Annotated in this window: 47 protein-coding genes (2 of these 47 cut by a window edge); 40 read left to right on the top strand and 7 right to left on the bottom strand. The window is 64.1% G+C overall.

Translation table 11 applies throughout. The features are described 5' to 3' along the window. The 6 genes from U1769_RS14295 to U1769_RS14270 all read left to right on the top strand — a co-directional run. Positions 1–580: the end of a sugar ABC transporter ATP-binding protein gene (locus U1769_RS14295; protein WP_332717157.1), read on the top strand. It extends 977 nt beyond the left edge of the window; 580 of the gene's 1557 nt are visible here — the last part of the coding sequence; the start codon falls outside the window, past its left edge; it ends in the stop codon at positions 578–580. 8 nt (positions 581–588) lie between these two features. After that, a complete protein-coding gene (locus tag U1769_RS14290; RefSeq protein WP_332717154.1) occupies positions 589–1647 on the top strand; it encodes an ABC transporter permease in 1059 nt (352 codons plus the stop codon). Positions 1648–1649: 2 nt separating this feature from the next. Continuing rightward, positions 1650–2537 (top strand): DeoR/GlpR family DNA-binding transcription regulator, encoded by an 888-nt coding sequence (locus tag U1769_RS14285; protein ID WP_332717152.1) that lies wholly within the window; start codon positions 1650–1652, stop codon positions 2535–2537. After that, entirely contained in the window at positions 2534–3517 is a 984-nt protein-coding gene (locus U1769_RS14280; RefSeq protein ID WP_332717150.1) for a D-ribose ABC transporter substrate-binding protein, read from the top strand. The genes U1769_RS14285 and U1769_RS14280 overlap by 4 nt, the downstream gene beginning before the upstream one ends. A 7-nt stretch (positions 3518–3524) precedes the next feature. Next, positions 3525–4505, top strand: coding sequence for a sugar phosphate isomerase/epimerase family protein (locus U1769_RS14275; protein ID WP_332717148.1), 981 nt, complete (start codon positions 3525–3527; stop codon positions 4503–4505). 83 nt (positions 4506–4588) lie between these two features. Next, entirely contained in the window at positions 4589–6799 is a 2211-nt protein-coding gene (locus tag U1769_RS14270) for a beta-glucosidase (protein WP_332717146.1), read from the top strand. A 383-nt stretch (positions 6800–7182) separates the two neighbouring features. Here U1769_RS14270 and U1769_RS14265 read toward each other — a convergent pair whose 3' ends face one another. Further along, the gene (locus U1769_RS14265; protein ID WP_332717143.1) at positions 7183–10197 is read right to left on the bottom strand and encodes a TonB-dependent receptor; all 3015 of its coding nucleotides are present in this window, start codon (positions 10195–10197) and stop codon (positions 7183–7185) included. A gap of 292 nt (positions 10198–10489) precedes the next feature. Here U1769_RS14265 and U1769_RS14260 point away from each other — a divergent pair, with 292 nt between their 5' ends. The 9 genes from U1769_RS14260 to U1769_RS14220 all read left to right on the top strand — a co-directional run bounded on the left by U1769_RS14260 (position 10490) and on the right by U1769_RS14220 (position 19884). After that, a complete protein-coding gene (locus U1769_RS14260; protein WP_332717140.1) occupies positions 10490–11029 on the top strand; it encodes an RNA polymerase sigma factor in 540 nt (179 codons plus the stop codon). Beyond that, positions 11026–11985 (top strand): FecR family protein, encoded by a 960-nt coding sequence (locus tag U1769_RS14255; protein ID WP_332717138.1) that lies wholly within the window; start codon positions 11026–11028, stop codon positions 11983–11985. The genes U1769_RS14260 and U1769_RS14255 overlap by 4 nt, the downstream gene beginning before the upstream one ends. Positions 11986–12132: 147 nt before the next feature. Continuing rightward, the gene (locus tag U1769_RS14250; protein ID WP_332717136.1) at positions 12133–13698 is read left to right on the top strand and encodes an alkaline phosphatase D family protein; all 1566 of its coding nucleotides are present in this window, start codon (positions 12133–12135) and stop codon (positions 13696–13698) included. A 967-nt stretch (positions 13699–14665) separates the two neighbouring features. Beyond that, positions 14666–15619, top strand: a complete 954-nt coding sequence (locus U1769_RS14245; protein ID WP_332717133.1) for an ArdC family protein — start codon at positions 14666–14668, stop codon at positions 15617–15619. Continuing rightward, on the top strand, positions 15616–16056 hold the full coding sequence (locus U1769_RS14240; RefSeq protein WP_332717131.1) for a DUF2958 domain-containing protein: 441 nt from the start codon (positions 15616–15618) through the stop codon (positions 16054–16056). The genes U1769_RS14245 and U1769_RS14240 overlap by 4 nt, the downstream gene beginning before the upstream one ends. 85 nt (positions 16057–16141) lie before the next feature. Further along, a complete protein-coding gene (locus U1769_RS14235; RefSeq protein WP_332717129.1) occupies positions 16142–17986 on the top strand; it encodes a ParB/RepB/Spo0J family partition protein in 1845 nt (614 codons plus the stop codon). A 110-nt stretch (positions 17987–18096) separates the two neighbouring features. After that, positions 18097–18372 carry a sigma-70 region 4 domain-containing protein gene (locus tag U1769_RS14230; protein ID WP_332717126.1) on the top strand — a complete coding sequence of 92 codons (276 nt, stop codon included), beginning with the start codon at positions 18097–18099 and terminating at the stop codon, positions 18370–18372. Continuing rightward, positions 18369–19280 (top strand): HEPN domain-containing protein, encoded by a 912-nt coding sequence (locus U1769_RS14225; protein WP_332717124.1) that lies wholly within the window; start codon positions 18369–18371, stop codon positions 19278–19280. The genes U1769_RS14230 and U1769_RS14225 overlap by 4 nt, the downstream gene beginning before the upstream one ends. Positions 19281–19563: 283 nt before the next feature. Next, positions 19564–19884, top strand: coding sequence for a DUF736 domain-containing protein (locus tag U1769_RS14220; protein WP_332717121.1), 321 nt, complete (start codon positions 19564–19566; stop codon positions 19882–19884). Between the two features lie 220 nt (positions 19885–20104). On the opposite strand, the gene U1769_RS14215 is transcribed toward U1769_RS14220, so the two are convergent. Then, a complete protein-coding gene (locus tag U1769_RS14215; protein WP_332717118.1) occupies positions 20105–21157 on the bottom strand; it encodes an IS110 family RNA-guided transposase in 1053 nt (350 codons plus the stop codon). A gap of 204 nt (positions 21158–21361) precedes the next feature. Here U1769_RS14215 and U1769_RS14210 point away from each other — a divergent pair, with 204 nt between their 5' ends. From U1769_RS14210 to U1769_RS14160, 11 genes are all read left to right on the top strand, one after another. Then, positions 21362–21979 (top strand): hypothetical protein, encoded by a 618-nt coding sequence (locus U1769_RS14210; RefSeq protein ID WP_332717116.1) that lies wholly within the window; start codon positions 21362–21364, stop codon positions 21977–21979. Positions 21980–22330: 351 nt separating this feature from the next. Beyond that, on the top strand, positions 22331–24280 hold the full coding sequence (gene rlxS, locus U1769_RS14205; protein ID WP_332717114.1) for a relaxase/mobilization nuclease RlxS: 1950 nt from the start codon (positions 22331–22333) through the stop codon (positions 24278–24280). 86 nt (positions 24281–24366) lie between these two features. Then, on the top strand, positions 24367–24789 hold the full coding sequence (locus U1769_RS14200; RefSeq protein ID WP_332717112.1) for a ribbon-helix-helix protein, CopG family: 423 nt from the start codon (positions 24367–24369) through the stop codon (positions 24787–24789). After that, on the top strand, positions 24786–24977 hold the full coding sequence (locus tag U1769_RS14195; protein WP_332717109.1) for a helix-turn-helix domain-containing protein: 192 nt from the start codon (positions 24786–24788) through the stop codon (positions 24975–24977). Before U1769_RS14200 ends, U1769_RS14195 begins: the two co-directional genes overlap by 4 nt. A gap of 501 nt (positions 24978–25478) precedes the next feature. Continuing rightward, the gene (locus U1769_RS14190) at positions 25479–26312 is read left to right on the top strand and encodes a multiubiquitin domain-containing protein (protein WP_332717107.1); all 834 of its coding nucleotides are present in this window, start codon (positions 25479–25481) and stop codon (positions 26310–26312) included. After that, positions 26302–26724, top strand: coding sequence for a hypothetical protein (locus U1769_RS14185; protein WP_332717105.1), 423 nt, complete (start codon positions 26302–26304; stop codon positions 26722–26724). Before U1769_RS14190 ends, U1769_RS14185 begins: the two co-directional genes overlap by 11 nt. Next, positions 26706–28166, top strand: coding sequence for a ThiF family adenylyltransferase (locus U1769_RS14180; RefSeq protein WP_332717103.1), 1461 nt, complete (start codon positions 26706–26708; stop codon positions 28164–28166). Before U1769_RS14185 ends, U1769_RS14180 begins: the two co-directional genes overlap by 19 nt. A gap of 115 nt (positions 28167–28281) precedes the next feature. Beyond that, complete coding sequence (locus U1769_RS14175; protein WP_332717101.1) at positions 28282–29061, top strand: RNA polymerase sigma factor; 780 nt, start codon at positions 28282–28284, stop codon at positions 29059–29061. Next, a complete protein-coding gene (locus U1769_RS14170; protein WP_332717098.1) occupies positions 29058–29660 on the top strand; it encodes a hypothetical protein in 603 nt (200 codons plus the stop codon). The genes U1769_RS14175 and U1769_RS14170 overlap by 4 nt, the downstream gene beginning before the upstream one ends. Positions 29661–29881: 221 nt before the next feature. Next, on the top strand, positions 29882–30922 hold the full coding sequence (locus tag U1769_RS14165) for a hypothetical protein (RefSeq protein WP_332717095.1): 1041 nt from the start codon (positions 29882–29884) through the stop codon (positions 30920–30922). Positions 30923–30937: 15 nt separating this feature from the next. Beyond that, the gene (locus U1769_RS14160) at positions 30938–31231 is read left to right on the top strand and encodes a hypothetical protein (protein WP_332717093.1); all 294 of its coding nucleotides are present in this window, start codon (positions 30938–30940) and stop codon (positions 31229–31231) included. Here U1769_RS14160 and U1769_RS14155 read toward each other — a convergent pair whose 3' ends face one another. The 3 genes from U1769_RS14155 to U1769_RS14145 form a co-directional block, all read right to left on the bottom strand. Next, positions 31232–33562 (bottom strand): S8 family peptidase, encoded by a 2331-nt coding sequence (locus U1769_RS14155; RefSeq protein ID WP_332717091.1) that lies wholly within the window; start codon positions 33560–33562, stop codon positions 31232–31234. Between the two features lie 211 nt (positions 33563–33773). Then, complete coding sequence (locus tag U1769_RS14150; protein ID WP_332717088.1) at positions 33774–34754, bottom strand: AAA family ATPase; 981 nt, start codon at positions 34752–34754, stop codon at positions 33774–33776. Beyond that, positions 34751–35080, bottom strand: a complete 330-nt coding sequence (locus U1769_RS14145; protein WP_332717086.1) for a hypothetical protein — start codon at positions 35078–35080, stop codon at positions 34751–34753. The genes U1769_RS14150 and U1769_RS14145 overlap by 4 nt, the downstream gene beginning before the upstream one ends. Before the next feature lie 897 nt (positions 35081–35977). Here U1769_RS14145 and U1769_RS14140 point away from each other — a divergent pair. The 5 genes from U1769_RS14140 (at position 35978) to U1769_RS14120 (ending at position 41251) form a co-directional block, all read left to right on the top strand. Then, positions 35978–36406, top strand: a complete 429-nt coding sequence (locus tag U1769_RS14140; RefSeq protein ID WP_332717083.1) for a DUF1810 domain-containing protein — start codon at positions 35978–35980, stop codon at positions 36404–36406. A 3-nt stretch (positions 36407–36409) separates the two neighbouring features. Then, a complete protein-coding gene (locus tag U1769_RS14135; protein ID WP_332717081.1) occupies positions 36410–38116 on the top strand; it encodes a DUF2971 domain-containing protein in 1707 nt (568 codons plus the stop codon). Between the two features lie 69 nt (positions 38117–38185). After that, positions 38186–39724 carry a hypothetical protein gene (locus U1769_RS14130; protein WP_332717079.1) on the top strand — a complete coding sequence of 513 codons (1539 nt, stop codon included), beginning with the start codon at positions 38186–38188 and terminating at the stop codon, positions 39722–39724. Positions 39725–39817: 93 nt separating this feature from the next. Next, positions 39818–40801, top strand: coding sequence for a hypothetical protein (locus U1769_RS14125; RefSeq protein ID WP_332717077.1), 984 nt, complete (start codon positions 39818–39820; stop codon positions 40799–40801). A gap of 9 nt (positions 40802–40810) precedes the next feature. Further along, positions 40811–41251 carry a hypothetical protein gene (locus U1769_RS14120; RefSeq protein WP_332717074.1) on the top strand — a complete coding sequence of 147 codons (441 nt, stop codon included), beginning with the start codon at positions 40811–40813 and terminating at the stop codon, positions 41249–41251. Positions 41252–41369: 118 nt separating this feature from the next. Here the strand turns inward: U1769_RS14120 and U1769_RS14115 are convergent, their stop codons facing one another. Then, complete coding sequence (locus tag U1769_RS14115; protein ID WP_332717072.1) at positions 41370–42650, bottom strand: hypothetical protein; 1281 nt, start codon at positions 42648–42650, stop codon at positions 41370–41372. 780 nt (positions 42651–43430) lie between these two features. Here U1769_RS14115 and bamA point away from each other — a divergent pair. After that, positions 43431–46172, top strand: coding sequence for an outer membrane protein assembly factor BamA (gene bamA, locus U1769_RS14110; RefSeq protein WP_332717070.1), 2742 nt, complete (start codon positions 43431–43433; stop codon positions 46170–46172). 719 nt (positions 46173–46891) lie between these two features. On the opposite strand, the gene U1769_RS14105 is transcribed toward bamA, so the two are convergent. After that, entirely contained in the window at positions 46892–47560 is a 669-nt protein-coding gene (locus U1769_RS14105) for a TetR/AcrR family transcriptional regulator (protein WP_332717068.1), read from the bottom strand. A 327-nt stretch (positions 47561–47887) separates the two neighbouring features. On the opposite strand from U1769_RS14105, the gene U1769_RS14100 reads away from it, so the two are divergent. From U1769_RS14100 to U1769_RS14065, 8 genes are all read left to right on the top strand, one after another. After that, a complete protein-coding gene (locus U1769_RS14100) occupies positions 47888–49129 on the top strand; it encodes a metal-dependent hydrolase family protein (protein ID WP_332717065.1) in 1242 nt (413 codons plus the stop codon). Between the two features lie 33 nt (positions 49130–49162). Continuing rightward, positions 49163–50569: an FAD-binding oxidoreductase gene (locus U1769_RS14095; protein WP_332717062.1), complete on the top strand. Its 1407-nt coding sequence runs from the start codon at positions 49163–49165 to the stop codon at positions 50567–50569. Further along, complete coding sequence (locus tag U1769_RS14090; protein WP_332717059.1) at positions 50569–51873, top strand: spinster family MFS transporter; 1305 nt, start codon at positions 50569–50571, stop codon at positions 51871–51873. The genes U1769_RS14095 and U1769_RS14090 overlap by 1 nt, the downstream gene beginning before the upstream one ends. Positions 51874–52157: 284 nt before the next feature. Then, positions 52158–54305, top strand: coding sequence for a TonB-dependent receptor (locus U1769_RS14085; RefSeq protein WP_332717056.1), 2148 nt, complete (start codon positions 52158–52160; stop codon positions 54303–54305). A gap of 141 nt (positions 54306–54446) precedes the next feature. Then, the gene (locus U1769_RS14080) at positions 54447–55460 is read left to right on the top strand and encodes an alpha/beta hydrolase (protein WP_332717053.1); all 1014 of its coding nucleotides are present in this window, start codon (positions 54447–54449) and stop codon (positions 55458–55460) included. Between the two features lie 247 nt (positions 55461–55707). Next, the gene (locus tag U1769_RS14075; RefSeq protein WP_332717050.1) at positions 55708–56961 is read left to right on the top strand and encodes a sarcosine oxidase subunit beta family protein; all 1254 of its coding nucleotides are present in this window, start codon (positions 55708–55710) and stop codon (positions 56959–56961) included. A gap of 9 nt (positions 56962–56970) precedes the next feature. Continuing rightward, positions 56971–57261 carry a sarcosine oxidase subunit delta gene (locus U1769_RS14070; protein ID WP_332717048.1) on the top strand — a complete coding sequence of 97 codons (291 nt, stop codon included), beginning with the start codon at positions 56971–56973 and terminating at the stop codon, positions 57259–57261. Continuing rightward, on the top strand, positions 57258–57671 hold the 5' end (the start) of the coding sequence (locus U1769_RS14065; protein WP_332717045.1) for a sarcosine oxidase subunit alpha family protein. Its footprint extends 2514 nt past the window's final position; only the first 414 of its 2928 coding nucleotides appear in the window; the start codon lies at positions 57258–57260; the stop codon falls past the right edge of the window. The genes U1769_RS14070 and U1769_RS14065 overlap by 4 nt, the downstream gene beginning before the upstream one ends.

The following is a 57671-nucleotide window of genomic DNA, read 5'->3' as shown; positions in this document are numbered from 1 at the left end:
GCGCATTGATGCCTTGTCGATCGCCGAACGCATCGATCGCCGGCTGCTGCTGGTGCCTGAGGATCGGCAGCGCGAGGGATTGTTCCCCAATCTCGCGGTAGGCGGCAATCTCGGTTTATCCTTCCTCGCGCGACTGGCCCGGCGCTGGGTTATCTCGCGTCCCGCCGAAGGGCAGGCGATCGATCGTATGATCGCCCGGCTCGGCATCAAGGCACCGTCTGGCGAGACGCCGATCCACGCCCTCTCCGGCGGCAATCAGCAGAAAGTCGTGATCGGGCGATGCGTGATGCGCGAACCGGCCGCGATCCTGCTCGATGAACCCAGCCGGGGCATCGACGTCGGCGCACGCAGCGAGGTGTTCGAGACGATGCGCGGCCTGTCGGCGCAGGGAATCGCGGTTGCTTTCACCACGTCCGATCTGATCGAGGCGCTGACCATCGCTGATCGCATCGTCGTCATGGCCTCCGGGCGGGTGACGGCAGACGTTGCGGCCGACGATGCCGACCGGACGATGCTGGTGCAGGCCTCCAACGGCATTTCCCACCATCATGCGCCGCTTGTCGCGCAGATGGCGACCTGAAGGCGATCATGGCGACCCTGTCCTCCTCGACTGCATCCGACGCGCCGCCACCAGCGACGCGCGGCGATGCCGGCGTCCTGGCACTGCTCATCCGCCTGCGCGCACTGGTCGCGCTGATTGTCGTGCTTGTGTTCTTCTCCGTCCTGGCACCGAATTTCCTGTCGGTCGGCAGCCTGCTGATCATGGCCAAGCATATCGCGATCATTGCCGTGCTCGGGATCGGGATGACCTATGTGATCCTCACCGGCGGTATCGACCTGTCGGTCGGCTCGATCGCGGGCCTGTCGGGCATGGTCGCGGGTGCGCTGATCCTCAACGGGCTGACGATCCCGTCGCTCGGCTGGGTGATCTATCCCAGCGTCCCGCTGGTCGTGCTCATCGCCGTCCTGCTCGGCGGGCTCATCGGCATGATCAACGGGACGCTCGTGACGCGCTTCGGCGTCGCCCCGTTCATTGCCACGCTCGGCATGCTGTATGTCGCGCGCGGCGCGGCACTGCTGCTATCCGACGGGACGACTTTCCCCAATCTCACCGGCAGCCCTGACTATGGCAATCAGGGATTTCCCCTCCTCGGCGCGAGCCGCATCATGGGCATTCCCGCGCCGGTCCTGATCGTCGTCGTGCTGGCAGCACTGGCCGCGTTCGTCGCCGCCCGCACACCGTTTGGACGCTATGTCTACGCGGTCGGCGGCAACGCGCGGGCAGCGTTGCTGTCGGGCGTACGGGTGCCGCGGATCAAGACCGCTGTTTACGTCATATCGGGCATGTGTGCCGCGCTTGTCGGGCTGCTCGTCGCCTCGGACCTGGTCGCGGCGCATCCGGCGAGCGGGGAGACGTTCGAGCTGAGCGCGATCGCAGCCGTGGTTCTGGGCGGGGCCTCCCTGGCCGGGGGGCGCGGCACGATTGGCGGCACGATGATCGGCGCCTGCGTCATCGGCACGCTGGGCGACGGCATGGTGATGATGGGGGTGAGCGAGTTCTGGCAGATGGTGATCAAAGGTACGGTGATCGTGGCTGCCGTGGTACTCGATCAGCTTCAGGGCCGACTGGGCGGCATGAAGGGTTGAGGATGACCATGGCACGGCAGCGCAAAACAAGAGCCGACGGGGCGCAGGCGGAAACCGGGAAGGCGGCGGCGATCGCGAATGCCGCGGTCAAGACGGCACGCGGAGTCTTTACGGCGTCGGGCAGTTCGCTTCTGGGCGAGCCGCGCCGCATGAAGATGCTGGCCTGGTTTCAGGAGGTCGGCAGCGCGCGGGTCCGCGATCTGGCCGAAGCCTTCGCCGTCTCCGAGGTGACGATCCGGCAGGATCTCGAGCGACTGGAGACGGAAGGGCATATCGTCCGCGAACATGGCGGAGCCTATCTTAAATCGGTGCCGCAGCAGGTCCGGGCGATGGCACTCCATCATCTCGTCAACATGGACGCCAAGCGCCGCATCGGTCGGGCCGCGGCAGCGCTGGTGGAGGATGGCGAGACGATCATTCTCGATTCAGGGTCGACGACGACCGAGCTGGCGATGAACCTGGCGGACCGGCAGCACCTGACCGTTATCACCAACGCGCTCAACATCGCGCTCGTGCTCGGCGCGATGCCGACCTGCACCGTCCACATGCCGGGCGGGCAGTTCAAGGCGCCGACGCTGTCCTTGTCGGGCGAACGCTCGGCCGACTATTTCACGGGCCTGTTCGCGCAGAAGCTGTTCCTGGCGACGGCGGCGGTGTCGTTCGAGGCGGGGCTCACCTTTCCCGCGCTCGCCGACATTACCGTCAAGCGGGCAATGATCGAGACGGCGTCGCGCGTCTACCTGCTCGCTGACTCAAGCAAGATCGGCAAGACGTCCTTCTCCTCGCTCGGCGGGATCGAGAACATTCATGTGCTGATCACCGACAGCGGCATCCGCGACGAGGATCATCGCGCCTTCGTGGCGGCAGGAATCGAGGTATTGATCGCATGACGGCAGCGCGCTCCCGGATCCTGCTGATGGCGGGAGTGCTGATCGCGGCTCTGGCCGCGGTGTTGCTCGTCATGATTCCGTCCGCGAGCAAATCGAAGCTGATCGTCATCATCACGCCTTCGCTCGACAATCCGTTTTTCGGGCAGGAGGCGCTGGGCGCCGAGGAGCGCGCACGCGCGCTCGGCTACGAGACGCTCAAATTCTCGCACGGCGACGATGCCTACAAACAGAGCGAACTGATCGACACCGCGATCGCGCGCAACGCAGCCGCGATCATCCTGGACAATGCCGGCGCCGATGCCAGCGTCGCGGCCGTGATGCGGGCCAAAAGCGCGGGCGTCCCGGTCTTCCTGATCGATCGCGAAATATCGGCGCGCGGCGCCGCGACGGTTCAGATCGTCTCGAACAACTATCAGGGCGCGACGCTTGGCGCGCTGGCGTTCGCTGGGGCGCTGACCGAGCGCGGCAATTATCTGGAGCTGGTTGGACGCGAATCCGACACCAACGCCAAGATCCGCTCGCGCGGGTTCCACGACATCCTCGACCAGTATCCGGCTCTGAACATGGTGTCCCGCCAGAGCGCCAACTGGGATCAGGCCCAGGCATTCTCCGTCACTCAGTCAGTCCTTCAGGCGCATCGCGACATCAAGGGCGTGATCGCCGGCAACGACACGATGGCTCTTGGCGCGATCGCGGCGCTGGAGAGTGCCGGCCGTGCCGATGTGACAGTCGTCGGCTTCGACGGATCGAACGACGCGCGCGACGCGATCCTTTCCGGCAAGATGCGCGCGACCGTGCTGCAGCCGGCGAGGCGCCAGGCGCAGTTCGCGGTCGATCTTGCCGATCGCTTCCTGAAGACCGGCACGACCGGCCGCCCGGAAAAGCTGCTGATGGACTGTTTCCTGATCGAGCGCGCCAATGCGGCACAGCTCAAGGATTTTGCGCTGGCTTCCCGGCCGGCTTCCCCCCGCACCAATTGAGGCAAGCATGAGCACCAAGCAACGATACGGCGCCGGAATCTGGCATTTCGCTACTTATGTCGATCGCTATGCGACGGACGGCTATGGCCCGCCGCGTACGCTGCTGGAGATGATCGATCTTGCCGGCACGGTCGATGACCTGTCGGTGGTTGACATCAATTATCCGTTTCCGGGCGGCAAGGTCGAACTGGGGGACATCGATGCCGCGTTGAAGCGCAATGGCCTGTCAGTGATCGGCATTACGCCCGAAATCTATACAAGGCAGTTTGCCAAGGGCGCGTTCACCAATCCCGATCCGGGCGTCCGGCGGCTCGCCAACGAGATATGCAACGAAGCTGCCAACATGGTACGCCACTTCGGCGCCGACTATGTGAAGCTGTGGCCTGGACAGGATGGGTGGGACTATCCGTTTCAGGTCGATCACAAGGCGCTGTGGGCGATGTCCGTCGATGGCGTGGCTGAACTCGCCGCGCAGAACCCCGACCTGAAATTCGTCATCGAATATAAGCCGCGCGAACCGCGCGTCCATATGAGCTACGACTCAGTGGCGCGCACGCTGCTCGGGATCGAACGGATGGGCGCGCCAAATGTGGGCATCCTGCTCGATTTCGGTCACTCGCTCTATGGCGGGGAATCGCCTGCCGATGCGGCGCAGCTGGCGATCGATCACGGCCGGCTGTTCGGCATGGACGTCAACGACAACATGCGTGGCTGGGATGACGACATGATCGCCGGATCGGTCCATCCGATCGAGTTGTTCGAATTCTTCTACACGCTGCGCAAGAATAATTGGGAAGGCGTCTGGCAGCTCGACCAGTTCCCGTTCCGCGAAGACTCCGTCGCCGCCGCGAACAGCGCGATCGGGTTCCTCAAGCGCATCGAGCGCGCGCTCGACCGGCTTGATTTCGACGCGCTTCAGGCTGCCCAGCTACGGCAGGATGCGGTGGGCGCCCTGAATCTCGCGCGCGACGCGCTGTTCGGCGACTGATCCGTCATCCCCTGATCTGCCGTTCATCGCGAGTCCGCGGCCGCACTGGGTACCCTCGACCGTAATCGATTTAGGAGCATGCAATGGCCGTTCGGTCCCTCCCTCTCACTGTGTCCATTGCCATTGCATTGACGGTGCAGGCCGCCGCAGCGCAGCAGGTCTCATCCAGGGAGCTTGCCCAGACCGAGGCGGCGGCGGATCGCTGGGCCGCCGAGACCGAAGCGAAGATGACCGATGACGAGCGGTTCTCGGTCATCCATGGCTTCATGGCACTGAGGCTGCCCGGCTTTGGCGACAATGCCGCCCCCTGGCCGGCGGATGTCGTACCGGGCGCGGGTTATATTCCCGGGGTACCGCGCCTGGGTGTGCCGTCGCTGCGGGAGACCGATGCGAGCCTCGGGGTCACCAATCCGTTCGGGGTACGCAAGGGCGACAGCGCGACGGCGCTGCCGGCCGGCCTCGCGCTGGGGGCGACGTTCAATCCCGACCTTGCCTATCGCGGCGGCAACCTGGTCGGAAAGGAAGCGCGCGCGCGCGGATTCAACGTCCTGCTTGGCGGCGGCATCAACCTCATGCGCGATCCGCGTAACGGCCGAAATTTCGAGTATGTCTCTGAAGATCCGCTGCTGTCGGGGCTGATGGGCGGTGCGGCGATCAGAGGGACGCAGGACGCCGGCGTGATAGCGACCACCAAGCATTTCGCGCTGAACTCCAATGAGACCAACCGCCACGTGTGGAATGCCGTGATCGGCGAGGCGGCACACCGCGAAAGCGATTTGCTTGCCTTCCAGATCGCGATCGAGACCGGTCGGCCGGGATCCGTGATGTGCGCCTATAATCTGGTCAATGGCGACAAGGCGTGCGGCAACGATCACCTGCTCAACACTGTCCTCAAGAAGGACTGGGGTTACAAGGGATGGGTCATGTCCGATTGGGGCGCCGTCTCGGGCCCCGATTTTGCGATCAGGGGCCTCGACCAGCAGTCGGGCGACCAGCTCGACAAGCAGATCTGGTTTGATGCACCTCTCAAGGCAAAATTGGCGGACGGAAGCTTCAGTCGCTCGCGCCTCTCCGACATGGTGCGCCGAATCCTGCGCTCAATGAAGGCGGTCGGCGTTACTGACTGGGTCGCTCAGGCACCCGTCGATATGGCGGCGCACGCCGCCGACGCACTGGAGGTCGAGCGCCAGGGCATCGTCCTGCTCAAGAATGACGGGGTTCTGCCCATCCTGGCTGGCGCCAAGTCCATCGCGGTCATCGGCGACAAGGCGCATGTCGGCGTCCTCTCCGGAGGCGGGTCGTCGCAGGGGCTGCCGCCCAAAGGATGGGCTGCAAGCGATCCGATTGGGGGGACCGGACAGATGGGCGCGTGGCGCGTCGCGCGGTGGTTTGCCGGCGCACCCGTCGATGCGTTGCACAAGGCCGTGCCGCAGGCGAAGGTCGAATTCGATCCCGGCCTCTATCCGCAGGCAGCCGCTGCCACTGCCGCCCGCGCTGAAGTGGCGGTGGTGTTCGTCAATAAATACGAGATCGAAGGCTTCGACTCTCCCGATCTCAGGCTTTCGGGCGGACAGGACGCGATGGTGGAGGCAGTCGCCGCGGCCAATCCCAACACCATCGTGGTGCTGGAGACGGGCAATCCCATCGCCATGCCATGGCGTGACAAGGTCAAGGCGATCGTCGCTGCCTGGTATCCCGGACAGGAAGGAGCTCAGGCGATTGCCGAAGTCCTGACCGGAAAGGTCAATCCGTCCGGACGCCTGCCGATCACCTTCCCCGACACCGTCGAGCAGCTGCCGCGTCCGACGCTGCCGGCCTTCGGCACACTGGAAGACACCCCGGTCACCGTCGAAATGAACGAAGGCGCCGATGTCGGGTATCGGTGGTTCGCCAGGAAGGGGCTCGCCCCCATGTATGCCTTCGGCTACGGGCTGAGCTATACTGACTTTGCCTATTCAGGCCTTAGCGTGACGGGTGGCGAGACCGTCACTGCCCGGTTCACGGTGCGCAACACGGGCAAGCGCGAAGGCGCGGACGTGCCGCAAGTCTATCTGCAGGCGATTGACGGCGGGGCAACGCCGCGGCTGCTCGGGTTCCAGCGTGTCTCGCTCAAACCCGGTGAAAGCCGCACGATCACCGTTGTCGCTGATCCGCGGCTGCTCGCAGACTACGATACTGCGGCCGGACAATGGAGGATCAGACCGGGTGCCTACACCATCGCGCTCGCCAAGTCGGCGACCGATCCGGTACAGGTAAGGGCTGTGCGGCTTCGCGCCCGAACGTTCGGGAAGTAAACGGCGGGACACGCGCCGCAGTCACGGGGGTCGCGCCGAGCGTTCAACTCGTCGGGGTATCGAAACGATGGATTGTCGGCCGATCATTGCGCCCGCTACGCCGCGGCGCGGCGCGATGATCGTATCGAAAGTCGAGTTGACCCGGTCTGCATTTCCGGCCCGCTGGTCCAAGAACGGGGTGCGGCTCGATATCGCTGCGTCGCTCAAGCAGATGTGTCTCGCCACAGTGGTGCACCCCGCCAGTGTACCCCAACAACCTCACCGTAATACACCGTGTCCCATTGCTTTCGCTAGTTTGTGCCGCGGTCAGCGTTTCATTAGAGGTGTCGGAACCGCAAGCCAGACTAATGCAAGCTTGCTTTCCCGATTCTCGATCTATCGCGCTAGAACCGCATGGTGGCACCAAAAGCTACTGTTCGGCCGCTCACGGTATTCGTCATCACCCGCTTTGCGGTTCCGTCGGCATATTGGACGATGGGCTCGTTGGTGATGTTTATCGCCTCCAGCGTTAGCTTGAACTGAGGCGTCAGATTGACATAGGCGGACGCGTCGAAGTTCACCGAACCCTTGATATATTCACCGATGTTGCCGTTGCCGCCATCGCTCCAGCGGTAACGCGAGCGCGTCGCGACGGATCCTCGCATGCCCCAGCGATCGGTGTCGTAATAGAGGGTGGCATTGGACGAGAATTTCGACAGCGTCGGCAACGGCAGGCGAACCGCGACGCCTGAATAGAAGACATCGGTCGATCCGTCCGCGACGGTGACGTTGCCGAGCACGCCAAGCTTGTCGAATGGGGCGGGCAGGAAGTCGAAGTCGCGCTTTGCAGCGATTTCGACGCCCTTGATCGAGGCGCCGGGGCCGTTGACCGGGCGGGTGTAATTGACCAGCACCGCAGGATCCACGCCTGTGGGGAGCAGGGACAGCGGATACCCCGTGCTGTTATACGCGACCAGCCTCGTCTCGGAGGTGATGTACGATTCCATGTATTTGTAGAAGACGCCGATCGCCAGCGATCCGCGCTTTCCGTCGTAATATTCCAGGGATCCTTCGGCCGAATTGGCGATGAAGGGCGCGAGGCCTGGATTGCCGGCGGCAATCGTCCCGCCGAACGAGGCGAGGTTCAGCGTGCCCGCAGCACGCATGTCGCTCAGCGCGGGGCGGCTTAGATTGCGATTGCCGCTCAGGCGAAAGACCAGCGAGCGACTGAGGTCGAACGCCAGGTTCGCGGCCGGCAGGAAGCCATGATAGCTTCGCTTCACCTCGACCGGTACCAGATTGGTGCCGACCAGCGCCGATCCCGACGAGCTCAGGTCGGTATGGTAATAGCGCACGCCGAAATTGGCGCGCACTCCGACGCCGCCGAGCTGTGTCTTCAGATCATATTGAAGAAAGGCGCCGTAGCTCTGCTCGAGAATGTCATAGCTGGTGCCGGTGACGGTCTTGCTCGCGTCCAGGGTCGTGCTCTGGCCCAGCAGGGCATAGGTACCCAGCACGTCGCCGACGACATAGGGGGCAAGCGTGCTGTCCGATAAAACGCTGGTCGGCACGTCCGGAATACCGGGCTTGTTCTCGTAGCTGGGCGCGACCTTGCGTTGCCAGCCGCTATTTTCGAAACGCTTGAATCCGACGCCCGCCCTGATCGTCGAAGCACCGCCGATGCGCCAGGCAAGGTCCGCCTTGCCGTTGTAGAATTCGCTCTCGATCCGGTCGGAACGTGTCTCCAGGCCTTGCAGGTCCCATTGCGACGCGTCGCTTATGTCGAAGCCGTAGCTGTTGGTCGGCGACCCGGTATTCAGGCCCGAAAACGCGTAGCTCTTGTCGACGGCTTCCAGATATACCTGGGCATATTGCGAGTCGAAGGTGGATCGCGACCAGCCGCCGGTAAGGTTGAGCGTCAGGTTGCTGCTCAGATCGGTGTGGCCGTTCAGGGCGGCCTGCCAGAAGGTCGTCTGATCCCCGGTGATCTTCGATTCCGTGCGCAGATCGACGTGATCGAAGGATGCGCCGACGATATCGTTATATCGGTCGAAGGTGACACCGGTCAGGACCTGGGTCCCGGTGATGTTGTTGGCGGAAACGCCATTGGTGCCGGCCGCCCCGATCACGCCGGAACGGCGATTATTGTTCAGCTTGCCGTATAACAGGTCGAGCGTGAGGTCGGTACGATCATTGGGATGATATTGCAGAGCCGTGGTGACGCCGAGCCGCTCGCGCTTGTTGAAAAAGGTCGCGTAGGTCTGCGCGCGGCTGTTCCAGATGCGGTTGGCCCCGGTCGCGTTGACCAGCAAGGCGCGGTCTGCCGCTGAGACGTTCGGGCCGACATTGGCAGCCCCGAAATTGATCTGCGACCAGTTCCAGTTGCGATAGCCGAATTCGACCGTCTCAGCGGTGCTGTATGCGACCGAGGCAAGGACGCCGAAAGCGCCCCAGCGATCCGATATGAGGCCGACCAGCCGGGGCGTGAGGGTATTGGTATATTGATTGGCCTGCCCCTTGGCGGACGCCACGGCCGTAAGCCCCGCATAATCGAACGGCTTGGCCGTGCTCAGGCCGACAGTGCCGCCGATGCCGCCCTCGTCCTGCGCCGCCGCATAGGATTTCTCGACGATCACTTGATTGAAAAGCTCGGACGCGAAAATGCTGTAATCGAACGCGCGGGAGCGGCTCACCGATGATCGGCTGTCCAGCCCCGACGACGTGTTGGTGAGCACCTCCATGCTGTTCAACTGGGTGCGGGTGAAATCCGCTCCCAGACCGCGAAGCGATATCTGCCGACCTTCGCCGCTGTCGCGCGTGATGGCAACGCCAGGTATGCGCTGCAGGGCTTCGGCGAGGTTCTGATCGGGAAATGCCGCGATGTCCTGCGCCAGGATGACGTCCTGCGAGCCGGTCGCCGCCCTTTTGATCTCCAGAGCCTTGGCAAGGCTCTGGCGATACCCGGTGACGACGATGTCGGTCCCGCCCTCGGCCGATGAATCCGGCTGCGTCTCCGGGTCTGCCCCGGCTTGTGCCCCCACTGCGTTGGCTGCGGCAGGTGGGGCCGACAATTCTGCGGTTGCGTAGCGCATGCGCCGCACGACCGTGACCGTGCCGCCCACGATCCTTCCGTCCAGGTCGCTTCCCGCGATGAGCTTCGCAAGGGCCTCCTCGGCCGTCATCTGCCCGCGCAAGCGCTGACTGCGCGCTCCCTCCAGGAGCGACGGCGAGGTCGCCAGTTGCAGCCCCGTAAGCCTCGAAAAGGCGAGCAGCGCGGCTCCAAGTCCCTGCGCCGGCATGTCGAACTTGAACTGCCGTGGCGCTGGCGACGCTGCATGCGCCACGCCCGGCACGCCGACAAAGCCGGACATCACGGCAGAGCTTAGCAGAATGTGCGACATATGGATTTTGCGGAACATGTTTCCCCCCTCGTGGTTCGTTGGCAAGACGGGCAGGGGAGGAGAAACCCGACAAACTATTTTGTTTCACTTATATTACATGAAAGTTTCGTTTATATTTCTTGCCCTAGGGCTGGCGGGGAAGCGTTTATACTTTGCATGTTTCGACACTACTTCCGGCTGACCTGTCAGCTGCGCGACCAGTGAGGTCGATTTTTTCAGCCGTGTCGAAGCGCTGAAGCACGTCACGGCGCCTTCACCGAGATTGTCACAAACAAGCCCTAGGGCGCCGGGAGAACAACCCGGATCTCCCATGCCAGCGCCGCAGCATCAGATCGAACGCCCCGCAGGCGATGCGCCCGCCGAGGATTGGCGCGCGATCGGCGCGGCGCTGAACCGCTATGTGCGTGCGCGTACCAGCCGCACCGACGTGGCCGAGGACGTCGTGCAGGAGACATTGTCGCGGCTGGTATGTCAGAGCCGCACGCAAAAGCTGGTCAGCGTCTATGCGCTGGGCTTTCGGATCGCCGCGAACCTGCTTGTCGACCATCATCGTCGAGACAGCCGCTATGTCCCGGAAGGCGGGGAGGAGCCGGCCAGCCAGGCCCCCTTGCCCGATCGGGTGCTGGTCGGCCGGCAGGAGCTTGCCATCCTGAAGGGTGCGCTTGCCGCGATGCCGCCGCTTCGGCGCGACGTACTTGTCCGTCGCAGGCTTCAGGGGCAAAGCTGCGCGGCGATAGCGAGGGATCTGGGGTTGAGCCTGAAGGCGGTCGAAAAGCACATCACGCGCGGCCTGGCCGATCTCCACAAGGCGATGCCAGGGGATACGGGCTCGCATGGGGTCGGCCGATGAACCCGGAAACCCGCATCGCCGAGGAAGCTGCGGCCTGGATCGATCGGCTCAATCAGCCGGCGTTCGATGCCGCGGCCGGTCCCGATTTCGACGCCTGGATGGCCGCGGCGCCGCGCCACCGGGAGGTGTTTGCCGATCTGCAGGCGCTTTGGCAGTCCGATGCGTTTGTCGAAGCGCTCGGGCAGGCCGGCGCGCCGGTCGCGATCGGCGTGCCGCGGGCCGATCGTTTCCCAACACTGCGCCGCGCCGCGCCGCTGGCAGCGGCCTGCGGGGTGCTGGCCGCGATCGCGCTGATTCCACCGTTGTTCTTGACGAGCACCTATCGCACCGCCGCCGGCACCGGCAGAGCCGTCGTGCTGGCGGACGGCTCGCGCGTGGATCTGAGCGGCGATACCGAGCTTCGGGTGCGGATCCTGCCGTGGCGGCGGGACGCAGTGCTCGTGCGCGGCGAGGCGTTTTTCGACGTTCGCCACGAAACAGCCCGGGCGTTCCGGGTCTCGAGCGGAACCACGTCGGTGCGGGTGTTGGGTACTGCCTTCAACGTCGATCGCCAGAGCCCGACGCGAACCGCAGTCGCGGTGTACCGCGGCGCGGTCGAGGTCGGCGTGGCCGGTGAGCCCGATCTCGTGCTGCGCAAGGGAGACGGCGCGCGCGTCGTCGACGGCCATGTCACCGCGCAGCCGCGTCTTGCGGGCAGCGCTCCCGAATGGAAATCGGGCTGGTTCGAGGCTTCCGATATCCCGCTGGGCGTGCTGATCGGCAAGGTGCAACGCTATTCGACGCGGCCGATCGTGCTGCAGGACCGCGCCCTGCTCGCGCTTCCGATCAGCGGGCGCTTCCACGTTTCCGACACCGGTCAGGTGCTGCAGGCAGTGGAGGCGGCGTACCACGTCGATATTTCCTATGGCCCGAAATCGATTTCGATCCGCCCCGCCGGAGACACGGGCAACCCCTGACCGCGTCACTGCCGCCCATCTTCCGGCAATTTTCCGTGTAGGGTTTCGCGGGACTGATCCGTCTTCCCGGCACATCTGGTCGCGAAGCGATGCCGGAACGCGTCCGTCGTCCTGTTTGCGCCGCGCCATGAAGGGAGTCTCGTCGCAGTGCCTCAGTTCGATCGCCGCAATCTGATCAAGGCCGGCCTTTCGCTCGCGCTCCTCGGCGGGATGGATGCCCCGAGGCTGCTCGCGCAGGCGAGGTTCACGCGCGATCCGTTCACGCTCGGCGTTGCCGCGGGGGATCCCTGGCCCGATGGTTTCGTGATCTGGACCCGGCTCGCGCCCGAGCCGCAGACGCCCGACGGGGGCATGCCGCCGCACGACGTTCCGGTGCGCTGGGAAGTTGCCGAGGATCCCGCTTTCCGCAAGATCGTGCGCTCCGGCAAGGCAGTGGCGAACGCGCTTCTCGCGCACTCGGTCCATGTCGAGGTCGATGGACTGCGCCCCCACCGGCCTTACTGGTATCGCTTTCTCGTCGCGGGCGCAGCGACGAGCCCGGTGGGCACCGCGCGCACCGCGCCGGCGGCCGGGGCGCCGCTTGATCGCCTCCGGCTCGCGATGCTGGGATGCCAGGATTTCGAGATGGGCTTCTTCACTGCCTATGCGCATGTGGCGCGGGAGCCCGATCTCGACGCGGTCTTCCACTATGGCGATTATATCTACGAGATGGCGGCGCGTACCGAGCCGAGCGCGCGCAAGCACATCGGCGCCGAGACCTATACGCTTGACGACTATCGCCGCCGCTATGCCCAGTACAAGGCGGATCCCGATCTCCAGGCGGCCCACGCCGCCGTCGCCTTCGTCATGTCGTTCGACGATCACGAAATCGACGACAATTGGGCAGGCGATTTCGACAAGGATGGCAACCCGCCCGCCGTCTTCGCGCGCCGCAAGGCAGCGGCCCTGCAGGCCTGGTACGAACATGTTCCCGTTCGCCGCGCGCAGCGGCCGGGGCCCGGCGCCGCGCACGCCTATCGCCGGCTCGATTACGGCACGCTCGCCCGGATGCACGTGCTCGATACGCGGTCCCATCGCAGCGATCAGCTCTGCGAGCGTCCGGGGCTGTCGCGCGCGCAGCTCGACGCCTGTTATCCGGTCGACGAGCCGGCGCGGACGATGATTGGCGCGGCCCAGGAGGCCTGGCTGGATCGCGGGCTCGCCAGCGGCGCGCGCTGGAACTTCATCGCGCAACAGGTGCTGTTCATGCCCTTTGACGCGCGGAGGGACGGGGCTGCCGCGCCGGTCGTCGGCAAGGACAATTGGAACGGCTACCCCCTGTCGCGCCAGCGGCTCGTCGACGGCATCGCGCGGCGGGGCCTGACGAATGTCGTGATCGGCAGCGGCGATCTGCACCAGAATGTCGTCGGATCCGTGCCCCGGCACATGCAGGATCTCGAGGGCCCCGCGATCGCCAGCGAGTTTCTGGCGACGTCGATCTCGTCGGGTGGAACCGGTGGAGCGCATTACCCGGGAGAAAGCCGGGCGCTGGATTATAATCCGAACGTGAAGCTGCTCAACAACCAGCGCGGCTACCAGCTCTTCACGGTCACGCCGGATCGCTGGCTGGCGGAGGTGAAGGTCATGGATCAGGTCGACAGGCCCGGTGGAACGATCGCGACCCTGGCCAAATTCGCCGTGGATCCCCGGCAGCCCGGCCCGCAGCTGGCCTGATCGGTCTCTTAGAAACGCGCCCTTATCGCAGACTGGCGCCTTCAATGCCGAGAAATGGCTTCGTTGGGCGAGCGCAGGAGGTGAGGCAGGCAGACCCGGCTCGAAGCCGGCTCCTACCGCTCTTTGGTTATAAAGCTTGATCGCCGGGCGGCTCAGTACGTAGCGAGGCGGTCGCGTTAGTCGAGCACCTGCTCGACAAGCGAACGTACGCGTCGAAGGCGCCCGCGACGTGAGGATGCTGGACTTGCCGACGCCCGTCGGCCGCGCGCCAGGCCGACGATTTCAGAGCCGGAGCAAATGGCGAGGGTGACCCGCTCCGTTGAGTGCGCCTCGCGCGGCTGGGCGCCGCTCGACCCTGCTCTATGGCGCGGCGCTGCGGCCGCGCCACCGAGCCCTTCCTGCGTGCGGTCTCGGCCTGGCGGTGACGATCAGATGGCGCGGGTCGGCCTGAGGCCGACGCAAAAGACCGCCTCACAAAGCGATACGTTGTGGGGACCCCGGATGGAGCGGGCTATCGTCGCACACTGCCGACGCAGGCTTACGGCAGGGTCCGGAGCCTGATGCAGGGCCCGCGGGCCCGCTCTTCCTGCGCGCCGGCGGTGCGCCCGGGGTCGCGCGCGGCGACAGGCGCCGCCGTGCGGGACCCCGACCCTGCACCGCTGATCCGGCGCGCATTCCTTGAGAGGGCCCCTTCCCGTTGGGGGCGGCTCCGCCGCAGGTTGAGCGGACGCCGCGCTGGCGCGCGGCGGCGTTGTTTGTGCCTTCCCGGCCAAGCGCGGGTGGGCGGCGCTTCGTCCTGGGACCGCCGCGGGCGCCGGCAACCCCGGCTGCGCCGGGGTGCTCCACTGCGTTTCGCCCCTTTCGGGTGCCGGCGCCCGCTGTGGCGGTCCCGGTCCTTCGCTGCTGCCGCCCACCCCCGCTTGTCCGGGAAGGCCGTGTTTTTTTGGGGCGGTGGAGGACAATATCCATGCGCAGGACCAACAGAGCGCGCGCTTCGGGCCCGGACGGCGCCCCGCGCGGTAATGTCTATGACGACGTGACGACCCGCATCATCGCCGAGCTCGAAGGAGGCCGCATCCCATGGGTGCAGCCATGGGGGCGGACCGGCGGGGCAGGGGCCGCGCTGCCGCGCAACGCGTTCACCGGGCGGGCCTATTCCGGGATCAACGTCCTGCTCCTGTGGAGCGCGGTGATCGAGGCTGGGTATCGTTCGCAAGGCTGGCTGACGTTCCGTCAGGCGCAGGAGGCGGGCGGCTGCGTCCGCAAGGGCGAACGCGGCGTCTGCGTCGTCTATGCCGACCGGTTCACACCGGAGAAAGAGCGCGAGCGGGCGCGGGAAGCAGGCGAGGCGGCGCGGGTCGTTCCGTTCCTCAAGCGCTTCACCGTGTTCAATATGGCGCAGTGCGAGGGTCTGCGCGACGGCCTTGCTTCCGACCCCGCCCCGCTGCCCGAGCGCGAGATCGTGCCGGTCGCCGAGCAGGTGATCGCGGCGTCGGGCGTGGCGTTCCGGATCGGCGGCGACGAGGCCTTTTATTCGCCTTCGCACGATTTCGTGCAGATCCCGCCGCAGCCCGCCTTTTTCGATCCGATCAACTGGTACCGCACCGCGCTGCACGAACTGACGCATGCGACCGGTCATGCGTCGCGGCTCGACCGGAAGCTGGTCACCAGTTTCGGCACCAAGGATTATGCTCGCGAAGAGCTGGTCGCCGAGATGGGCTCGGCCTTCCTCTGCGCCTCGCTCGGCATCGTGCCGACCGTGCGGCATGCCGATTACCTCGCTTCGTGGCTCGAGGTGCTGCGCGAGGACAACAGGGCGATCTTCCGCGCCGCGTCCGCCGCCAGCAAAGCCGCCGACTGGCTGCTGGCGCGCTATGCGCTGACGCAGGGCGGTGCGCCAGAAGGGGAGGTCGCGGCATGAGCGACCTTCTCACCCCCGAGCTTCGCGCAGGGCTGCGTGCCAATGCCGTCGCGCACCGTGAAGCGGTCGCGCAGGGACGGGCCGAGCCCGACCCCGCGCCGGTCGTGCGGCTGTTCAATCCGTTCGGGGCCGCGACCTGGCTCGCGACGGAGCTCGACGAGGACGGCGACACGCTGTTCGGGCTGGCCGACCTCGGCTTCGGCTGTCCCGAGCTTGGCTCGTTCAGCCTGTCCGAGATCGCGAGCGTGGACCTGCCGTTCGGGCTGCGGATCGAGCGCGATACGGCGTTCGAGGGGCATTTTCCGCTGTCGGCCTATGCCGAGGCGGCGCGCAGGACCGGCAGCATCCTTGGTGCCGAACGGCTCATGCACGCTCTTCTGCTCTCCATCCAGACCAACAAGCTTCCCGACCCGTCCGACGAGGGCGGCGCGGGCTGACGTGGCGGCCGTTTGCCGCCGATCAGCCGGTCCCGCTCCGCGACTCTAACCCGACGCGGGACCGGCTCTCCCGAAGGAGACTGACATGAAACTCGAATTCATCCCGCTCGACAAGCTGGTTATCAGCAAGAGCAACATGCGCCGGGGCAAAAGGCCCCCCGATGTGTCGGATATCCTGCCGACCGTGCGCCGTCGCGGCGTGATCCAGCCGGTGCTGGTGCGCCCGAACTGCGCGCCGGACGGCTATGAGATCGTCGCGGGGGCGCGGCGGTTTACCGCTGCCTGCATCGTCGCCGACGAGCGCCGGGAAGCGGGCGAAGATGTCGAGCCCATGCCCTGCGCCATTCTCGATGACGGCGATGACGCCGCCGCCGTCGAGGCGTCGATGATCGAGAACATGGCCCGGCTCGATGCGGACGAGGTGACTCAGTGGGAAAGCTTCACCCGGCTGGTGAAGGAGGGCCGCAGTATCGAGGATATCGGGCTGACCTTCGGTTTGCCCGAGCTGATGGTGAGGCGCGTGCTGGCGCTCGGCAATCTGTTGCCCCGCATCCGCGACCTCTACCGCCGCGACAAGCTCGACCGGGTCACGGTGCGCCACCTGACCCTTGCCTCGAAGGCGCAGCAAAAGGCGTGGCTGGCGCTGGCCGACGATCCCAAGGGCCGCGCGCCGACCGGCCAGCAGGTCAAGGCTTGGCTGTTCGGCGGGCAGTCGATCCCGGTCAAACATGCCCTGTTCGACTGGGAAGCGAGCGGCACCGCGACGATCGCAGACCTGTTCGGCGAGGATCGCTATTTTGCCGATGGCGATGCGTTTTGGACCGCGCAGCATGAAGCGATCGAGGCGCGCCGGGCGGCGTTCATCGAGGCCGGGTGGTCGGACGCGGTCGTGGTCCCGCTGCCTGAGCAATTCCACAGCTGGGAATATGAGAAGGCGGGCAAGAAGAAGGGCGGGCGCGTCTATATCGACGTCCGCGCGAGCGGCGAGGTGGTGTTCCATGAAGGCTATGTCAGCCGGAAGGAGGCCGCGCGGCTGGCGAAGGGCGACACGACTGCGACCGACCCGAAGCCCGCACGGCCCGAGGTCACGACCACCTTGCAAACCTATATCGATCTGCACCGCCACGCCGCCGTCCGAGCGGCGCTGGTCGCCCAGCCGGGAGCGGCGCTGCGGCTGATGGTCGCGCATGCCATTGCCGGGTCGTATCTGTGGCGTGTGTCGGTCGAGCCGCAATCGACGCAGAATGACGCGGTGCGCGAGAGCGTCGAGAACAGCGTGGGCGAAGCGCGGTTCGACGCGCGACGCCGTGCGGTGCTGGCCATTCTCGGGCTGGGTGCCGAGGCGCCGACCGTCACGCGGGGTGCGAGCGGCGAGGCGGGCGTGGTCCGCCTGTTCCACCGGTTGCTCGACCTGCCCGACACCGAGGTCATGGCGGCGATCGCGATCGTCATGGGCGAGACGCTCGCCAGCGGCAGCCCTGCCGTCGAGGCGGTCGGGCTGCACCTTGCGGTCGATATGGCGGACTGGTGGCAGGCCGATGATGGCCTGTTCGACCTGATCCGCGACCGGCAGGTGCTGGTCGATATGGTCGGCGAGGTGGCCGGGATTACGGTCGCCGAGGCGAACGGAAAGGAGAAGACGAAGACCCTGAAAGCCATCGTCCGCGATCATCTGGAGGGCGCGGGCGGGCGCGACAAGGTCGAGCGCTGGGTGCCGCGCTGGATGGCGTTCCCGCCATCCGCCTACACCGCGCGTGGCGGTGTCGGCACGGTCGTGGCCCATGCCCGGGCGCTGGCGGGGCGCGAGATCGAGGCGCGGGCCAGCAATGATGACGAGCCAGACCCCACAGGGCCGGCCGCGATCCTCGCCATTCCGGATCCCGATGACGAGGGCGAAGGCGCCATCGAACCGCAGGCGCTGGCGGCGTGAGGCGGGCGGGCGCCGGATGTCCGGTGCCCGCCATGCATCGGGCCGAACCCTCAAATCCGGCCGCGCGCCTCAGCCGTTCCGGCTGCGGCGCGCGGAAAAGGAGTGATGATATGGATGATTCCCGACCCTCCCGTCGAGCATTGTGGCGCCTGCGCCGCGCGCTTTATACCATGCCCGAACGCCCGCGCGCGGTGTTCGACCTGCACCGGTTCGGCGACCGTGATTACGCGCAAATCGCCGACGAACTCGGCATCGAACTGGCGGAGGTCGAGCGCGCCATGGCGGATGCCATGGTCCATCTCGACCGGAAGACGGGGCCCCACAGGAACGTCGCTCGATTTGGGGCTTGGCTTCGCCGCCGGTTCGGGCGATTCTGGCGGCGATGAAGCACGATCTGGATCATCTGCCCGAGGGCAAGAGGCGCGAGCTAGACCGGGTCGTCGAGATCGTTCGCGAGGGGTTCGCGCGCGCAATCAGGTTCCGGAGCCAGCCGCGCTTCCGCAATGGCACGCTGCTGAAGATCATCCTGTTCGGCAGCTATGCGCGCGGCGACTGGGTCGAGGATCCGGTCGGGCGCTACTTCTCGGACTATGATCTGCTGGTCGTGGTCGATCATGAAGACCTGACCGATGTGCCGGAATTCTGGCTCAAGACCGAGGACCGGCTGCTCGAAGCGCTGGCCGAAGGCACGGTGCTGCGGACCCCGGTCAGCCTCGTCTATCACAGCCTCGACGACGTGAACGAGAAGCTGCGGCTGGGCCGCTATTTCTTCATCGATATCCTGCGCGATGGCGTGGTCCTGTTCGAGGAGCCGGGGCATCCGTTCGTCGAGCCGCACCCGCTATCGGCGGAAGAGGCGCTGCGTGAGACGCAGGTCTATTTTGATGAATGGTTCTCTAGCGCGAACAATTTCGAAAAGTTGGCTAACAGCGCCCGTCTAGAAGGCATGCCTAAAGAAGCGGCGTTTCTTTTTCATCAGGCCACCGAGCGGCTTTACCAATGCCTGTTCTTGGTCCGCACGCTCTACATGCCCAAGACGCACAACCTGAACCGGTTGCGCTCGCTTGCCGAGGACATGGAGCCGAGGCTGAAACAGGTCTGGCCGTCCGGCACCAAGCAGGGGCGACAGGCTTATGCGCGGCTGCGCGAGGCCTATATCAAGGCGCGCTACTCGCGCGAATATCGTATCACCGCCGAGCAGCTTAGCTGGCTGGGCGAGCGCGTTGCCGTGTTGAAGGCGGTTGTCGAAAGCGCGTGCGTCGAGCGCCTCAATACCCTGGCCCAAGCAGCCTGACCGCAAGTCGATCCCATCGGTAACAGCGACGTCACTCCCCCAACGAAACAGACCGTCTCCGGCCTTGACTGCCTTTGACCTATGGCCGGTCGGTTCGCCCGAAACCATCGCGGACAGACTATTTTCCCCGCCGCTGACGCGGCTCCTCGCGGTTCAAAATAGCCCGCCGCTCCGGTCCTTCGCTGCGCTTCGGCCTGCGGGTTCGGGCGCCCCTTGTCCCGTCCATCTGGTCGGCATGTCGGCGCGGGAACGGTCCCGTGTCGCACAGACAGGAGTGATCATCATGGCTGCCATCGGATATGTGACCAAGGGTTCGGACGGCTCGTTCAAGGGCCAGTTGAAGACGCTCAGCATTCGTGCCGAGATCGAGATCGTCGCCAATCCCGGCAAGACGACGGACGCCCAGCCCGACTACCGTGTGCTGTCAGAAGGCGTCGAAATCGGCGCGGGCTGGCTGCGCCGCTCGGAGACCTCGGGCCGCGATTACGTGTCGCTCAGCATGGCGGCACCGGAGTTCGGCCCGCGCACGCTCTACGCCAATCTCGGCCGTGCCGCCGGCGAGGCCGAGGACCGGTTCGCGGTGATCTGGAACCCCGCCGACTGAGCGGACAAGGCTTGGCCCCGGCATCGCGAACGCGATGTCGGGGCTCCTTCGCTCACGGGTTTGCGATGAAAAACGCGCTAGCGATCAGCCTGAACTCGCGACTTCATAATTAGGGCTACGCTGACAGATGTCACGATGAGGCTCCAATTGGGGGTACGGAGTTTGCGCTCCAATTTCTAGGTCGGAGTCCTCATCGGCCGCGCGTGGCGGAACTCTTCAATCAGATTGGATAGGGCTCGAAGTCTCGGTCGCCTTTCCACATGCTGAGCATCGCAACAGCCAGCTTTCGAGCCACCGCTGTCCTCGCTTTGCGGTATCCAAGGCGGGTCCTCAGGCTGACGCCCCAGTCACGAATCGCGCACGGTGTCTTGGCGCGCGAGATCATCACCCCGGCGGCCAGGACCAAGTAGCTCCTCGTCATGACGCTTCCCGCTTTGGTGATACCTGATCGCTGATGGCCATTGCCCGACTGTATCACCTTGGGGACCATTCCGAGATATGCACCAACATCGCCCGATCGCTCAAAACGGCTGGGATCATCGATCGCGGCGTAAAATGAGAGGGCGCAGATGGGGCCGACGCCCGGGATCTGCATGAAGCGATTCGTCACCGGATTTAGCATCGCGGCGCTCTCTATCTCTTCGTCCAGTCGGTCAGTGTAGGCGGCTATCGCCTCCCAGACATTCAGCAGCGGCGTAAGTTGTTTTGCCACTCCGCGCATCCCTTTGCCTTCGAGCAGAATAAGCTCTGCCTCGACGGTAAGCTTAAGTGCTGCCTTCCCCCGCCCAAACTGACGGATACCGCTCCCGTGATTTCGAAGCATTGAACGGAGAGAATTGCTGACGGCCGAGCGCAAAACGATGAGCCGTTGTCGCACGGCGAGCTGGTTCCGTAGTTCCTGCGCCTCGGTGCTTCTACAATGCACGGCCAGCCGAGAGAATCTGCCGAGCCGGGCGATCTCTGCGAGGCCACGGGCGTCGTTCAGGTCGGTCTTGTTCTGTCGGATAGAGAGGTACCGATGCGTCTTGCGCGCGTCGAGCACGGACACCGGATACCCGATGCGCTGAAGCTGTCGCTGCAGTTCCGTCGACGCTCCACTCTCCATCACCATCGCCTGGATGTCGGCGATTTCAATGCCGGAGAGGCCACGGGCAATCTCGTCGGGGCCCGAACCTGTCGAGCACTCGATTAATGGGGGTTCGCTTTCTCCCAGCACGCAGATGCTGGTGAATGCCTCTCCGACGTCCAGTCCAACCCAGTGCCGTGCACTCATGTCGACCTCCCTCGATGGCGGCTGGCGGCCACCATTTGGCACAACTAGGTTGCGTGCCCGCGAAGGCTACGCGCCTAACAAAAAGACTCGGCGACCCGCCAGCCGTGGTCCGTCTGGACCGAGATTGGCCGTGCGGCGGCGATGCTACATTGGCATGACGGTCGCCCGGAAACTGCGGTGAACTGACGCACCCATGATGCGGAGATGGGGGAGGGCTCGTCTCGGATCGTCCAAGCATGGCGGCTGCCGGCGCGCCTGTGCAAGGCCGGCGGCCCCTCCAATTTTGCCGCGAGATGGAGCGCGCTGCGCGCGCGCGTTTGCTTGTTTCAGCGCGACAAAATCGGTTCCTCCGCCGCCGCTTCGCGGTGCCTGCGCTTCGCTCCGGCAGCCCTGACAGGCACGCCGGCAGCCGCCGTCGAATGGATGTCTTCGATGATGAAGGCGTCAAGCGAGGAGGTTCACATGGCCATGTTTCAGACCGTCGGATCGGCATCGGATCGCGTGATGGCAGCGCTGGTTGCGGGGCTCGAACTCGAATTTGGATCGCGCGCGGCGGAAGGTTTGGCGCGGCGATTTCTTGCAGCGGAAGAGTGCGATTTCACCTGGGATGCGCGGGATCAGGAGCGCTGGATCGGCAGCTATGAAGCGCCGTCGGAGGATGATGTTCAGCTCGATCGGGTGGCGATCATGGGGCGTCTCGATGGTCGCTGGATCGTCGCGGTTTGCATCGTGGATGGCGATGGGCGGGCACACGGGATGACCGCAAAACGTACGTTCGGAAAAGCTCATCTGGCGCGCAGGGCGTTCGCGGATCAGCGCTGACAATGACGAAATATCGCGGCCGGGGCGCGGTGTCGGACAGGCATCGCGCTTCGGCCTTTTTGTCCTCGGCGGCGGGAGGTGGCAGGGGAATGGGGCGTGGGCTGGGAAGGTAGTTTGGGCGTTGTGGCGGAGCTAGGGCGCAGGAGAAGAGTATAGCAAGATAGAAAGCTATGCCTCCATGAGGCGTCGCTAACGGGGTCTGCACGTCCTTTTCGGTGGAGGCACGCCGCAGGGCATGCCTCCACAGGGGTTGAGAACTGCGGGTTTCCGCCACGCGTGATGGAGCACCTTGATGCGGGTGCTGCGAGTTCCTTCATCGGGACGTTTTAGCCGCCCCAGGGATGCCGGATCATGGCCGATGACGATTTCGAACTATGGCTTGGCCATATCGGTCGGGACCGATCGGCGGCGCGCCGCATTCACCTCGCTACCAGGCGCATCGGTGGCAGTCATGGCCGATCGCGCGGCACCTTCACCGGCGTTCGGATCGGGCGCGGCGTCGGTGCGGGCGCGATGCTGTCATCACCGAGTTATCGGAGCGGGGCGACGGGGCGTCGCGCGGTAGTCAAGGCAAGCATCGTCCGGCTTGGCGCGAAGGGCTTGTCGGGCGCGGCCGCGCACCTGCGCTATCTGCAGCGCGACGGCACGACGCGGGAGGGCGAACGCGGGCAGCTTTACGGGCCCGGCGAAGAGCCAGTCGATGCCAAGACTTTCCTTGAGCGCGGCAGTGGGGATCGCCATCAGTTCCGCTTCATCGTCGCGCCAGAGGACGGCGCTGAATATGACGATCTGAAACCCCTCATCCGGCGCTGGATGAACCAGGTCGAGCAGGATCTCGGAACCAAGCTGGACTGGGTGGCGGTCGATCACTTCAACACTGGCCACCCTCATTCGCACGTGGTGGTGCGCGGCAAGGACGAGCTGGGCAGGGACCTCGTCGTCGCGCGCAACTACATGGCCCATGGTCTGCGCGAACGCGCCATACAGCTGGTCGATCTCGACCTTGGGACGCGATCTCCTGAGGAACTGCACCGCGCGGCGGTCCGGGAGATCGAGCCGGAGCGGTTCACCGGCATCGACCGGCGATTGATCCGCTCGGTCGGTGAGGACGGGCTGGTGCGCCCGGTTCATGCGGACCCTGTCGAACAGTCGTTACGTGCCGGCAGGCTCCAGGCCCTCGGCCGCATGGGGCTGGCGGCGGAGGAGCGTCGCGGGAACTGGCGATTATCGGCAGACCTCGAACCTGTCCTGCGCCGCATGGGGGAAAAGAACGATATCATCCGCACAATGCAGCGTGAGATGCGCGAGCACCTGCCCGAGCGGGGACCTGGCGCCTATGCGATCCATGACTCCGGGACTGGCGCGTCGTTCATCGGCAAGGTGATTGCACGCGGTCTGTCCGACGAGCATCGCAACCGTCATTACCTGATCGTCGATGCGACCGAGGGGCTCAGTCATTATGTCGATATCGGTGAAGGTGCGCCAGAGACGAGCCGCGGCAGCATCGTGCGTATCACCCCGACACCGATCGAGGTCAGGGCGGTTGACCGGACCGTGGCCGATATCGCTTCGGCCAATGGCGGTAGCTACTCGGTGGACCTGCATCTGCGCCACGATCCGAACGCCAGCGAGGCGTTCGCCCAAACCCACGTCCGTCGGCTCGAAGCGTTACGCAGAGCGAGCAAGGTGGCCGAGCGCAATGCCGATGGCAGCTGGACGATTGCGCGGGATCACCTTGCGCGCGTCGAGGCACACGAGCGCCAGCGCGCGGCGCGTGCGCCGGTAACGATCGAGACGCTCTCCGAGCGATCGCTTGATCGGCTGGCAGCGCATGATGGTGCGACCTGGCTCGATCGTACGCTTGTCTCCGACGAGCAACCGACGCTCGGCGGTGGGTTCGGTGGCGAGGTCCGTCAGGCGCTTGCGCGCCGCCGGCAATGGCTGGTCGAGCAACAGCTGGCCGCGCAGGACGGCGACACCGTTCGCTACCGTGCCAACCTGTTGACTGCGCTCCAACAGCGCGAATTGCGCAGGGTGGCTTCCCAATTGTCGGAAGAGCTGGGGCTGGCCTTCTCCGCCAGCCACGCCGGCCAGAAGGTCGAAGGTATCTACAATCGCGCGATAACCGTCGGTGACGCGAAGTTCGCGGTGATCGAAAAGTCGCGCGAGTTCTCGCTGGTGCCATGGCGACCTGTGCTCGAACGGGCGCTGGGAAAGCAGGTGTCGGGTATCGTTCGCGATGGTGGCATCAGCTGGACGATCGGGCGCGGTCGATCCGGGCCGGAGATCGGCTCGTTCTGATCGACCTCGGTTGGCGAGGCGAGGCGTGATCTGGCGAGACTGGGACCGTAGCATCAGCCGCCACAGCGTCGCACAGTCCGTGCATCATGAAGACGTTCAAGACCCGCCACCAGTTCTACCTGCCCGACGATTTGTCGGACGCGCTCGACCGGCTTGCCGCCAAACCGGGCAATTCGAAAACTGCGATCCTGACCGATGCGTTGCGCGCCTGGATCGACCGCAAGGCGGCGAACGAGCTCGATGAGCGGTTTGGACCGCGCCTCGATCGCCAGCAGCGCCTGTTGCATCGGCTGGAAACGGTGTCGAGCAGGCAGGCCGCAATACTCGAACTGTTCGTTCGTCATCAACTGACGCTGGTCGCGCACAACCCGCCGTTTGATGAGGCGACGAGGACACTTGGCTTGCGACGGTTCAACGCGTTCATGGATTTGGTCCTGCGGAACATGGGCTCGAACCGGGATAGCCTACCGCCTGCGGCTGACGATCGGGGCGAGGAGCCGGTCCGATGATCGATAGTGCGCCGGAGATCCTGACGGTGCGGATCAAGGACGCGTGCCGCATCACAGGGATAGGCCGCTCCAAGCTCTACGAGTTGATCGAACAGGGCGAGATCGAGATCATCAAGGTGGGATCGATGACGCTTATTCCGGTCGACGGGTTGCGGGCGTTCCTGGAAGCGCGACGGGGGCAGCGATAGCGGCCGGTAGGCTTCGCTCCCGTCTTTGCCACCCAGCAGCCTCGAAGCTCCTTCCGGAGCCGCTTTTTAGTTTACATGGAAAGGTCGACTTTGGTGGATAGCGGCCCGGCTGCTTTCGGCCACCGACTCTGCGTTTCCAGCCGTTCATTCAGTTAGAGCGCTACGGCAGCCGAGCGCCCTAAACTCGGTCATTCGCAGACTATTTTGCCAAGCAGCAAAGCAGACGCTCTCCCGTTACTGCTTTTCCTGAAGACCGGCACGCAGCATCGACTCTATCGTCCCGACGGCGTCGTGAATCGGCCGGTCCGGTGCCCAGATGCCGAAGCGTAGTCCAAGGAAGACGTTCATCCCCATGACTGCCCAAGCGCGAACTTCGTTGTCGCCCAGTAGCATGGCGCCGGTGGCGACGTTTTCGTCGAGTCGTGCCGCTATGCGTGTTGTCGACCGTTCGGCCGCGGTTCTGATCGAACCGTCGGTTCAGGTGTGGGGTGCGCGGGCTTATTGCGGCCGATCGGCATTGCGAAGTCAGTCGGCGAATTTTTGTTGGAGACATTTTCCGCTTCGGTTCTGCCGCTTCGATTCACCGATCAAGGCCGCGATGTTGCCTGCGGCCATTTTGAATGGAGTGAAACGATCATGGCTCGTGACGACAATATCAGTTCGGTCAGTGCGCTTCCGGACGCTGCCGGTTTTGCCTATAGCGTGAACGGCGTTCGCCAGCACACCAGCGATCCCGTCATCGACGGACGCCAGGTCTTGAATGAGTCGGGCCACACGCCCGCTGACGAACACGTCCTGATCAAGTTGCGTAAGCTCGGTACGACCTCGGTCGGCCTCGACGAGAAGGTGGATCTGCGCGAGGGCGGCAAGGAGGCGTTTCGCGCCTTTCTTGACGACCGCATCTATCTCTTCACGCTCGAGGCGCGCGGTTACGAATGGGGCGCGCCCGCCATCAACGAAGCCGAGCTCCGTGCGCTCGTGCAATTGCCGCCCGATCAGGTATTCGTGCTCGAACAGGTCGAGGCACCCGATGCCGTGATTGACGACGAAAGCGACATCGATCTGGCGGCGCGCGGTACCGAGCGGCTCGCCATTGCGCGCCGACGCACGGTCACCGTCACGGTCAACAACAAGCGGGTCACCCTGGCGCGGGGTTGGCATCGCGGAGCACAGATCAAGCACGCCGCGATCGAACAGGGTGTCGCGATCGAGCCCGACTTCACGCTCGATCAGGAGCAGCCCGATGGCACCGCGACGATCGTCGGCGACGATGATCGCGTCTTCATCAAGGGCGGCGAGGTCTTCTCGGCGGTGGATGACCATGATGACAGCTGAGGCGCAGTTGAAGGTCGGCGTGCGACGCGCCCTCGAGGAGTTGCGCGCCACCTTCGCGGGTTTCCGGGTCGATGTTCTGCCGAGCGCGTGTGGCGGCGCGTTCGTCAGGGTCGAGGACGTGTCGCTCGGCGCGCCTTTTGTTCAGGCGACGACCTGGATTGGCTTCTTCTTGTCGAGCGCGTGCCCCGACGACGATGTCTATCCCCTTTATCTGCGGGGCGATCTCAGTCGGTCCGACCAGGCCGCGCTGACCTCGCCGCTCCACATCAATCAGCAATGGCCGGCGGTGGAAGGCATGGACACCCGCGCCGCCGTCATGGTCTCGCGCCGGCAGAACAATCAGTCCTGCTGGTCGATCGAGACACCCTCACTCAAGCTTCGAACGGTGATCCGATGGCTGAAATCGCTGTAACGCCCCCGAGCTGCCGAATGCGGATGGCGGCGGACCTGTACGATCGGCTCCATGCGCATCTGTTCCCCGGTGATCGCGATGAGCATGGTGCGGTGATCATCGCCGGGCTTCGTCGCTCGAAGCACGGAGTAACGCTGATCGCCCGCGAGCTGATCCTTGCCGAGGAAGGCAAGGATTGGGTGCCGGGCAAGCGCGGCTATCGCGCGCTGCCGGCAACGTTCGTCGCCCGATGCATCAGGCATTGCCGCAACGAGGTGCTCGTCTATCTCGCAGTCCACAACCATGGCGGCGTCGGCCATGTTGCTTTCTCCGATGTCGATCTCGAAACGCATCGTCGCGGCTTTCCGGCCTTGCTCGACATTGTCGGCAACGACCTTCCGGTGGGCGCGTTGGTCTTCGCCGAAGGCGCGGTCGCCGGCGATATCTGGCTGCCGGATCGCACGCGCCTGACGTTGACCGACCTCGTGATCGTCGGACCCAGTCGTGTCGTCCTCGCGGATCGGCCGCGATACGAACCGCGTACCGTTCCCGGTCGCTTCGACCGTCAGGTGCGCATGTTCGGGCACGAAGGGCAGACAGTCCTGTGCTGCGCCAAGGTGGCGATCATCGGTCTGGGCGGCGTGGGATCGATCCTCGCCGAATTGCTCGGGCGTCTCGGCGTCGGTCACTTCGTGCTCGTCGACAATGATCGCGTGCAGCCAACCAACCTGCCGCGCCTGATCGACGCAACCGGCTGGGACGCCATGGCCTGGCTGTGCGCCGATGACCGGCCGGCCTGGATGCGGCGGCTCGGCTATCGCCTCGCCACGCGCAAGGTCGATCTGGCCGCGCGCGTGATCCGTCGCGCCAACCCTCGGACGCAGCTGTCGCTGCACTTCTCCCGGATGGAGGACACCGCGGTGGTCGAGGCGCTGAAGCATTGCGACTATATCTTTCTCGCCGCCGACAGCCACCGGGCGCGCCGCCTGTTCAACGCGATCGTCCACCAATATCTGGTGCCCGGCGCACAGCTCGGTACGCGGATCCAGTCGGACCCCGAAACCGGCGATCTGGTGAACGTGCACAGCGTCGTGCGTCTGGTGACACCATCGTCCGGCTGCCTCCTGTGCAATCAGGCGGTCAACCGGACTCGGCTCCGCGACGAGAGCATCTCCGCTGACATGCGCGAGCGGCAGCGCTACACCGACGAGCAGGGGGTGGTCGCGCCCAGCGTCATCACCTTGAACGCGCTCAGCGCGGGTCAGGCCGCCAATGACTTCCTCTTCCATATGACGGGGCTTGCCGCACCCGGCGCCTATCAGGGCTATTTTCAGGGCCGCCCGATCGAAAGGCGCGTGCGGCTGCAACAGCCGAGGCGCGATCCTGCCTGCCCGGATTGCGGGAGCGGATCGCACAGCCGGTACGGACGCGGCGATGCGCTTGGCCTGCCGATGATCGACTGACCCGGCGATGCGTAACGTTATTCGTCGCCGGCGAGGCGTTCCTTCTGCTGTTCAAGCAGCGGCCGAAGAGACTATGACGGGTGCATAATGTGAGGTTTGCCACGTGCTCAGGGCGTTGACCAAGAAGCGGACGGACGGCCAGCTGTACCAGCGGCCGATGGCCGTCACCCAACGCTTGCACGCCATCGCCGGCGTCGATCGAGCAAGCCTCAGAACGCTTCTTAGAATATCGGATCGACGTCATCCCGATTATTTGCCGTCGGAATGTCTGGTCTACTTGCTTCGCGAGGCGGTGCACGATCCGGATCACGCGTGGTTCGATCGATTGTGTTCCGCGTTGCTCGGACGCTGCGTGCTCAATCTGCGCTGGTCGATCCGCGCCGGCAGCCTGCCCGATGCCGAGGGCGTACGCGAAGACATTCTCGGGGCGTTCGCGCTACGCCTGTCAGAAGCGCTCCGGCTCGACCCCGAACGCCTGGATCCGTTCGAAGTCATGTTCGATCTGGCATTCGTCGCCTTGCGACGCGACCAGCATCGCCGCGAGACGAAGCGAGCGCGGCGCGAGCCGAATTTCGATCCCGCCCCCTCCGACGACGCGGAAGATCCGGACCGATGGGTGCTCGCGCTGCGCGCCGATGACGGGTCGGACGATATCCGCCTGTATGGCGCAGAATCTCAGATTTTCCGGAATTCGGTTCTCGCAGCGATTGACCAACTGCCCGAACCCGAACGTGTCGCGATCACCCTGAGGCTGGAAGGTATCCCGCTTCATTCGGATGATCCGGCCACAGATTCGATTTCAAGGAGATGCCAGGTGGATGAACGTACGATCCGCAACCGGATAAAGAGTGGTGTTCGCAAGCTGCAACGCCTGTCCAGCGACGACGTGCGGTGACGGCCGTGCCCGCGACACCGTCCCGCGCTGATATCCTGGAGGATTTCGCGACTGGCGATCTCGATGCCGGACGGCTTCATCAGTTCGTCGCTCGGTTTCCCGCCATGGAAGCGGATTTTCGGGCGATCGCCGCAGAATTTGTCCAACTGGCGCAAACTGACATTCCCGCGTCCGACGCACGAGCGGATGCCCCGCTGGTTGATCGCGCCGCATTGTCGCTTGCCGACCTCCATCGCGACCTTGCGGAAGCGCGTGGCCATGTCGACGTCTTCGCCGCCCGTACGCCTGCTGAGATCCGCACGATTGCGCGACAGCTCGCCTTGCCTGCCCCCTTGATGGACAAGCTCAAGAATCGAATGGTCGATCTCGCGACGATCCCGGGGGGCTTTGTCGCTTGGCTCGCGAACGGCTTCGGTGTGCCCGACGCCGATATGCGGTTCACGCTTGGCCGGCCGGCAATGGCCGTCGGTGCAGGCAGTTTCGTAGTCGATGCGTCGCCTGGCTCGTCCAAGCAGAGCTTCGATGCGGCAATCTTGACGACACCGATGAGCGAGGAAGACAGAAGCCGAATGCTGCAATTTTCCATCGCTGCCGACTGACATCGCTCGGGAGGGAAAGGGCGTGACGCGGAAAGATTTCTTTTCGCCATTTCCGTTTTGCTTCGCTCGCATCGATTGACGAGGGAAGATCGGGTCTGTCGTGACACAGGTCAGGATCCGTCGACCATCGGGATGTGCGTTCCCGACGGTTCGACCTGGACGGTCGTCGTATCGAGGGAACGTAACAGGTGAGCACAGGCAGACTTGCAAGCGGCAGACCATTGCCCAAACTGTTGTTCGCGACCTCGCTCGTGCGCCTCAGGGAGTCGATCGGGGACAAGGCCGACGAAGCGGCGGAGTTGATTCGTTCCGGTGGCGCCACGTTACTCGACTTCGCGCCGGATAAGGTCAGCCCTGCGGCTGTTGCAGCAGCGGCCGCGGGATACGAAGGGCTCGTCTTGGTCGGCGGCTACAACGTCCTCCCGGCATTACGGCTCGATGTGCTGGCGCCGGCGATCCGTACCGCGATCGGCCATGGCGGCGATCCGGATGATTTTCTCGTCTGGAGTGACGAACCCTATGCCGACGTCAATGGCAATGGGCTACCGGACCTGCCGGTCACGCGGATCCCCGATGGCGGTTCGGGGGACCTCTTGATGACGCAACTCACCGGCACGCTGGCCAAATCGCGCTTTCGCCGGTTCGGGCTGCGCAACAGCGCACGGCCGTTCGCCGACCTGGTTTTCACCGGGATTCCCGGCCCGGAGCAGATCCTCGCGTCCGCGCCAACCACCAGCGCGACGCTTCCAGTAGAGCAGCTCGATGCCGCGCATCTCTATATGGTGCTCCACGGCTCGTCGTCCGATCTCGCATCCTATTGGGGTGAGAGCGCTAGCGGTACGATCGAGGCGCTCAACTGCGCTCAGATCGGACCGATCGTCGGCGGTGTCGTCTTCGCGGCCAGTTGCTATGGCGCGCTGACGGTCGAGGAACGAGCACATGAAATCGGCGATACCGAACAGCCAACCATCGTTGCTCCGGCCCACTCGATCGCGCTCACGTTCCTGGCGCAGGGCGCCTCGAGCTTTGTCGGTTGCACCGGTGCGCATTATTCGCCCGCCGGGGCGCACATTTCCTTTGGCAGCCATATTTTGCACAAGGCGTTCTGGAATAGTGTCTGCGCTGGCGCCCCGCCGGCCAGGGCGCTGTTTGATGCCAAGGTTGCCTTCATTACGGCCATGCCATTGACCATGGATCCCGGTTTGACCGCAGTCGCGCTGAAGACGTGGCGTCAGTTCAACTGCCTTGGCCTCGGCTGGTAGAAACGGAGAGAGTCCATGACCGAGACACCCAAAGAGATCGCCCAGGGCTTATTGCCGGGCTGGCAGGTCGTTCGTTCAGAAAAGGCCGGAGCGACGCACGCGCACGCCGATGCGCAGACGCCAAACCTTGCCACGTTGCGGGCGGTTTACGACATGCGCAAAACCGGCGTCACCGAGGGCTTTGCCACGGCATCGACGGCTGGTCAGGAAGCCGAATTTGTCATCATGGCGCCCCCGGCCGGCGAGAGCCAGATCGGCGAGAAGGTCGTGGTCGTCTTCAACGGCCGCGCGATCGCGGTCCAGGGTTGATTAGGTGCCGATTACGGCGACGTTCTCGACTAGATTGGCTGCCTTAACCTTGATCGCGACCGCTGCCATCAGGTCGATATCGGCTCGCGGACTTCGGATCGAGACGATCAGGCTGAATCGCGCCTTGCCATTGTAATAGGCAGGGTCGCGACGGTCGGCCCACCAGCCTCTCACCGGATAGACCGAGATTCCGTCGCGCTGGGCTAGTTCATGGGCTGGCCCGGTCCAGATATCGTGATGGATCGTACCATAGCCGCGGCGCCGGGCGCCGATGCGCCATCCTCGATCGACCGGACCAGCGCTCGGCGGCAAGGTCGCGCCTTCCTCGAGCTCGGCCAGGGTATTGATCCGGCGCTGTGCTTCGGCATGGTTGTCGTCCGCTGCCTTGAGATTGAAGCGCAGTCGGTGGGAGGCGTAGCGATCCAGCCGGTCGCGGCTACCCGCATGCAGATCCGGCTCGGCAAAATAGGACAGGGTGCAGCGCAGCTGGACCTCTTCCTGGTTGAGCGATTGCAGGATGTCGGTCGGCCATGGCAGCCGGAAATACTTCATCTCGCGCAGCCGAACGCGTTTATCGACATATTCAAACGGGCTGAGCTCGTCCTCGATGATCATGGTGAGCGCATTGCCGGCGCTCGCCATCACCCGCTCTTCGACGGGCATGCCCCAGCCGAAACAGTCGAGAACGCTGGCGACTGCCTCGCCTTCCGAAGCGCCCAGCCGTCGGGCGGCGCGCAGCCGGTCCATCATCGCCGGCGTCCAGTCGGCGGCATGGACCAGCATGCCTCTGAGCGTTTCGGCGCGGAATCTGGGATATGCTGACGTCAGCCGTGTCGCCATGCCGGCTGCACCCGCGGTTGCTGCACTCGTCTCGGCGACGCATTGCAGCGGATGCGAATTGACGTTGCGGCCGGTCGTCAGAATCATCGTCCGCTTGACCGGATGCGAGCACGGATCGCCGTCGTCGACGACATGATTGCCGCCTTCCATCACGATATCCGGCTTGTTCGCGGGACGAAGGCTCCACTCCTGCGCCGTGCGCGCGGTCGGACACAGATCGCCCGACGGTGCCAGAACCGTCAGATCGTCGGGGCATTTGATCGTGGCGGCGCCGACAGTGAGGGCGTTCAGCGCCTGGCCGGGGCTTTCCAGCCGATGTTGCTTGTTGCGCTCGGCATAATGGGCGATTTCATAGGGTTCTAGTGCGGATGTCGGGACATTGCCGGCCGCGACGCAGAACAATCGTGTTTTCTCGCCGTCGTTCCAGGCCAGTTGGTCGACAGTAGCCGAGGTGCTCGTTTGGCGGCCGTCATTGGCGTCGCCTGGCGCCGTCTGCGCGAGGCAGAAGATGCGGGCATTGGGATCCTGCTCGGCAAGCATGATCGCTTCGCCAAGCGCGGTGTGGGCCGGCACCGCCGCCTTGTCGGCCGGCGCCGTCACGATGATGCTCTCTACCGCGGTGGCGACGCCTAGCGGGTCAGCGCCAACCGGCACATGGTTCAGATCGCCATAGAGGGCGACGCCAGCCATCATCGTGCCGTGACCATGATGATCGGCATTTCCCCAATCCGCTCTGATCGTTCGGCACCGTGCAGGCGGCAGGAACGGGGCGAGCAGGGGATGGATATGGTTTACCCCGGTATCGAGGATCGTGGTCAGCGGCGGCGCTCCTGAAGCCGGCACCAGTCGGCTCGCCAGCGTCTGGACGAAATCGGCCCGTTCCTCGGGATCGAGACCATGGTAATGGCTCGAGAAATTCGACGCGCTGCGCAATTCGACGATTGCAGCGCTGGCGCGGATCAGGTGGGCGATGGTCGCGCGATCAGCACGGATGTTAACGACCGCAATGTCGATGAAGTCGGTGGGCGCGCCGCATAGCTGGGCCTCGCTCGTCTCGACGATCCGCAGGAACAGCGGCAATGCGGACAGGCGGATCCAGATTTCCCACTCGACCACACCGGCCTTTGCCGAGGACAGCCGGTCATCGGGATCTGTCCAGAGATCCTCGATCGTCGCTTCGCGAAAGTCATCGACGCTTTCGAACAACCAGAACCGGTTCGGTCGTCGGTCGTCTTCTTCCTCGTCATAGGCCTGGTATCTATCGAGGGCCTTCAACAGGCTTTTGGCGCTCCGTTCCTTCAGGAAGAAGATGGCGCGATCAGGCTGGTTACCCTGGCCGCGTTGCACGCTGAGCAATTGGAGGCCCCGGCTTTCCAGCTTCAGATCGCCGACCTCGATCGCGATCATTGGCCGGCCTTCGACCGCCACCGCCATGCCGCGCGCGGCGGCGGGAACCCGATATTGCGCTTGCTCGCGGGCAATTGCCGGCAAGTCGGCGACTGCTTTGGTAAAGCTGGCGCGGAGTTTGCGCGCATGGGCGTCGCGGTCGGGAACCTCTTCGGGCCGGTCTTTCGAACCGCCACCTTGCGGTTGAAAACGTTCAGACGCCACTCCGAGATTTCGGAGATGGAGATGCCGATAGACGGGCATGGAATTCCCCCTGATCCTAGTCGCTCATTATGAGCCGGACCCATCATGGGCGTCAATGTGCGTGAAGCTGAACCCGGTCTTTGAGGGCGCGAACAAGAAGATCTGCGGTCAATTGACCGTCATTCTCGAGCACCGCATCGCGCGCGGCATCTTCGGCGGCCGCCGCGACATCCGCATGACTTAACGTCTTCGTTGCTTTATCGACCTGATCCCAGTCGATTGCGTCCCGGTCGAACTGGACCAGATGGTTGCGCATGACCTTGCGTGCTTCCTCCACTGACGGCGTGTCATAGAGAAAGAAGCCGTCGAAGCGCCGGAAGATCGCCGGGTCCAACAGCGTCCGGTGATTGGTTGCAGCGATAATGATTGCGTTGGAATTTTCTTCCTCCAGAAACTGCAGGAACGAATTGAGCATCCGCCTCGCTTCGCCGATGTCGTTCTCCGAGCCGCGTCGGGTCGCGAGCGCATCGACCTCGTCGAAAAAATAGACGCCGCGTGTCGTATGCATGGCGTCGAAGATCAGGCGAAGCTTGGAAGCGGTTTCCCCCATGAATTTCGTTATCACGCCATCCAGGAGGATCGTGAGCAGCGGGAGGCCGAGTTCCCCTGCAATCGCTGCCGCCGTCATGGTCTTACCAGTCCCCGGCGGCCCTGAAAAAAGGAACTTACGGCGTGGCTTCAGGCCGCGGCTTTCGAGAGCAAGGCGCTCGCGGTGCTCCCGCACTACACGACGAACCGATTGTTCGAGCCTCGGGTTCAGGACCAGATCGGCCAGCGTTTCATCCGGATAAGCAGCGCGAATGAGCCCCACCAGTTCGCCGCGTGCCCTTGCAAGCGGCGTGGCGGTCGCGCTGGACTTTGCCGACGCGTCCGCACGAATGGCCCCGATTAGCCGTTGAACGTCTTCAGCGACCTTGGTCTTGCCGGCTTTCTCCGCATCCCCGGCGATTTCCTCCGCGATCGACAAGAAGCGCTCGCCATCGCCTGCTGCATGGCTTCGGATCATGCTGATGAGTTGGCGAGCGGTGGTCATATCGGGCGTCCTTGGTTCCCCGGCGACTCCGCCGCCAGGGCATCGACTTTGCTGTCTAGCGCAACAAGTAAATTATATGTTTTTTGCAATAAACGCAAATTTAGATCTACGAACTTATCGTCAGATCCAGATCGTTGCAGAAAAGCGGTCGCTCGGCGGATGAAGCCCGATGACGCGCGTCCTGTCGACAGCGCGCGGCTCAGCGTCGAGTCAGAAACTGAGAGCATTTCAGCCAAATACCTTTGATTCCAGCCTCGCTGTGCCATGAGCGATTGGAGCGCCTCGATCGTCGACTCGGCTCGGTTGTTGGGCTTTCTGCCGCGCATGCCAAGCGTGTGCTAGAGATTTGCATAAATTGCAAGAAATGCTTGAGGATGTTGCCATCGGGATAAATGAGAGCTGTCGAGTCGAAACAAGTCAGTTGAGAAGGGGGTGTGGGATTGGCTGGCGATGCACGAAGTGCCGCTTGAACTGCCACTCGGCCGGAATGCGCGGCCGTCCGCTGGGACGCTATCTTCCACCTAAAGGGGCGTGTCGGTAAGCGGTTCCGTCGTAGCCGGCGCATCACCGCTTAATGCGATGTCCGCTTTGCTCGGCTCACTCGCAAAAAACTCTCAGTCCGGAATCGGCCCACTTCGAGCCGAAAGCAGCACCTGAACTAACGTCCGGTTTCGGGAGCCGTGCAAGCCGCCTTGGGTGTCCGCATCTGGATCGTCGCGGCAACGAGATCATCGGCGGGTGTCGACCAGCTCAAGACATTCAGCGTCGGTGACGCGAACGGCGGCTTTCGCTGAAACCCGCCAATCGGGTAGCACAAACCGGCCGGTCGGCTTAGCGCCCCAACAGCGGTCATTCCGGCAGTCCGCCTCCCATCCTGAAAGCCGCCGTTCTCCAAGATAGTGGCGGCCGAATGCCGAGCCCGAGATACTTTTGCCAAGGAGCAGTTGGTGTTGAACTGAAAGCACCGCGCGGGGCTATGGTCATGCGCGCGCGCAGATCGGCAAGGACGGCATGGGAGGCCATGGTACCATTCAAGACTCGGGGGTCGATTGATTCGTTCCCTATTTGTTCTATTGTGTCGGTTTGCGAGTCAAGCCGGGTGCTTGTGGGCAACTGTTCCTGTTCGCGGCGGCAGGGGCTCCCTTCGCTCGGGAATCTGAGGCTTTGGCGGCACGATAAATATTTGCTGGCGGCAGTGGGACACGCAGGCGATGAACAGAATCATGAAGCAGGACGATCCTTTTGAACTGCAGCGATTCATCGATGCACAGGCAACAAGCTACGACATGGCACTCACCGAAATCCGCCGCGGCGCAAAACGCAGCCATTGGATGTGGTTCATCTTTCCGCAGGTCGCCGGGCTAGGTTCATCGGCGATGGCACAGCGTTATGCGATCGGCTCACTGGACGAAGCGCGCGCTTATCTCGCGCATCTAATGCTCGGAGCAAGACTGCAGGCCTGTGTTGCCGCACTCCAGGATCTGACCGGCACCACCGCCGAAGCGGTGTTCGGCAGCATCGATGCGGTGAAGCTGCGGTCGTCGCTGACCCTGTTCGTAAAGGCGGGTGGCGGGCCGTTGCTTGAGGCGGCGCTGACGCGCTGGTTTAGCGGGTCGGATCAGGCAACGCTCGATATTCTGGGCAGGGGCTGACCGATGGAAACCGGGCGCAGGAAATCGGGGCGTGCAACGGCCACCACACCGACGCCGCCCTATATCGCGATCGCCTGTTGGCTCGACCTGCTCGGCTATGGCGGCGAGATCGACAAGGCCGGGTTCGATCCGACTCATCCGGATGCAAGGGCGCCGCTGCGCCGCCTGCGCGACTTCCAAGCGGTCGTCTCTGAACATAGCAGCGGCGGATTCCCGACTCTGGTGATGAACGATGGCGCTGTGGCCTACAGCAACATCGAACCGAGCCGCAGCGACAAGGCCTGGCGCTTCATCGCCCGTTGCTGGGCGCTCTACCAGGCAGCGACCGAAATCGATCTGGCCAATGGCGGACGAGGATTGCGCGGTGTGATCGCGGTTGGGTTGCGCGCCAAGGGCAGCAATCGCGGCATTCTCGCACAGGACGAAGCCGTGACCGGGATCATCGAGCAGCTCGTTGCCGGGACGATCGACCGCAAAAGGGCGCTCGCTGACGCGCGCAAGGTCCGGCGGGTTTTCGATATCATTCCGCAGCTCCAGGCTAATTTTGCCTTCACCCGCGCCTATGAGGCCGAAACGGCAGGCACCGCTGCCGGACTTCCCGGGCCAGCGCTCTATCTCGACACGGCGGTCTTCGCGCATGACTTACCGCACTGGATTCGTTCGGGGCCGCCGGTTCCTTGGCGGCCAGCCAAATCTTCGCTTGCGACCAGCTTTGTTGCCCTCGAAGCCATCGAGCCGGTTGCCGACGAAGTGGCGCACACCGCGCTCCGCTCCGGGCAGGTCTTGCGGACCATATTGCAGGGGCGGCAACCAGCTCGGGTCCAACGGGACGCCGATCCTTACCTCTACAAATACACGTCCTTCGAGACCGCGCGCATCGTGCTCGGATCGGGCCGGCTGCGCTGGACCACGCCGCCGTTGCTCAACGATCCCTATGATTTGAGCTTCGACCTCCATCTCGACTTTCATCACGACAGCGTGCGCGACGCGGCGATCGATCTACTCTGGGCCGATTGGCGCAACGATTCAGTGCCGGCGCCGCAGGCGTTGTTCGAGGCGTGGAAGCGGGTCACCAAGGCGGCGCAACCCGATCTCACGCGTGCGGCGTTCGCAGAGATGGTCGCGCCGATCATCGAGGAGTCGATTGCCGCCACCGCCTCGATCGTCGAAATGAACGCCGAACTTCAATTTCATCTTCAGCGCGCCAAATTGCTCTGCCTGACCGAAACGCCGGGCAATATGTTGATGTGGGCGCACTATGGTCAGCAGCATCAGGGCGCCGTTCTGCGGTTCACCCGCGAAGGCGACAACAATGCTTTCGGGATGGCAAAACCGGTCCGCTACGCCCGGGCCATGCCACGCTTCGGGGACAGCGCGACACTGGCTCGCATGATCACCGGTCGTTTGCAGGATCCCAAGGCGCTCACGGACGCCCAAATCTATACCAAGGCGATCGACTGGGCCTATGAGCGCGAATGGCGCATCCAGTTCGGCTTCGGGCGCGATCGCGATGCGGCGCATGAGGATCTTCCCTTTGGGGCCGAAGAGCTCACCGGGCTGATCCTGGGCTGTCGGATGGACGCAGCGAGGCAGGCCGAGCTGGCCGACCTCGCCCGGAGACTCAATCCCGAAGTCGAGATCTTCGTGACCCGTCCGTCAACGCGCGCGTTTGAAATGGCTATCGAATCCTGGGTCGAGACCGGTGCCTGACAGGCGGGCCGCGGCGCCCGGTTCGAGACATGTTCCACCGGCCAATCGCTCGACCGGGATGGGCGAGCGATGAACGGTCGCGAAACACTGCGTGGTGACGCAGCAATGGCGATCGTCGAGCGCGAGATCATGCACCACGGCGACGCGGTTATCGCGCACCTCGCGCCGTTCGAAGCGGCGGGCGCAATCGCGACCTGGCATGCCGCTATCCGTTCGGCCGAGGAGTTCATCAATATACCGCAGTTCGCGGTCCCTGGTGCCGTGGAACACCAGCTGCTGTCGCTACCACTGGGCGACGCGCTGGCGGCTGACCCCAGTCCCGCGATTGCCGCGCGCGATCTGCTCGAGCCTTTGCTCGGCGAGGCCGTAGCCCGCCGCTTCATGCTTTCCATGATCCAGCTGACCATCGCCTCGGTCGGCCTGCGCGAATCCGGTCGTTCGCTGGCGGGCGGCTTCGTACTCGACAGCGTCGCGGCGGGGATCGATTTTCTCCAGTCGCGGCGGCGCCATATGGTCTCGCTGCTCTACGCTATACCCAAGGCCTGCACTGGCACACAGGCGCTCGCGCCCGAGCTCGCCTGGCGTGTGATGCTGCCGCTCCTCGAATACTGCTGCGATGGCGTGACCGGATGGAGCTGGAAGAAAATCCAGCTGCTTTGCCTGCCCGATTTCGCGCTCGAACTGGATGGGGTCGGGGCAATGGCGAGCCAGGCCTTCAACCCGCTTGGCACGATGTTCCTCGAGCCAGAGCGGGTCTCGATCATGGATATGATCGACCATCGCGGCGAGCAGATCGGCGCGGCGCGGCGCGAACCGCAGTATCCGCGTCTGGTCTTCTCGGCCGCGGAGCTGCGCAACAATGTCCGGCTGCTTGAAGCGGTCTTCGCGCAGTTCGGGGTGGACGACGCCGCTTATGGCGCGATCAAGCGGCTGTTGATCCTGTGCTCCCGTCACTGCCGCGACGATTATTATGTCGAGCTACCGCGGACTTTGTTCGACGCGGCGATCGTCTGCCAGGATGCGATCCCGGCGCCCGAGCTGGAGGCGCTGCTGATCAGTCCGTCGGGCAGCTATGCCGATTGTTCGAACGATTATGCACCGTTTCTCGCGCTTGGGGACCGACTGATCAGCAACGTCGTGCTGCTTTCGCGCTTCGCCAACATGTTCAAAAACCTCCACCTCGGCAGTCGGCGAAGTTTCCTCTCCAATGCCGGCTTCATCTTCGAGGATATGGTCAAGCGCGACCTCGCCAAAGCCGGGTTCACGGTCACCGACATCAAACGGATTAACCGCAAGGAATTCGACGTCGTCACCACACTCGGGCAGGTGATTCACAACTTCCAGTGCAAGAACAACTGGATCGATCTCGCCAGGGTCGAGCGCGATCCCGTGCTCTACGCGCGCTATAACCGGCGGCTGGTGCGCTACTACAAACGTGCGCTCGGGAAAGAGCGCCGTCGCGAGGGGCTGCTGACCGAAACGCTCGCGCGAGACAAAATTCGACATCATGTTGTCAGCCGCTTCGCGGTGATCACCGACGATCCGGGCGTCATAAACTACAACCAGCTTGGAATGCGCGCGCAGGCGATCATCGCTGAGGCTGGGTAATTTCCGCAGACGTCGCGACACGTTAGCCGGTTCGCTTTTCGGCGCCGGGCAATTTGCCCATACGGGAGCGAGGCGAGGTAAGGGACAAGGGCAGTGGCAAACGATTCGGTCGAGGATCAAAACGATCAGGGAGGGACCAGTGGCTCGCCCGCGATTTTCGACGCCTTGAACCACGCGTGGGATCATGGTGAGTCGATCAAGGGGGCATTCCCCTCGCTCACGCTGGACCTGCCGCAAATCCCGCGCATTGAACTGCCGGTCCTCGCCGTGCCCGCCGCCGCCGAGCTGTCCGAGGCCATCCAGCGCTGGCAGACGGCGATCGCGCCCTTGACCAAGATTGGCGAAGAGTTTCGCCACCGCTACGCCGAGATCATGAAGCCCTTCGCCGGGCTGAGCGAGCCTTTGCGCCGTCTTCAGGTCATTGATGCGCAATGCGGCCGCCTCGAAGCGCTCGGCTGGTTGCCACACGCCAATTCGCCGCTCGATCTCGTCGCCGACGACCCGGAAGATCCCGCTGCGGTCAATGTCGCGATCCACCAACATTATGCGATCCACTGGCCCGATATCGCGCGTGCGCTGTGCGCCGACATCGACGTCAGCGCATTGGATGACGAGGCAAAGGCGACCTTTGCCGAAGCGGTCGCGGCCCATGGCGCGGGCTTGTATCGTTGCGCGCCGCGCCTGCTGTTTCCCGAGATCGAGCGGGTGTCGCGTAAGGAAATTCATGGCGGCGCGCTCGACAAAATGGCGAGCCAGCAGCGCCTGATGGAAGCGATCGGCGGTCTGACCCCCGCCGAAATGTCATCGACCGGTGTCGCCGGCCTGCGCTTCTATAAGAAGCTCACCAAGCATCTCTACATGCATATGAAGGATGAAGCGGCGGTCGGGATCGCATCCGCGGATCCTGTGCCCAATCGGCATGCCTCACTGCATGGGATCGTTTCCTATTCCTCCCCGCAAAGCAGCATCAACGCGATCCTTGCAGCCGACTATCTCCTGCGCGCGATATCGACGATCAAGCAGGTCGCGGCCGAGGATGCGGCGGCCGCGCGTGGCCGCGCCGTCGCATCGAGCTGAGGCGCAGCAATGGATCTTGATCGATACCAGGACGCCGCGTGGCGCGAGATAGCCTGGTATGTCGAACGGCTCCGGTCCGAAGGCGCGGACGCGCTGTGGCGTTCGGGCGTCGTGCTCGGCGCCGCCGGGATCCACGCCATCCTCGAGGATCAGGGCGCGGAGCTGAGCGACTTCATGGGCGCGCCACCTGCGAAAAGGGCACGAGCGCTGGCGAGGCATAAGGATCCGGTCGAGCGGCACGGCTTCCTGATTGCCGCGACCTATTTGGCACGCTGCGCCGCTGCCTGGCTCGACGTCGCATGTCGCTACGGCGTGTCCGCCGGTTATGGTCCGGAACCCCGCTTTCTGCTCGGGCAGGCGGCTGCTGCGGCCATCGAGCTTCGCGATGGTTTTCCGACGCTATGGCCGTTCGAGGATCATCCCGACCCCTTTGGTCCTAGCGAACCCTAGAATGATGGCGGAAGGTGAGTCAATCTCGCGGTAGATGCAGCTTCATCCTCCCATGAGGTAAGCGTCGCTTCGTTTGAGCCAGTGGCCTGTCGGTCTGCGCATCGGTCGAGGGTGCGCCCTAGCTCGCGTCCGAATCCGGTGGCCGCGCCTCGATCAGCGCGAGCCGCCGATGAACCAGTATGCGCAATTGTTCGAGCGCAGCGTGCCCGGATGGCAATTTGACGAATTGCAGCATGGCGGCATGATCGGCGAGATCTGCACCGCGAAATATCCAATAGTTGATGTGCCGGACGACCAGCTCGCGCAGGAACTGTCCGAGATCGTGGAGATCGTCGCCCGAGACACCGGCATGGACGTAATCGTTCCGCAGCCGGGCGATGTGCGCCAGCTTCCACCTCGACAAGGCTGGCTCGCGCTCGCCAAACAGCGCGCGTTCGATCACCTTGTCGTTCGAGCCATTCTTGGCGTCCGCCTCGACATAGAGCTGTTCGAGCGCCGACCAGTAGCGCAACAGTCTGAGACTGCCGTCCCGGCTGACCAGACCATCCTGCAGCAGCATGACGGCGCGCACCAGAACCTCGCGCAACGGATGTGTATCGAGCGAAGCAAGTGCCTTTCTCGCCCGGGGCACGACCTTGAGGATGCGCTTCATGTCCGGAGGGAAGTGCCCCCAGGCGTCCTCGTCATAATCGGGATTGTACCAAATGCGGTTATCGCCCCGGAACGCCTTCCCGCGAAATACGAACTGGGTCGGACCCGGCCATAATTTGCCCTCGGTCCAGTTGCGTCCGCCCCAATGGGTATGGCGCCGCCAGGACTCGTAGAGATTGAGCAACCCCAGCATGAGCTGCAGCGCGTCCATCATGCGATCGGCCGCACGATTCTCGTCGCGCTCATCGCAGCTCAAGATCACATAGCCATAGCCTTCCGGCTGTTCCGGAAAGATATAGCCGACCCCGCTCAGCAGGTAATCCTCGCGCCGCATCCAGGCCGGCAAGGCGACTGTGGTACGCAACGTGACGCCGCGCCAGTTCAGACTGAATCCCTTGCTATGGGCCATGTCTCGCGCCCGGAACTTGCTCCATAGCGAATAGCGTTCGAGCGGCACCGCGAGCGTCTGCCGGTGAAGCACCGAAGCCTGTTCGATCAATGCCGCAGCCGTCATCGTCTGTGCGTGGCGGCAGGCGCGCAGGGCCTTGGAAAACAGGCCAATCGCTTCGGACCGGCTGACTGTCGGTTTGACCGAGAACGCATCGGGCAGAATTTCATAGAGCTCGTTGAAGTCGTAATGCTGATAGCTCAGCGTCCCCGCCTCAAGTATCGTGCCCGCTTCGAATGCGCGAAGCAGTTCATTGAGCATCTCATCCGAGACCCATTTTTTGGTGCGAGTGATCTTCATCGGACGTGTTTCATCAATCCTCTCGACGTGCGGGCGCCCAGCCTCACTTCAATATCAGCGAACGACAATCCCGGACTTCTTCAACACTATCGGCCCGCTACTGACGTTCCGAGACACCGGTCGAGCGAACGTTGAACGTCGGCTTCTGACAAGAGCCGCCGTTCGACACTCCTCAGGCGAACTGCAGCAATGTCTCACTTCTCGCCGTCCGGGCGGCTCGGTGTCGCCGCATGAAGGGTGATGACCTAACATAAACAAGCGTCCAAAGTTGGGAAGCGATCAGGGCAGCCTAAACGTCCGGGAATGGATCCTCCTTGCCGCGACCTGGTCGGCAGCAAAGCCCTAATCCCGGTCGTTCGTCGGGGTCTATTGAAGGTCCTGAAGGCAGGCGCTCGCTTAAGTCGGGTCGTTCAACAAGATTTGGCGGCAAGCGCGGTTGTGCTAGTCCGTACGCAATGAAATCGCGCACCACAGCCGTCCTACGTTGGATTAGTGTACAGCTGGGCCGAGCCGCGACCTTCTTGGACAAACAGCAGCATCCCGCCAGCGCCGGGTCGAAGTTCATCGACCTCGCCCCGACGGACGAGCGGGTGGATTGCTGACGGATTGGAGGAGCTCGCCGCGCGCGCAGTGATTCCACTCATTTCGGTTCATTCCTCTTCAGCAATCTAGCCGTGCCCGTTGGGTATGGTGCAGTCCGCACTGTGACAGCGCAGGTTGACGTTTACGTCATTGTCGCTTCGCAGGTTTTCAGATATTGTAACTTCAACGATGGGATTCGTGCGCTTCTTGTTAGGCGTGCTAGCCTTCAACGCCCTGCTTGGGGCCACGGCTAACTTCGACCCCGACGCGATCTACGATTTGATCTGGCGCAACGCTGTCGTCGTTTGCGTGGCGCTGGTGTTCAGCGCGATCAAGACGTCGTTTCGCTGGGCTAAATCCTATGTCGAATTTCACGAAACTTGCGAGAAATTTCCTGCCTTTTTGATGAAGGATCTGTTGCTGCTGCGCCAGTTCCTCGGCGGGGCGTGGGGCTGTCTGCGCCGGTGGGCGGGCGCGACGTGGCGCTTTTTTCGATGGCTGGGCTCACTCCGGCTGGTGATTGTCTCGAGGTTGCCGAGGCAGGGCGGCCCGCAGTTGCCAGGCGCACCCGAACCCGAACCGGATCCCACCGGCGGCGGCGGCGGCGGTAGCGGTGGCGGCGGTTCGCCGTGGCGGCAGGTGACGCAGCGTCGTCCCGACGGCTCGCCGGTCAATTGGAAGATCATTGATGGCGGCGGCATCAAGGCGCTGCTCGACCAGCTGGTTGCGTGGTTGCGCGCTGCGCTCGGCCAGGCGGTCCCCGGCGTTGCGACGCCGCGCCGGCTGCGGGCGGTGACCGCGTCGCTGCTCGCCGGCACCATCCTGTCCGGCCTGCCGGGCAATGCCGCGGTGCCCCTGATCGCCAAGGCCCCCGAGCCCAAGCCGATGCATGTCGCGCCCGTGTCCGACACCGGCCCGCGCACGATCCGTTCGCTGCGTGTCGAGGGATCGCAGCGGATCGAGCCCGACACCGTGCTCAGCTACACCAAGCTGCGCGTCGGTGGCGCCTATTCCGATGACACCATCGACCAGGCGATCCGCGACCTGATCGCATCCGATCTGCTCGCCGACGTCCAGATCGAGGGCATGGTTGACGGTGACCTGATCGTCCGCATCCGCGAGAACCCGGTCATCAATCGCGTCGTCTTCGAGGGTAACAAGCGCCTCAAGCAGGACAAGATCGTCGCGGTGCTCAAGCTGCGGCCGCGCCAGATCTTCACGCGCACCGCGATGCGCGCCGATGTCTCACGAGTGATCGACCTCTATCGCCAGCAGGGCCGCTTCGCCGCGACCGTCGAGCCGGCGATGGTCCGCCTCGACAAGAACCGCGTCGATCTCGTCTTCGCGATCGTCGAAGGGCCGGTCGGCAAGGTCCGCGGCATCGTCGGCGCCGCCGCCTTCTCCGACGCTGATCTGCGCAAGGCGATGGCGCCCAAGCGGATGGGTTTGGAGTCTTTTTGGTCGGACAGCGATTATGACGCGGACCGCCTTGCCACGGAGCAAGCGCAGCTGCGCGAATTCTACCTGACCCGGGGCTACGCCGATTTCGCGCTGTTGTCGGCGGTCGCCGAGCTGACGCCGGACAAGAAGGACTTCATCGTCACCTATGCGGTTGAAGAAGGTCAGCGGTACCGATTTGGCAAGGTCGGCGTGGACAGCGGCATCGCCGGCTTCGAGGGTGCCGCGCTCGCCGCCGCGCTGCCGGTCGCGCCCGGCGACTGGTACAATGCCAAGGTCGTCGAGGATGCGGTTGCGCTGATCGCCACCAACGCCAGCAACTGCGGCTTTGCGTTTGCCGAGATCATGCCGGTGCTGGAGCGCGACGCCGCCGCTACCACCATCGACCTCACATTTGGTGTGCGCGAGCCCAACCGGACCCTCATCGAGCGGATCGACGTCGCCGGCGATGTCATGGGCAAGGACAAGCTGATCCGCCGCGAGTTCCGCGTTGCCGAGGGCGATGCGTTCAACAGCCACCTCGTCGCGCGGTCGCAGGACCGCATCAACTCGCTCGGCTATTTCGAGGACAAGTTTGAGACCGAGGACAAGCAGGGCTTGGCGCCGGGCGGCATTGCGTTGCAGGCCGACGTCGAGGAACCCGTCAAGGCCGAGCTGACTTTGTCGGCGGGCTTCTCCAGCCTCAAGCAGTTCATTCTCCAGGCGTCGATCGCGCAGCGCAATTTCCGCGGCAAGGGCCAGACGGTCTCGGCGTACCTGGACTATTCGACCTATTCGAAGTCAGTCGAGCTTGGCTTTGGTGAGCCCTACCTGTTCGATCGTAACCTTGCGCTGGGCGGCACCCTGTTCCGCCGCGACAATGGCGCGTTCAACTATGCCGGGTCTGATCATGCTGTGACCTACAGCCAGGTTTCGACCGGCATGCAGATCGTCGGCGCCGCCGGGCTGCTGCTGCCGGCCAAGCTCGATGACGCAACCGATCTCGCTGGCCGCACGCTGCTAGTCCTGACCGACGGCATCGAGAATAGTGGCGCGTTGGCCGGTGGGCGGGACTATTATACCAGCCGCGTCTCGCTCGACGTGCTGGCTGGGGTGGGCGGCAACGATCTCGGTTTGCGGCCTTCGGTGTTCGCGCTTACCGGCCCGCTGATCAGTGCTGCCGGTCCGACTGCGCCGATCGCCTTTGCGCAGGCCCGGGACGGTGAAGGCCAGCCGGTCTATCATGCCAGTGGCGCGCCGGTGCTGCCCGCGGTTGGGCTCGACGCCAAGGCGATCGCCGTCCCCGTCTCCGAGGTGGGTGCTGCGCCCTGGTCCGATCGCTTCATGGGTGACAACGCACGCCCTCGGCTGACGATCGGGTTCGCGGCCAACTGGAATTTCCCGTTCGGCCCGATGCGAATCGACGTAGCCAAGGCGCTGCTGTCGGGCGAGCCCGGCGAGGACGACGCCGACATCGACGCGCTGCCGCCTGCGCGGGCCTGATTAACCAAGTCGAGTGAGTGATGAACGCCGGTTAGGTGGCGTTGATCGCTCCGCCTCTGCTGTTTCCTGTCCTCACGCATTAAGGCTGGTGCCCCGCATCGGGGCGATGCGCCTGTGGAGCTGGCAGCCGCCGCGCTTGCCACCAAGGGTCGCGTTTTTGCTCAAGTTATCGCGCCAAAGCCGGTCGATATGCCCGTCTGGACACCCCGGTACAAGGCTGGCACCATGCCAAAGCAGACGGTCGCCAGCGGCAGCATGGTGATTGTGGTAAGAAGTGTGGGAATACTGGGACTGCAATCTAGAAAAGCATGCTTTTCCGCGACTTTCCGGATCAGATTTGGTGGAAGCCCTGTCCGCTGGCGTACACATACGCACTGAAGCTTCGCACGGTGCAAACGCAGTGATGGTACGCCGACCGGCGTAATCACGTCATCCATTCCAAAAATGAGTAGAGAGCGCCCCGTTCCCCGATCGGTCAACGGTGCGAATCGCAATTTCGAGAGAGCCCGAATCCGCCACCGTCCGCTCCCGCTTATTTGACGGTTATTTGACGAGTTTTCGGCTGCGGCCGCTAAGTCATTGAGAAATGGTGCACCCGACTGGATTCGAACCAGTGGCCTCTGCCTTCGGAGGCGCCCTTGAAACAGGTCACGCTCGGACCTGCACGATAGGCGAGCGCGAACTTTGCGGCGAGCCTGCTACAGCCCGTGCGCTCCGGTCTAAGCGTCTGCGCGCCCGCGACGGTTCGGCTTCTCGGTCCGGCCCTTCCGTTCCTTCGCCTGCTCGCGTTTTGGCGCGGGCGGGAGATGCTTCAGCTCGCCCTCGCGGAAGCCGGTCAGGATGCGATAATAGAACTCGCTGAGTTGTTCGCGGCGCTTGTGTGATTCCCGCATGCCCATGGCGTAGTAGCCGACCTGGTGAAAGTAGGTGATCCGAGCACGAACGAAGGCTTCGTCGAGATCGTAGCCGGCGTCCAGGAACAGGCGCTTGAGCGCCCCAATCCGTAGGTCGTCGATCTCATGGACGACCTTGGCGACGTTGGGCGACACACGCGACCAGCCGCGGACGGCCGCATCGAAATCGGGATCATAGTCCTGCTCTTCGATCCACAAGCGCATCAGGGCGCGAAAGCGCTCTGGTGGAGAACCCGGCCCGTCGAGGGTGTTGATGATCGGCTGGTGATTGGTTTGACGCCAATGGTCGATCAGCGCATCGAGCATACCTTGCAGGCTCTTGAAGCGATAATAGAAGCCGCCGCGCGTGACGCCCGCCTTTTTGGCGAGGCGATCGATTTTCACCCCGGCGATGCCTTCCTGGATCAAGGTCGCCTTGGCAATGTTGATCCACTCCTCACTGGAGAGGCCCCGCTCGGCGGTGCTCTTCGGCACTATCGTATTTCCCTGCGATCGGCTCATGGCGCAATACACTAGCGTCTTTGGAATCGTGGCGCCAGCCGAGAGAGGGCGGCGGACGCTCCCTGGTTGGGGCGGCGTGACGTCAAGTCGGTACAGAATTGTCGCCCATGCACCAGCGAGAGGGGCGGGCGCCTCAAGAGTTGAGCATGAGAGAGCGACATCGGTGCCTTCATGCGCGCCCAGGTTTTGAGGGTCGTGCAGTTGACATGTCAACGTAAGGCGTGACATCTGCGCCACCAGGGGACGCGCTGCCCTTGACCCTCGCGGTCGGGAAGGCTGGCGAAGGGCGAAATGAGAAGAATGACCCAGACAGTTTTCGAGAACGCGCGCATTTTCGATGGTTATTCGGCGGATTGCGCTGATGGCATGTCGGTTCTGATCGAGGATGGCACGATCCGGGAGGTTTCCGAACACCCGATCAGGGCCGACGGCGCGCAACGACTCGACGTCGCCGGCAAGACCTTGATGCCCGGACTCATCGATTGCCACATCCACGCTTATTTCTCCGACCTCAACGCCAAGGTCGTCGACGGCCGCGACGCGCCCTACCGGACCGCCCATGCGGTCAAGAAACTCGGCCATGCGCTCGATTGCGGTTTCACCACGGTCCGCGACATCGGCGGGGGTGACTTCCCGTTGGCGGCGGCTGTCGCCGACGGACTGATCCGGGGGCCGCGATTCTTCTACGCGGGCAAGGTGTTGTCGATGACCGGCGGCCATGTCGATTACCGCACGCCCACCGAGCAGTATCATACCCACGGCTATTGTTCCTGCGGTTCGATGAACTGGGGTGGCATCGTAGTCGACGGCGTCGACGCGTGCATCAAGGCGGCGCGCGAGGAGCTTCGCCGCGGCGCGCATTGCATCAAGATCACCGCGTCGGGCGGGGTGATGTCGCCCAGCGACCCGATGTGGATGAACCAGTTCCGCGAGGACGAGATTCGCGCGATCGTCAACGAAGCCACTGAGCGGAGAACCTATGTCTCGGCCCATTGCCATCCGGTCAGCGCCATCCGCCGTTCAGTCGAGTTCGGGGTTCGCTGCATCGAGCACGCAACCCTGATCGACGCCGATACCGCCGGGTGGGTCGCCGAGCGCGGCGCCTATGTTGTCCCGACGATGTCTGTGATCTTCGTCAGCATGGAGGTCGGCGCGAAGCTGGGCATGGCGGCCGACAGCCTGGTCAAGCTGAAGGTTGCCGCCGATGCTGCGATCCAGGGTCTTCAGTATATGCGCGACGCCGGCGTGAAGCTTGGCTACGGCACCGACCTGCTCGGCTCGACCTATGACCAGCAATGCCGCGAGTTCGAGTTCCGGTCGGAGGTCTTCACGCCGCTCGAAATGCTGCGCCAGGCCACGTCGATGGGCGCGGAGATTTTGATGCATGAGGGCAAGCTCGGCTGTGTCAGCGCCGGAGCTCATGCCGACCTGATCGTCGTCGACGGCGATCCGCTGAAGGACATCGGGTTGCTCGCGGCGGATGGCCGAAAGCTCGATCTGATCATGCGCGCCGGCGAGATCGTGAAAAACCGGCTGGATTGAGACTGGCCTTGCGCCGGCATTGGAGTGACGACGATGACTGCTGTCGGAGAGATTCCACCCGGCTCCGGCCTTCCGCCCGCGGCGCGCGCGGCGCTCGACCACCGGCTGGGCGGGCGGGTGAGCTATGCGGAGGCGATTCTTTCGCAGCACGCCCACAGCGAAACCCATTTCCCTTCGCGCCTGCCCGACGCTGTGGTCTTCGCCCAAAACACTGAAGAGGTGGTTTTCGTCGTCCGGCTCTGCGCGGAATACGGGCTCAAGCTCACCGCTTTCGGCGCCGGCACCTCGATCGAAGGCAGCGCGCTGCCGATCGCCGGCGGCATCTCGCTCGACATGAGCCGGATGAGCCGCATTCTCGACGTCAATGCCGACGATTTCGACGTTACCGTTGAAGCCGGCGTAACGCGGATCGCGCTGAACAATCACCTCCGCGACCAGGGCCTGTTCTTTCCCGTCGACCCTGGTGCCGACGCGACGATCGGGGGCATGGCCTCGACGCGCGCGTCGGGGACGAACGCCGTTCGCTATGGCACCATGCGCGAGGCGGTGCTCTCGCTCCGCGTCGTGACCGCCGACGGACGCGAGATCCGCACCGCCCGCCGCGCCCGCAAATCCGCCGCCGGCTACGACCTCACCCGCCTGTTCGTCGGCGCCGAGGGCACGCTGGGCATCATTACCGAGGTGACTCTTCGCCTCCACCCGATCCCCGAGGTAATCTCCTCTGCGGTCTGCAGCTTCGAGACGATCGAGGGCGCGGCGACGACGGTGATCCAGGCGATCCAGCTTGGCGTCCCGCTCGCCCGCGCGGAGCTCCTCGACGACGCCCAGATGCGCGCAGTCAACCTTTGGTCGAAGCTCGACTTTCCCGAGAAGACCACTCTGTTCTTCGAATTCCACGGGTCGCAGGCCTCGGTCGACGAGCAGGTCTCGCTCGTCGAAGAGCTCGCCAGCGGCAATGGCGGGAGCGCGTTCGCCTGGTCGTCGCGTCCTGAGGAGCGGTCGCGGCTGTGGAAAGCGCGGCATGAAGCCTATTACGCAACCCTGGGCCTGCGTCCGGGATCGTCCGGCTGGGCGAGCGACGTCTGCGTGCCGATCGGCCGCCTTGCGGACTGCATCTCTGCGACAAAGCAGGACCTGGCGACGTGTTCGGTGCCAGCAACGATCTGCGGCCATGTCGGCGACGGTAACTTCCACGTCCTGTTCGCGCTCGACCCCGACGCACCCGCTGAATGGGAGGAGGTCGAAGCGTTGAACACCCGCCTGATCGCCCGGGCGCTTGCGATGGATGGCACATGTACCGGCGAGCATGGAATCGGCCTCGGCAAGCAGGCCGCCTTGATCGACGAACTCGGCGACGGGGTCGATCTGATGCGTCAGATCAAACGCGCCCTCGATCCGCACGGGGTGTTCAATCCCGGTAAAATCTTCGTGCCGAACTGATGGCGGACCAGCCGCCGGGCTCCACCGGGCCGCAAGCGCCGCCGCAGCCATGGCTGCTCTTTTCGTCGCGGCAGCGCTGGACGATGCTTGCCGTTCTGTTCCTGGTCTCTACAGTCAGCAATGTCGATCGCCAGATCATGACGGTCGCGATCGAGCCGATCAAAGCCGAGTTTCACGCGACCGACACCCAGATGGGGTTGCTGACCGGCGCCGCTTTCGCTTTGTTCTACGCGACACTGGGCCTGCCGATCGCCCGATGGGCTGATCGTGGTGATCGCAAACTCATCATCGCGATCTCGATTACCTTTTGGAGCCTCATGACCGCGGTCTGCGGCGCGGCGCAGAGTTTCGCGCAGATGTTCCTCGCCCGCCTCGCCGTCGGGGGCGGAGAAGCCGGAGCGCTGCCGACCTCGCAAAGCCTGATTGCCGATTATTTTCCGCCGGAAACGCGGGGCAGGGCGATTGGCATCTTCGCCATGGCGGGGGTCGCGGGCTATGCGGCGGCGCTGATCGGCGGGGCGCAGATCGCCAGCCGGTTCGGATGGCGCGCCATGTTCGTGATCTTTGGCCTGTCCAGCCTGCTGATCGCAGTCGTCGTTAGCCGGGCGCTGCGAGAGCCACGGAATATGGTGCGCGCGGCCGATCGGGCCATCGGCGAGCGGACGGGCCCGTCGATTCGGGCGCTGGCCCGTAAACCCAGTTTCCTGTGGCAGATCGCGGGCGGCGGTTTCTATGGGATCGTCAGCTATGGCGCGTTGATCTTCGTCGTCTCCCACCTGGTCCGCAGTTTCGGGTTGCCGCTGGCTCAGGCGGGGACGGTCTATGGTTCAGTCTCGACGGTCACCGCGATCGTCGGCGCGCTCGCCGGCGGCTATCTGACCGACCGACTGGGGCGGCGCAGCCCCGCCGCGGTCCCGACGCTGACCGGGGTGCTGATGATCGCCGCGCTGCCCGCGTATGTCCTGGCGATGCTGACCAACGACGTCATGACCTTCGTGGTCACGGCGTTGATCGGTGGGTGTCTCATCTTCTGCGCGGGTCCTTCCCTGTTCGCCGGCATTCATATTGTCTGCGGATCAGCGCGCCGCGCGACGGCGATCGCGCTGCTCTATCTGGTCATGAACTCGGTCGGCCTGGGCGGAGGACCAGCGTTGACCGGCATCTTCAGCGACGCTTTCGGCGCGCATCACGGCTCGGCAATGGGTTTGCGAATCGCGATGCTGATCGCTTTCACGGCTTTGCTGCCAGGCGGCGCCTGTTTCATCATCGCCGGCCGGACGATGAAGGCGGATGCCGAAGCCTGAGTAATGCGCGGCCGGGCCGGCCATCATATTCAGGGTTGACATGTCAACATACTGCCCGGTACGTCTGACGTAGTTTAATACAGAACTGTATCAGGACATCCTTTTCGGAAAACGACGCCGCTGATTTCGCGGCTCTGGGTGGGCTGGCCTGGGCCTTGCGAGCCGCCGGTTCAACGGCCGCCGCGCGGCTTTACCGCTACGCGCGCCATTGGACCAGGTGCCCTGGAGTGCCGAAGACGGCGTCCGGAGCCTGCTGAAATACAAAAAGAGGGGAGAATACAGACATGCGTTTCCACACCAAAGCCCTGCTTCTGGCGTTCGTCAGCGCTCTGGCTACGCAAGCTGCGATGACCCAGGCCGCCGCGCAATCCACGCCAGAGGGGCCAGCGGCGAATGGTCCGGCCGCGATCGACGAGATCGTCGTCACCGCGCGTAAGCGCGAGGAGAGATTGTCCGACGTTCCAGCGACGATCGATGTCTTCTCGTCGAAGGATCTGACCGCCGCCGGCAACACGACGATCAGCGACCTGTCGACCCGGCTTCCGAACTTCTTCATCGCATCGCCGCGCGTCACCCGGATTTCGGTGACGATGCGCGGCCTGGGCGTGCCGGGGGTGGGCCTCTACATCGACGGCGTGTATCAGCCTTCGGATGTGGCCTTCGCTATCCCGCTGTTCGACCTCGAGCGGGTCGAGGTGCTCAAGGGGCCGCAGGGCACGCTCTACGGACGCAACGCCTATGCGGGGGCGATCAGCTACGTCACCCGGGCGCCGACCAACCACGCCGACGCCGAGGTCAACGCCGAAGCGGGGAATGCCGGCACTTTCCGCGGTTCGGCGACGCTCGCCGGACCCATCGTCGAAAATCTCATCACTGCCCGCGTGTCGGGGGCGATCCAGCGGCGTTCGGGTTTTCGTCATTTCACCGACGGCAGCGATGCCGATCGCGACAATTACGAAGCCTTTACGGGGCGGCTGACGATCACGCCGGCCAGCAATCTATCGATCGACCTGAAATATACCTATCTCAAGAAGCTCGGCCCGTCCTTCCTCTACCACCAGGTCACCGACATCAACGACAAGCACGGCCGGCTAATGCTGACGCCAAGGTTCGGCGCGGCGACAGGCGCGCTTGCCGGCAGCCGGACCGAGAGCCGGCTTCGCAGCGACAGCTATTCAGGAAAGATCACCTACTCGGCCGGAACGCTAGATCTGATCGGCACGACGGCTTATAATAGCCAGCGATACAGCGACACGTACGACGTCGACATGAGCCCCGCCGATTTCTTCGTCGCGCGGGGTACGGGCTCCTTGCGCAACTTCAGCCAGGAAATCCGGGCACAATCGACCAACAGCGGTCCGTTCAAGTGGCTGGCCGGGGTCTATTTCGATCACGGCAAGAACGGCGATTGCGGTACCTGCGGCAATGTGCTCGGCGGCCTCGCGCTTGGCGGCTCATCGATCTCCCAGCGCAATCCGACGACCGACGTCACCAGCTATGCAGGCTTCGCGGATCTAGAATACAAGGTGAGCGACCATTTCGTGGTCGGCGGCGGCGCCCGCTATGACGAGATCACATCGGAATTGCAGCCGCTGACGGGCTCTCGGGTGAAGGCCAGGTTCAACGGTTTTCAGCCCAAGGTGACGACGCGCTACCTGATCACGCCGCAAACGCAGATCTACGCCTCGATCACCAAGGGCTTCACGCAGGGGGGCTTCAACGCCCCCCTGGCCGGCACGACGAGTCCCCAGAAGACTTACCCCAACCAGACGCTCTGGTCCTATGAGACCGGCTTCAAGAGCAGCTTCGACGAGCGGCGCGGCGACATTTCAGTGGCGCTGTTCTACATCGACGCTCAGTCGTTTAACGCGGCGGCCACCGTGCCGACGCCGATCGGGCCGCGCGTGGTCACCGTGCCCGTCGGCCAGGTCAAGTCCTATGGCGTCGAGATCGACGGCTCCTATCGCGTGACGCCGACGCTATTGCTCGAGGTGAACGGCGGCTACAACCCGGTCACGCCGACAGTCCTATCCCCCAATATCTCGCCGGGCGTCGGCAATGTCGACGAGCAGTTCCAGCGCGCGCCGAAATGGAGCTACCGCCTGGCCACCACCTATACCAGGCCGGTGTCGGACGGGCTGTCGCTAGAGCTGAATGGTGCGGTCAACGGCATCGGCCCGACCCATTTCTGCGGCGAGGCCGCAGTGTTCGGGCCGTGTCCGACTCGCGATCCCTACACCCTGGTCGACGCCAGCGCGTCGCTGGTCTGGTCGCGCTATCGCGTCACCCTCTTCGCGCGCAACCTGTTCGACGCGACCTACGCGTCGGACTGGCTGGACAAGACCGCGCTCGCCCAGTTCGGCGCGCCCTCGGCCGGTTCGGTCTATGGTGATCCGCGATACTGGGGCGTTCGCGTCAACGCGAAATTCTGACCGCGTCCGGAGGGGGAGGGAGCCGCGAAGCGGCGCTCCGGTCCGCGATCGGATCACCTCCCCGCACGCGTGCCGCGAAACTCGATCCGTGTGGAAGCTGGGAGGAATGCCGTGAGTCACCCTATCGATCGTAGATTCGCCTTGTCGGTCGCCGCCGGGGCCATCGCCGCGGTCGCGACGGCGACCTTGCCGGCACGCTCCGCCGCCCGCCAACAGGATCGCTCCGGGTCTTCGCCGGCGAAGAACCCTACAGGCCTGGTGGAGTCCGCGCCCTCCTTCGACGCGCTCTTTCCGTCCACGCGGTATTTCGAAATGGACTCGGGCAGCGTCGGCGCACGGTTTGCGGTCTGGGTCACGCTGCCCGCGCAATATGATGCCAACAGCACAAAAACCTATCCGATCGTCTACCAGATGGATGGCAATCTCTTTTTGCCCACCACTGCGCCGTTTCACCAATCGGGAGAGGGTGACAAGCTGTCGCCCCATATCCCCTTCATCATGGTGTCCGTGGGTTATTCGAAGCGCGAAAGCCACGCCTGGCCGTGGCTGCGCATCCGCGATCTGACCCCGCCTGGCGAAGCGGTCCCCGACGTGATCCGCCAGACGGTCGAGCCCGCCGTGAAAGCTGGTCGCCTGTCGCAAGACGAAGGTCGACGCTATCTGGCGATGTTCGCCAACCCGGCGGCCGACACGTTCCTCGACTTCCTCGAACAGGAGCTTCATCCCCAACTGGCGAGGACCTTTCGGACCGATCCGAACAATGTCGCGCTTTGGGGCTATTCCTATGGCGGCTTGTTCTCAACCTACGTCGCGATCAAGCGCTCGGACCTGTTCTCCTGCATCGGCGCGGGCAGTCCTGGGATCGTCGCGCAAGACAGCCGGATCTTTGAACTCTATCGGCAGGCCGCGGCGTCGAAGCGGGACTATTCGGGCCGCCGGCTGCACGTCACGCTTGGCGCGCGCGAGCTTGCGCAGCCAAGCATCTATCAGTGGCTCATCGCGCGCGGGACCAGCGAGCTGCTCGCGCAAACAGCACTGCATCCATTGCCTGGGCTCAAAATCTCCAGCGAGATCATACCGTTGGAAACGCATCTGACCGGGGCGGTGCCGGCATGGTTCAGCTTCGTTCGTGCCTGTTTCAGCGGCCCCCGATGACCCCGCGCCGGCCTGTGCGTCCCATCCAGCCGCGCTGCCAATACTATGGGCACGCGCCCAATTCCCGGCCGCGACGCACTATGGCGGGTCCGGAGAACCCATTGAGTAATAACATTATTATCTGTTGTTGCGCCGTCTCCGTGGTCGGGTGGCGTTTGCGTTCTATCCGAGCACCCCAGGATTTTACGCTTGACGAAAGGCGGGGAGGCTTTCACGATACACTTGTGTATCGGGATTGCTCAATAATATGACGAAATATTCCGCCTTCAATGTGCTTCTGCAGGGATTGCGCGGGCAGCGAGGCTGGACGCCGGCCTGGCGCTCGCCCGGACCCAAGCGGCGCTATGACGTCGTCATCATTGGCGGTGGCGGTCACGGCCTGGCCACCGCTTATTATCTCGCCAAGGTCCATGGGGTGCGCAACGTCGCGGTCCTCGAGCGCGGCTGGCTGGGCGGCGGCAACACCGGTCGCAATACCACGGTGATCCGCTCCAACTATTATTATCGTGCCAGCGCCCAGCTCTATGACCTGTCGTTGAAGCTGTACGAGGGGCTGTCGCGAGAGTTGAACTACAACGTCATGTTCAGCCAGCGCGGGATCGTCATCCTGTGTCATAGCCGCCACGACATGGAAGGGGCCGAGCGCTGGGTCGGAGCGATGCAGCTCAACGGCGTCGATGCGGAGATGATCTCCACCGACGAGATCAAGCGCCGCATCCCGGCCCTCGACACTTCCGCCAACGCCCGCTTCCCGGTCTGGGGCGGCTTCATGCAACAGCGCGCGGGGACCGCGCGCCACGACGCCGTCGCTTGGGGATATGCGCGGGCGGCCGATGCGCTTGGCGTCGACATTATTCAAAACTGCGAAGTCCGGGGCTTTCGCAAGACCGAGACGGGCCGGGTGACCGGGGTCGACACCAATTTCGGGGTGATTGAGGCGGGCAAGGTCGCCATGGCTGTGGCGGGTCACTCCTCGATCGTGGCCGAGATGGCGGGCTTTGCACTGCCGGTAACCAGCCACGCCCTGCAGGCGTTCGTGTCAGAGCCCTTAAAGCCGGTGCTCGACACGGTGATGCTGTCCTTGGCCACCGGTCTCTATGTCAGCCAGTCGGACAAGGGCGGGCTGGTGTTCGGCGGGGGGCTCGACCACTATCCCTCCTACGCCCAGCGCGGCAATTCACCGACCATCCGCCAGGTCGCCGGCGCGCTCGCTGAGCAGATGCCTTCGGTCGGGCGGGTGCGCCTGGCCCGCCACTGGGCCGGCATCGTCGATATCGTCCAGGATTCCAGCCCGATCCTCGGCGAGACGCCCGTCCCCGGCCTCTACATCAACTGCGGTTGGGGGACGGGCGGGTTCAAGGCCATCCCAGCGGGCGGCTATCTGCTGGCTCATCACCTCGCCACAGGCCAGGCCCATGAGATTGCCGAGCCCTTCGGGCTTAACCGGTTTTTCACGGGTGCCCTGATCGACGAGGCTGCCGCCTCCGGCATCGCGCACTGAGGGGGCACCATGCTGCTGATCAATTGCCCCTATTGCGGGTCTCGCGACGAGGTCGAGTTCCGCTGCGGCGGTCAGTCTCACATCACCCGGCCGGGCCCGCCCGAGACGGTCTCCGACAAGGAGTGGGGTGACTATCTGTTCACGCGCATCAATCCCAAGGGCGTCCATCTGGAGCGCTGGGTCCACGCGGCCGGATGCCGCCAATGGTTCAACCTCGCGCGCAGCACGGTCACCCACGAGATCCTGGCGGTCTATCGCATGGGTGACGCGGCGCCGGATTTGACGGGATCCATGCAATGAGCGGACGTCGCCTGCCGCTCGGCGGCCGGATCGATCGCACGCGGCGCGTGCGGTTCCACTATGAGGGCCGGATCCTGGAAGGGTTCGCCGGCGATACACTTGCCTCGGCCCTGCTCGCCAGCGGCGTGACGGTCGTTGGCCGGTCGTTCAAATACCATCGGCCGCGCGGGGTTCTGGCCGCGGGCGTCGAAGAACCCTGTGCTTTGATGCAGGTTGGGGTGGCGGGGCGCAGCACCCCCAACCTGCGCGCCACTGAGGTCGAACTCGTCGACGGCCTTCAGGCTCGACCGGTCAATTGCTGGCCGAGCGCGCGGTTCGATGTCGGCGCTATCAACAATGTGATCAGTCGCTTCATCCCGGCCGGCTTCTACTACAAGACCTTCATGTGGCCGGACTGGCACTTGTTCGAG

It is taken from the genome of Parasphingomonas zepuensis, from assembly GCF_036663735.1.
Taxonomy (GTDB): Bacteria; Pseudomonadota; Alphaproteobacteria; order Sphingomonadales; family Sphingomonadaceae; genus Sphingomonas.
Note: the sequence above shows the minus strand (reverse complement) of the source record. Positions and strands in the feature narration are given on the sequence as shown.

Bases quoted from the DNA above. Each gene is read 5' to 3' on its own strand.
- U1769_RS14255 (WP_332717138.1), top strand. From the start codon at position 11,026: ATGAACCCGGAAACCCGCATCGCCGAGGAAGCTGCGGCCTGGATCGAT.
- U1769_RS14215 (WP_332717118.1), bottom strand. From the start codon at position 21,157: ATGAGTGCACGGCACTGGGTTGGACTGGACGTCGGAGAGGCATTCACC.
- U1769_RS14095 (WP_332717062.1), top strand. From the start codon at position 49,163: ATGACTGCTGTCGGAGAGATTCCACCCGGCTCCGGCCTTCCGCCCGCG.
- U1769_RS14240 (WP_332717131.1), top strand. From the start codon at position 15,616: ATGAGCGACCTTCTCACCCCCGAGCTTCGCGCAGGGCTGCGTGCCAAT.
- U1769_RS14090 (WP_332717059.1), top strand. From the start codon at position 50,569: ATGGCGGACCAGCCGCCGGGCTCCACCGGGCCGCAAGCGCCGCCGCAG.
- U1769_RS14235 (WP_332717129.1), top strand. From the start codon at position 16,142: ATGAAACTCGAATTCATCCCGCTCGACAAGCTGGTTATCAGCAAGAGC.
- U1769_RS14275 (WP_332717148.1), top strand. From the start codon at position 3,525: ATGAGCACCAAGCAACGATACGGCGCCGGAATCTGGCATTTCGCTACT.
- U1769_RS14150 (WP_332717088.1), bottom strand. From the start codon at position 34,754: ATGACCACCGCTCGCCAACTCATCAGCATGATCCGAAGCCATGCAGCA.
- U1769_RS14230 (WP_332717126.1), top strand. From the start codon at position 18,097: ATGGATGATTCCCGACCCTCCCGTCGAGCATTGTGGCGCCTGCGCCGC.
- U1769_RS14195 (WP_332717109.1), top strand. From the start codon at position 24,786: ATGATCGATAGTGCGCCGGAGATCCTGACGGTGCGGATCAAGGACGCG.
- U1769_RS14245 (WP_332717133.1), top strand. From the start codon at position 14,666: ATGCGCAGGACCAACAGAGCGCGCGCTTCGGGCCCGGACGGCGCCCCG.
- U1769_RS14070 (WP_332717048.1), top strand. From the start codon at position 56,971: ATGCTGCTGATCAATTGCCCCTATTGCGGGTCTCGCGACGAGGTCGAG.
- U1769_RS14290 (WP_332717154.1), top strand. From the start codon at position 589: ATGGCGACCCTGTCCTCCTCGACTGCATCCGACGCGCCGCCACCAGCG.
- U1769_RS14225 (WP_332717124.1), top strand. From the start codon at position 18,369: ATGAAGCACGATCTGGATCATCTGCCCGAGGGCAAGAGGCGCGAGCTA.
- U1769_RS14270 (WP_332717146.1), top strand. From the start codon at position 4,589: ATGGCCGTTCGGTCCCTCCCTCTCACTGTGTCCATTGCCATTGCATTG.
- U1769_RS14075 (WP_332717050.1), top strand. From the start codon at position 55,708: ATGACGAAATATTCCGCCTTCAATGTGCTTCTGCAGGGATTGCGCGGG.
- U1769_RS14210 (WP_332717116.1), top strand. From the start codon at position 21,362: ATGGGGGAGGGCTCGTCTCGGATCGTCCAAGCATGGCGGCTGCCGGCG.
- U1769_RS14185 (WP_332717105.1), top strand. From the start codon at position 26,302: ATGACAGCTGAGGCGCAGTTGAAGGTCGGCGTGCGACGCGCCCTCGAG.
- U1769_RS14145 (WP_332717086.1), bottom strand. From the start codon at position 35,080: ATGCGCGGCAGAAAGCCCAACAACCGAGCCGAGTCGACGATCGAGGCG.
- U1769_RS14135 (WP_332717081.1), top strand. From the start codon at position 36,410: ATGGAAACCGGGCGCAGGAAATCGGGGCGTGCAACGGCCACCACACCG.
- U1769_RS14140 (WP_332717083.1), top strand. From the start codon at position 35,978: ATGAAGCAGGACGATCCTTTTGAACTGCAGCGATTCATCGATGCACAG.
- U1769_RS14280 (WP_332717150.1), top strand. From the start codon at position 2,534: ATGACGGCAGCGCGCTCCCGGATCCTGCTGATGGCGGGAGTGCTGATC.
- U1769_RS14220 (WP_332717121.1), top strand. From the start codon at position 19,564: ATGGCTGCCATCGGATATGTGACCAAGGGTTCGGACGGCTCGTTCAAG.
- U1769_RS14120 (WP_332717074.1), top strand. From the start codon at position 40,811: ATGGATCTTGATCGATACCAGGACGCCGCGTGGCGCGAGATAGCCTGG.
- U1769_RS14285 (WP_332717152.1), top strand. From the start codon at position 1,650: ATGACCATGGCACGGCAGCGCAAAACAAGAGCCGACGGGGCGCAGGCG.
- U1769_RS14265 (WP_332717143.1), bottom strand. From the start codon at position 10,197: ATGTTCCGCAAAATCCATATGTCGCACATTCTGCTAAGCTCTGCCGTG.
- rlxS (WP_332717114.1), top strand. From the start codon at position 22,331: ATGGCCGATGACGATTTCGAACTATGGCTTGGCCATATCGGTCGGGAC.
- U1769_RS14100 (WP_332717065.1), top strand. From the start codon at position 47,888: ATGACCCAGACAGTTTTCGAGAACGCGCGCATTTTCGATGGTTATTCG.
- U1769_RS14130 (WP_332717079.1), top strand. From the start codon at position 38,186: ATGAACGGTCGCGAAACACTGCGTGGTGACGCAGCAATGGCGATCGTC.
- U1769_RS14160 (WP_332717093.1), top strand. From the start codon at position 30,938: ATGACCGAGACACCCAAAGAGATCGCCCAGGGCTTATTGCCGGGCTGG.
- U1769_RS14115 (WP_332717072.1), bottom strand. From the start codon at position 42,650: ATGAAGATCACTCGCACCAAAAAATGGGTCTCGGATGAGATGCTCAAT.
- U1769_RS14085 (WP_332717056.1), top strand. From the start codon at position 52,158: ATGCGTTTCCACACCAAAGCCCTGCTTCTGGCGTTCGTCAGCGCTCTG.
- U1769_RS14200 (WP_332717112.1), top strand. From the start codon at position 24,367: ATGAAGACGTTCAAGACCCGCCACCAGTTCTACCTGCCCGACGATTTG.
- U1769_RS14180 (WP_332717103.1), top strand. From the start codon at position 26,706: ATGGCTGAAATCGCTGTAACGCCCCCGAGCTGCCGAATGCGGATGGCG.
- U1769_RS14260 (WP_332717140.1), top strand. From the start codon at position 10,490: ATGCCAGCGCCGCAGCATCAGATCGAACGCCCCGCAGGCGATGCGCCC.